Raw genomic sequence first — 57,671 nt, forward strand, 5'->3', positions numbered from 1 at the left:
AAAAATCAAACCGAATATCAGCCTCAAGTTACTTAAACTTCAACTTGAAGCTGGTTGTGAGAGATGGTATCTACAAGCAAGTGCTAACCTAGCACCTAGTTCCTAGAGCCTAGCTCCTATGACCTAACCACTAACACCTTTCCCCTTGCAACTCGCAACTAGCAACTCAAATCAACAATACTGCCCTGCTGCAAAGCCGCAGCTCCAGGCGTATTGGAAGTTGTAGCCGCCTAGCCAGCCGGTGACGTCAGTGACTTCGCCGATGAAATAAAGGCCCGGTGACTTTTTCGCTTCGAAGGTTTTTGAGCTTAACTCGTCGGTGTCTACACCGCCAAGCGTTACTTCGGCTGTTCTATAACCCTCTGTGCCGTTTGGTTTAATTTGCCAATTGTGAATGTAGTCATGTAATGCGTCGATTTGCGCATGGCTTAGCTGGTTTACATTGCAATCAGGGATCGCTTTCGTGTCGTGCAGCATTTCAACAAAGCGTTTTGGTAAAATTGTCGCAAGGGTATTTTTTAGTGACTTTTGCCCTTGGCTTTGACGCCAAAGCTCAAGCTGCAGCTTTAAATCGAGCTCGGGTAACAAGTTGATGTACACAGTTTGCCCTGCACGCCAAAAAGAGCTGATTTGTAAAATAGCTGGGCCCGAAAGGCCACGATGAGTAAACAAGATGTTTTCTTTAAACTGGGTGCCATCTTCACTGGTAACCAGACAAGGAATGCTGATCCCCGATAACCCATCAAAGCGATCTTTATCATGCTGGTGCAACGTAAATGGCACTAATGCCGCCATCGTTGGTAGCACTGCTAAACCAAATTGCTCGGCAATTTTATACCCAATTGGTGATGCACCGAGCTTAGGCATGGTTAGTCCACCCGATGCGACAACTAACGACTCGCATTGATAGCTATCTTGCTCGGTAATAACTTCATAGCCCGCATCGTTTTTTGTCACGCTGAGTACTTCGTTACGCAGCGCTATGTTAACACCTGCCCACTCACACTCAGTTAAAAGAATGTCAACGATATCTTGTGCGCTGTTATCACAAAATAGCTGACCCAGCGTTTTATGGTGATAAGCCAAGCCGTGACGGTCCACCAGCTCTATAAAGTCATGTTGGGTATAACGGCTTAAACACGATTTTACAAAGTGAGGATTGCCACATAAGTAGTTGTCTGGGCTTGCGTTTTCATTGGTGAAGTTACAACGCCCGCCGCCGCTGATTAATATTTTACGGCCCGGCTTCTTGCCCATATCAAGCACAGTAACATTGCGACCACGGTAGCCTGCTTGTGCAGCGCACATCAAACCTGCGGCGCCGGCACCAATCACAATTACATCTACTTGGGTCATTACTCATACTCACTAAAAAAATTTAGCTGATTATAACAAGTTATTGTCGTCGCTGTGTTAACTCAGAGATGTTTTTACAAAAAAGATAAAACCAAAAAACGAAATAAAGCAAAAACTCAAAACCATAAAATTATAACTTTATTATGAGAAAACAACCAAAAAACACCACAAAAAGACTGATTTAGACGTCTATACATTTAGTTATAACCAAAATAGAGACAACCATAATAAAACGATATTTTAACTAAATTAACATATATTTTACCTTTGTCCCCCTTCACGAAAAACATCGTGGAGATTTACATAACAATCTAGGGATCATTATGACAACTAACAACAACTTGAAGAAATGCGCAATTGCACTGAGCTTGACTGCGTTGTTTGGAACAACAGCAGCTATGGCTACTCCAGATCAACTTATGTCACCATCTATGCAGGAAACTGCAGCTAAATTACAAGGCCAAGAAGGCTTCGGTACTCAATTTATCATCAAGTATAAAAACAATAGTGATGAAATGATGACCATGTCGGCAGCAGAACAAACGCCGACTATGATGAACAAAAAAGCAAAAGGCTTTATTAAAAACTTCAGCAGCAAAAAAGGTAAAGTAAAAGCACAATACGTTCGTGCAATGGCGATGAGTAATCACCACGTAATGCGTGCTGATAAAAAACTATCAGCTGAAGAAACCCAAGAATTTATGCAAGAAATGGTCGCTTCTGGTAATGTTGAATACATCGAAATCGACCAAATGTTAAAGCCGTTTGCGACGCCTAACGACCCTCGTTATGACGACCAATGGCACTACTACGAGCAAGCGGGCGGTCTTAACCTTCCTACTGCTTGGGATACAGCAACGGGTAGCGGTGTCGTTGTAGCGGTACTTGATACTGGTTACCGCCCTCATATTGATTTAAATGCTAACATTCTTCAAGGCTATGACATGATCTCTAACGTGTCTGTAGCGAACGACGGCGGTGGTCGTGATAGCGATGCACGCGATCCGGGTGATGCAATCAGCGCTAACGAATGTGGTTACACACACAGTGCACAAAGTTCAAGCTGGCACGGTACACACGTTGCGGGTACTGTTGCAGCAGTCACTAATAACGGTGAAGGTGTTGCCGGTGTTGCTTACAACTCAAAAGTAGTGCCAGTGCGTGTACTCGGTAAATGTGGTGGTTTAACTTCTGATATCGCTGACGGCATCATCTGGGCATCGGGTGGTTCAGTTTCTGGCGTTCCTACAAATGCTAACCCTGCTGATGTTATCAACATGAGTTTAGGTGGTAGCGGTTCATGTAGCTCTACAACACAAAACGCTATCAACCAAGCGCGTAACAACGGTTCTGTAATTGTAATCGCTGCAGGTAACGATAACGATAACTCTGCAAACTACAACCCTGGTAACTGTAATGGTGTTGTAAACGTTGCATCTGTTGGTCGTAACGGTGGTCGTGCATACTACTCAAACTACGGTAGCAACATTGACGTTGCAGCACCGGGTGGCGCGCAAAGCTTTGCGAATGACTCTGAAGGTGTGTTATCTACTCACAACTCAGGCTCTTCAAGCCCTAGCAGTGATTCATACCACTACTCACAAGGTACATCGATGGCAGCTCCACATGTTGCGGGTGTCGCAGCATTAATCAAACAAGCTAAGCCATCAGCAACACCTGATGAAATCGAAAGTATCTTAAAATCGACAACTCGTTCTTTCCCAGCAACATGTACTAGCTGTGGTACAGGTATTGTTGATGCGGCAGCCGCGGTTGCAGCAGCCTCAGGTACAACACCACCACCAACGGGTAACGTATTAGAAGATGGTCAAGCACTAACTGGTTTAAGTGGCTCTGCTAGCAGCCAAACTTTCTACACAATGGAAGTGCCAACAGGTGCGACTAACGTAACCTTCACAATGAGTGGCGGTTCAGGCGATGCTGACCTTTACGTTCGTGCAGGTAGCGCACCAACAACATCAACCTATGATTGTCGCCCGTATAAAGGCGGTAACAACGAAGTATGTTCTATCGATAACCCAACAGCAGGTACTTACCATGTAATGCTGAATGGTTACTCTGCATACTCAGGTGTTAGCCTTGTGGGTGATTTAACAACTTCTGGCGGTGGTTCAGGCTCAGGTTCACCACAAGCAGGTGGTGGCACAGTAACAGATATCTCTGCAAGTGCAGGCCAATGGAAGCATTACACTATTGATGTTCCTGCCGGTATGGCAAGCTTTACAGTAACGACATCAGGCGGTACTGGCGATTCAGACTTATTCGTTAAGTTTGGTAGCCAACCAACATCATCAAGCTATGACTGTCGCCCTTACAAAAACGGTAACGCAGAAACTTGTACGTTCAGTAATCCACAAGCAGGTACTTGGCACTTAAGCTTAAATGCTTACCGTACTTTCTCGGGTGTTACACTGGATGCGCAATATCAACCTTAATAGTTGATCTCCTAAGTCACCCCCAGGGACTTTCAGCCGGACTTACGTCCGGCTTTTTTGTACTAACTTAAGCACGAATTGCTATTAAAGCTTTTCTAGCACAGCTTCAGCGCGGCTTACTACAAACTCTTTGTCTTGTTCAACAAACAGCCCTGTTACAGTTTGGTTTTCAACGATCATTGCATAACGCTTAGAACGTATACCACCAAAACCAGCTGTGTCTTTATCTAAACCAAGTGCTTTGGTAAAACTTGCATCACCATCTGCTAACATACGAATATGCTCAGCGTTATGAGCTTCTCCCCATGCTTTCATTACAAATGCATCGTTCACCGATACACAGTAGATTGCATCAACGCCTTTAGCAGTAATTTTATCGGCCAGGGTAATAAACTCAGGTAAGTGAGCATTAGAGCATGTTGGTGTAAATGCACCCGGCACCGCAAACAACACTACTTTTTTATCTGCAAATAATGCCTCTGTTGTTAAGGTTTGCATGCCTTCGCTAGTTAATTCACTAAGGGTTGCTGTAGGTATAGTGTGGCCTTGTTCGATCATCGTAATTCCTTGAAAGAAAATAAGAGTACAGAGTATATACCTAAAAAATTGAATACAGCATGATTTTAAGGACAAACAACGTAAACCATTGCTCGCCCTTTGAAGGGTTATAAACCTAAGCTGGCTTTAATGGTATGCATTTGCTCTTGTAGGCGATGCTGAATATCACTAACCAGAGAGTTTGATTCGCTTACCTGCCCTTTCATGCTTTGCATTGATTGACTGAAGTTTTCTAGTAAGGCGTTTTGCTGTTTAGCCAGCTCCATAGCATCAAATGCGACCTTATTTGCATCTTGCGCGTTGCCAGCTACGCCTTCGGAGTTACGTTTAAGTTCTTGGGCATTTTGTGTTTGTAGCTCGGCATCATTAGCCAGTGCACTAATTTGCTCCGATACCATGGTGGAGTTTTCACTTAAGCGGTTTAACTGATTGTTAATATCATCAAGTGAACCCTGCGTTTGTCTGGCAAGTTTTCGTACTTCGTCAGCGACCACCGCAAAGCCTCGGCCATGCTCACCTGCACGCGCCGATTCAATCGCTGCATTCAGTGCTAATAAGTTTGTTTGCTCAGCAATATTTTTGATCACCTCAATAACTTGGCCCACATCATCAACGCCTTTTAATAGCTCTTTTAAGCTATCTAGGCCTTGCTCAACGCGTTCTTCAGTACGAGAGCTTGCGGTTAACATGCTATCTGCAAAGCCTAGGCTCTGCTCCATCGCACCAAAGGTTTGTTTGGCGTTATCAGCAACTTGACCATTGATGTTATTAACCTGTTCACCAATGTCTTGAATATCAGTAAGTAAACTTTGGTTTTGTTCAACCTGAGAGTGGCTAGCATCAGTTTGCTGGGCAATCGTATGTAAGTGCTCGCTCATCTCTAGCATAAAGTCATTAATAACCTTAAGCATTTGTGCTCGTTCTTCTGCTTCACCACGCTGGCGCTCAATCAATTGATTAAAGTAATGGGCAATTTCACCGACTTCAGTTTTCGGATTTTTACTCTCAATGTTTTTAAGCTCATTACTCTCAATTAAGAAAGCAAAGCCATCACGCAATTGACGCAGCGGGTTAAGCACTTGGTTACGCTGTACGAAATACACACCCGCTGCTAAAACCACCAGCATGCCAATGGCTACACAAAACACGATAAACACTTGCTGCTTAAGGTCGCTCTGTTCATCTTTTAGCTTTTGCTCTGCACCGAGCACCGTTGTAGACAAGGCGCCTATTTGCTCGCGCAATGCTTGCATGCCGGTTTGACGCTGCTCTGCTTGCTCAAGAGTGGATGCTAAATCACGTGGGAAGCGTTTGGGCCAGCTACTTAACTCAGCTTTTATGTCACCGGCCAAATCTTCTGCTTCTTCGCCAAAAAATAAAGCGTCTTCATCCACTTCGCTCATTACACCTAGGTTTTCGAGTCTGTCGATTTTAGTAGCAAGGGCATTTAAGTTTTCAACACTTTGATTAAGGCTGTTTTTAGTGTCTTGATCAAAGTTGATCACTAACTTGTAAGTATATAAAGCAAGTGATGTCACTTCGCTGTAGTAGTCAGCAGCAAGTTGATAATATTCAAGCGCAAGCGCTGTTTGCGGCTGTGCTTTACGTGCATAGCCAATTAACGAAGAGGCAGAGCCTGCCATTTGTCTTAACGAGTTATCAAGCAGCGCCATTTCGTTACCCGACAGCTTACCTAAAGCGCGGTACTTACCATTGATGTCTTTATCGAGTGCTGTTAGCTGGCTATTAAGCTGCCTTGCAAGATCACTAGGCAACTTAGCTAAATGCTGCTTTTTAACATCACTTATCAGCGTAGAAGCTTTATTTAAGTGTTGGCTGTCACCTTGTTCTAAATAATCATCAAGGTAGCTTTTTAAATCAATAATAATGGTGTTTTTTAGCTTGTTATAAGCGTTATCTTGTTGCTCTAAACCGAATAAGGTTTGACTTGCCCAAAACAGAGTGGCTGCTAATAAAATACTAGCGAGAGTAAGTAAAACGGCCAATAGCCGAGTAAATGATGACACGCGCATAAACGATATTCCCAAGTAACGTTGCGCGCGTAGAATATTAACCTTTTATGACAATTTGATGAAATACCACCATAAACAACTACGCGAAAAAACCAAATACATCCAAAAACATTAGATTTAAACCATTGCCGCTTTTACATATACATCAAAGCGGTTCTTTTTGGTTTTGATTTGCATACTCGGGGTTTTGTCATTTAAAAATGGCGCGTAATCAGGGCGCTTCACAACCACTCGCTTACTAGCAAGCGGATAAGCAAACTCTAATAGATCATCGGCATCGCTATCTGAGCCCACAAGCTCTTGGAATACTCGCATTTCTTTTTTAACGAGGGCTGATTTTTCACGATGAGGAAACATAGGATCTAAGTACACAACATCAGGAGTATCACTACACTGCGCCAGTAACGAATGACTAGAGCCAAACACTAAGCTCATGTTTTCTTTCATCCAGGGGCCAATTTCTGCATCGTTATAGGCACGTTCTAGGCCATCAAATAATAGCGCGGCAACTACTGGATGACGCTCATGTAAAATAACTTTACAGCCTAGTGATGCCAGTACAAAGCCATCACGACCAAGGCCTGCGGTGGCATCAAGAACCACTGGTGTGGCACCTTTATTTAACCCTACAGCCTTTGCTATAGCCTGCCCTTTACCTCCACCAAACTTACGGCGGTGAGCAGCAGCACCCGTTACAAAATCAACATGGATTGCACCTAGCTTAGGTTCGTCCTTTTTTTTCAAGCTAAGACCTTGGTCGTCATAATGAAGCGAAAAGCCCGCATTCTGCTCAGCCCACTTAGCTAAACCAAAACGCAACTCTATTGCATCTAAATAAGGGCGCATTTCTTTAAAAGGACAATGAATTACCACACAAAACTCCGAGCTATATTAATCGGCGTCAGTATAGCATGCCTTAAAATAGCTCGATATCCGTTTGTGAAGTGACATCTTCAGTGTGACTAGGCTCTGCCATTTTTTGCAAACTGGCGAGAAGATCACTACGCGCTTCAATAATGTGTTTTAACTGATATTTTATAAACGCTAAATCATCATTGAGCGAAGAAAATAATAACTTAGTCTGCTCTAGTTGCTGTAGATGAAAAGTTACTTCATCACTACTCGACAAATTGCTTTGTGCGACTGACTTATTTAACTCATCCAATTGCGCAGCTAGCTTTTCAACCGCTCGTTCGCGTGAATCACTGTTTTGATACATTTGTTGAGATAGTTCATTAAAGGCATTCCCAATTTGCTGTGCCTGAGTCAGTGCCCGCTCATTAATTTCCATATCTTGAACTTTTGCGTTTGTGACTTCGAGGATGTGCGGGAATAAATCTTTATAACGACCATAAAGTTGGGCATCATCTAGTGGCATGTTTTTGACTAACATTGACACTTTAGGGTAATTAATAATGGTGCGGTGGCTAAAATCAACAAAGCGATTCGCATCACGATGTTTTTCAAGTAACTCCTGCTCTAAAGGGCATACTCCACCTTCGGCACAGCAAAACACACCGACATCGTGATACCAAAACGCCAGCACGACATCAAGCTCCATCGGGTTAAAAAACTCAAACATATGCTCAGATAACGCTTTGATATCATGCGCATGATAAGTCTGCCCAACGTAGCGCATGATGCGTCCCATATCACCTGAATCTGTCATCGCTATTTCGGCGGTTATTTGCGCTCGCTCAACGTCACTGGTTAATTTTTTTGAATGCTGGCGGTACTGATATAACACACGAATTCGTGCCATCAGCTCTTCAGCATTGAATGGTTTTACAATGTAATCAGCTGCACCTGCGTTATAGCCTTTTACACGGTCTGGTAAGTCCGCTTTACCCGATAAAAACATCACAGGAATATCTTTAGTTTGCGGGTTAGCTTTTAATTCGTTACACACCTCGTACCCTGATTTAGCAGGCATTTCAACATCAAGTAAGATAATGTCTGGGCTGTACTTTATCGCCTGTCTTAATCCTTCTTCACCATTTTTAGCATGGATCAACGTGCAAAAGCCCGATAGTGATTCTTCAATCACATGATGGACATACTTATCATCATCAATGGCTAATACAAGTTTTGACATACTTAATTCCTGCAACTGTTTTTAAAAAGAATAGTACGCAAGATTGAATTTGCTAAGAATTATTAATAAAAAAGCGCCTTACGGCGCTTTAGTTTAAGTAATGTGTATTATGCTGAAATACCACTATGTCTTAGTAGTGCATCAACTTGTGGTTCGCGTCCGCGGAACTTTTTAAATAGCTCCATTGGCTCTTCGCTACCCCCTTTTTCTAAAATGTTCTTTAAGAAAGCTTCGCCCGTTGCTGGGTTAAAAATGCCTTCTTCTTCAAATTTAGAAAACGCATCGGCCGAGAGTACTTCAGCCCATTTATAAGAGTAATAACCTGCGCTATAACCGCCTGCAAAAATATGGCTAAAGCCATGCTGGAAACGATTAAACGCTGGCGCTTTAACAACAGCCGTTTTACTGCGTACCTCATCAAGTGTTGCTTGAATATGACATGGCTCACCCGATTTGTAAGTATGGTGAATAGTAAAATCAAACAACGAGAACTCAAGCTGACGCAGCATTTGCATACCTGATTGGAAGTTCTTCGCCGCAAGGAGTTTATCTAGTAACTCTTTTGGTAATGGCTCATCTGTTTCGTAATGACCCGAAATAAAGCTCAGCGCTTCTTCTTCGTAACACCAGTTTTCAAGGAACTGACTTGGTAACTCAACCGCGTCCCATGCAACACCGTTAATACCAGCAACTGGCGCTGCATCAACTTGTGTCAACATATGGTGAATACCATGACCAAACTCATGGAATAATGTAGTCACTTCGTTATGCGTAAACAAAGCCGGCTTATCACCCACTGCTTTATTAAAGTTACACACTAAGTACGCAACTGGGGTTTGTAATTCGCCGTTTGCACGTACTTTTCGACCCATGCAGTCATCCATCCAAGCACCGCCACGCTTGCGATCGCGGGCGTATAAATCTAGATAAAAGCGACCACGTAACGTGTTGCTGTTATCGTAAATTTCGAAGAAACGTACATCAGGGTGGTAAGTATCAAACTCTGTCACTTCTTTAACGCTAATACCAAATAAACGATTAACGGTAGTGAATAAGCCACTTAGAACTTTATTGGCTGGAAAATATGGGCGCAGCACTTCATCAGAAATCGCGTACTTCTCTTGCTTGAGCTTTTCGCCGTAGTAAGCGTAGTCCCACGCAGCCAGTTCCGTCACACCGTGCTTATCTTTTGCGTAAGCTGTTAGCTCAGCAAGCTCTTGCTCAGCTTGTGGCTTAGACTTAGCAGCTAAATCTTCTAAGAATGAGAAAACTTGCTCTGGCGTTTCTGCCATTTTAGTCGCCAATGACATATCAGCGTAGCTGTTAAAACCAAGTAACTCGGCAAGTTCATGACGCAGGGCAAGCTCTTCGCTCATAATAGCTGAGTTATCAAATTCACCAGCGTTAGGGCCTTGATCAGAGGCACGCGTCACAAACGCAGTGTAAAACTCTTCACGTAACTCGCGGTTATCAGCATAAGTCATGATTGGTAAGTAAGATGGAAAATCTAGCGTGAATACCCAGCCTTCTAGCTCTTTGCTTTTAGCTGTATCTGCACCTAGTGCTAACGCAGACTCTGGTAAACCAGCCAGTTCGCTTTCATCTGTAATATGCTTTTGCCAAGCAAGCGTGGCATCCATTACATTGTTACCAAACTTAGAGGCCAGCTCAGATAAACGCGCACTGATTTCGCCATAACGCTTTTGTTGCTCAGGCTTTAAGGCAATACCAGATAGCTCAAAATCGCGCAGTGCATTAGTAATGGTTTTTTGCTGGGCAGTCGTTAGTGTTTTAAATTCATCACTGTTGTGAAGCGCGTTGTAAGCATCGTACAAACCTTGATGCTGACCAACAAAGGTTGAATACTCAGATAACAACGGCAAACATTGCTCATAGGCTTCACGTAGCTCGTCGTTATTAACGACAGAATTCATATGTGATACCGGTGAAAATAAGCGTGATAACTTGTCATCAGCTTCTTCAAGCGGAAGCACCAAATCATTCCATGTGTATGATTTGCTTGCCAGTACCTCATCTATTTTGGTACGACACTCAGCAATCGCTGCTTTTAATGCTGGCACTACGTGTGCTGGTTTAATTTTAGAAAACGGCGGAAGCCCTTCTAAACCAATGAGCGGGTTATTTTCTGCAATTGTCATTTTCGTTCTCAAATTTTATGCGAAGATGATTTTGAAGTTGGGGCGAATTGATGAAATACAAGGGGCTTAACCTTGGTCTTTATTATGCTATTATCAACTTATTACTAAATCGATTAATTAATAAAAAGTTATCTATTTTTGAGGACAAACTATGGCTCAGCATTTTGATTACATTGCAATTGGTGGTGGTAGTGGCGGTATTGCCTCTGCAAACCGTGCAGCAATGCGTGGCGCAAAAGTCGCTCTTATTGAAGCAAAACACATGGGTGGCACCTGTGTAAACGTGGGTTGTGTTCCAAAGAAAGTAATGTGGCACGGCGCACAAATTGCTGAAGCAATTAACGCATATGCACCTGACTACGGCTTTGATGTTGAATTAAAAGGTTTTAGCTGGGCTAAATTAGTTGAAAGCCGCGAAGCGTATATTGGCCGTATTCACCAAGGTTACAACAAGTACTTATCTAGCAATGGTGTAACTGTAATCAATGGCTTTGCTAAGTTTGTTGATAACAAAACAGTTGAAGTAAACGGTGAGCTATACACTGCTGACCATATCCTTGTTGCTGTTGGTGGTCGCCCTACTATTCCTAACATTCCAGGCGCTGAGCTTGGTATTGATTCAAATGGCTTCTTTGAGCTAGACGCACAGCCTAAGCGTGTTGCTGTGGTTGGTGCAGGCTACATTGCCGTTGAAATCGCAGGCGTACTTCATAGCCTTGGTACAGAAACACACCTGTTTGTTCGTAAAAACAAACCACTACGTACTTTTGACCCATACATTGTTGATACGCTTATCGATATTATGGCAAAAGAAGGCCCAACTCTTCACACTGAGTGCACACCTAAAGAAGTAGTTAAAGAAAGCGATGGCAGCTTAACCATTCACTTTGAAAATGGTCACAGCCAAAACGTTGATGAAGTTATTTGGGCAATTGGCCGTACACCTACAACTGACAAGATCAATCTTGCTGCGGCAGGTGTTGAAGTAACTGAAGCTGGTTACGTTAAAGTAGACGAATTCCAAAACACCACAGCTGAAAACGTATACGCAGTTGGCGATATCATCGAAAACGGTATCGAACTTACGCCAGTAGCCGTTAAAGCAGGTCGTATTTTATCAGAGCGCTTATTCAATAAAAAACTACCTGATGATTTAAAAATGGACTACGAGCTAGTACCTACTGTGGTATTCAGCCATCCACCAATCGGCACAATTGGTTTAACAGAGCAGCAAGCGATTGATCAATACGGCAGCGATAACGTTAAAGTATATAAATCAAGCTTTGCAGCAATGTACACAGCGGTTACTCAGCACCGTCAAGCATGTAACATGATGCTAGTGTGTGCAGGCGAAGACGAAAAAGTTGTTGGCTTACACGGCATTGGCTTTACCGTTGACGAAATGATCCAAGGCTTTGCCGTTGCAATGAAGATGGGCGCAACCAAAGCAGACTTTGATGCTGTTGTGGCTATTCACCCGACTGGCTCAGAAGAGTTTGTAACGATGAGATAAATCGCGTTGCGAGTCAATGTTAAAACCTTGTGGTGCTGCCACAAGGTTTTTTATTGAGTAAATTTGGTAGTGATTTCAGTACACTATCAAAGCTCAGAAATTGCTTGACTAAAAATACGTTTAAGTAAATCTAGGTTTAAATTCACACCTGCAATATTCGCATCAATCCACTCTCTCTGAGAGATTGGAGGCCACGAAACCTTATAGCCGATGCTATATAACATTTCTTCAAAAAAGAAACGTAACACTCTACCGTTACCTTCGCGGAATGGGTGAAGTAAATTTAGCTCACAAAACAAGTCTGCCACTTTTTCAATTAGTTCATCATTATTCTGACAATTCGATATTGCCGGAATGGTTCGAAATAATTTGTTAGCTTCAGGCTCAATACGCGTCCAAGTACAAAAGCGGGTATTACCCTTGGAGATATCAACATCCCTAATTTGACCTGCCCACACATATAAGTCTTGAAATAAGTGGTGATGAAGATGTTTTAAATGCTCAAGTGAAAACTTAGATAGAGGTTGTTCGGGGGAGTCATAAGTTCTATAGCGTTCAGCGGTAAACTCAGCTTCAGCTTGATCTAATATATCCGATTCTCGAATATCTAATAAATTAATTAATACATCAGAGGCAGGGTAGCAATATTTATCTTGAGCTACCCCGTATTTATCGCGCATATTTACGCTTCAATTCAGCAATACTTTTGCCTTCACTATTAGTTTTCAGCGTTAGACCTTCATAGCTTAAACTGACCTTAAAGTTATCCATATCGGGCATAAACTTAGTTTTTTGCTGATTGCTAGTCTTAGCAGTTTTGGTAGTCATAAACCCTCCTGTAATACTGATAATTCTAGCTTATTCAAGCATAAATTGCCATTAATCAACTTATTCGAAAGTACAGCCAAAAAGAAGAGAAAAAGGCAATTAAAATACTGACCAATTTAAACTTTTTAATGCCTATGATTACAAAGTGAGGGGGAGTTGTTAAACTCAGCTAAAAGAATAAAAACGTAAACTACTTTGCAATCAATCACTTTATTCCCTGTACACCTTGTACAGAGTATCTTTCTGTTTCAAATGTTATTTGGTGCATTATTAATTAATAGCCAAAAACAAAGTCGTTCCTTGGTGTTGCTGTTTGCATTTCAAGGCTGTGTGTGCGCCTTTAACCTGCTAGAAGGATTAGGGTTTTCTAGTTACTTAATTACCCCTGCATTTACATTACTGTATGGGCCTATGATTTACTTTTTTACCTTGTCGATTACAGGTAAACAGCCCTTTAAAACATCACACTACGCGGTACACTTAATTCCTGCGGCTATTTCCTTGACCTTTACCCACTACACGCAAGCGATCATTTTACTTGGTTCGCTCAGTCAACTTGGTTATTTCTACTTCGCTTATGGCATTTTAAAGCGCTATCACAAACAACTTATGCATGCGCGATCAGATGCTGAGAGCCTTAAATTAAAGTGGCTGATCAAAGCATTATTTATTTTTGCCATTATTGTCGTATTTGATTTGCTGCGCATGAATGTACAACCAATCACGCCGCTCGATTTAAAGATGCACTGGTATTTATTAAACGAAATACTGTTACTGCTAATGTTTAGCTTTTTGTTGTTTCACACCATCAAAAATAGCTTTCAATTCGAACCAGTCACATTGCCTGAAGAACCCGAAGCTGAACAAACTAATTCGGCTGACGAGCAACTTGCGCAGCAAATTTTCTCAACCATTGATAACTTGGTTATTAACGAATCGCTTTATCGACAACCTAGGCTCTCACTAAACGACTTAGCAAATCAAACCGGGCTCGGTAGTAAAGAAATATCTTGGGCTATTAACAGCTCAACGGGGAACAACTTTTGTGAGTACATCAACCAGCATAGAGTGAATGATGTTAAACGCGAAATAGAGCAAGACTCACCTCAAAAACTCAGCCTGATAGAGCTGGCATTTCAAGCAGGCTTTAATTCTAAATCTACTTTTAATGCCGTGTTTAAAAAAGAAACGGGATTAACACCGAGTCAATTTAAGAAGCAAACGCAAAAGAATTAGCTCATAAAACAGACAAAGAACGTCCTAAATCCTGTTTTAGGACGCTTTTTTACAACTCAAACGCTAATTTAAACAAAAACAACTTTGAGACTCCTGATGTACAAGTCCTATTTTTTACTACTAACTTTGTGCCTATTAATAAACTTTTCGGGTTTTGCTTTAGCAACGAATCACTCTTTAGAGGTGACGAATCAAGCTTTAAAAGTGCAGCCAAGTCGCGTTGGTGCAAGCGACCCAATCGCTTACTTTCAATCGAAAACAGCAGCAATAGAATTTGCTAAACAACAAAACTGGGCTCAGGTGAATAAACTCACAAAAATGCTCATTAATGAATATCAAAATGATGGCGATACTTGGTATTTACTTGGCCTTAGTTACTTTCAATTGGCCGATTATCAAAATGCCAGCAATGCTTTGCAACGCGCACTTGCAATTGGGACTAGCTTAAAAGGCATTCCTAATGGGGCCAGTAACCCGAACGATTTAATGGTGAAAATTGCAGAGGCATACGCAGAGCTTAAAAACCAACAGCAAGCTGAGTATTGGCTTAAAAAAGCACTGGCAGCAAGGTGGGATGACCGCCCAACACTTGCTGGCACCAGCTTATTTAAATCTGGTATTAACCCTCACTTTGAACGCTTTGCGCAATCGGCCAGTTATAAATCACTTGCGGGTAATAATTTGGATACTGAACTCAATCGAGATCAAAAATGGCGCGCCGATTTAGCGTTTTTAGTCTCAGAAATTAAACGTTTACACGTGGCAATGTATCAAAACATGAGCTCACAACAGTTTGCAGAAAAAGTAGCTAAGATTGATAAATTGATTCCTGATCTGACTGATCAGCAAATTGTTTTTCAGTTTATGGAGCTAATTGCATTACTTGGCAATGGTCATAATCTATTGATCCCAGCATGGGGTGAAACAGGCAACTTTCAGCAACTACCATTTCAGTTTTATCAATTTAGTGACGGTTTATACATCAGCAAAGCAAGTAGCGATTACCAGCAATATGTTGGCTATAAAGTTGAGGCATTTGCCGATACACCAGCCCAGCAAGCTCTTGAGTTAACTAAACGTGTTAATGCTCGCGATAATGAAATGCAAACCCTTTGGCTGGGTCCCTATTATTTAAGTTTGCTTAATGTGCTAAACGGGCTTGGCATTAGCAAAGGGAGCGAGGTAACACTTACGCTCAGCTCACCAAAAGGCGCTATCACCACTATTACACCAGCGCTCAAATCAATGCAATTTGCAGGCTTTCCTAAGTTACCAAAACTTGCTGAACACCCTACGCTTAGATACTTAGCAAAAAACAATACGCCGTTTTGGAGCGAACAAATAAAAGCGAATAAATTACTGTATGTGCAATTCAATGATGTGCGTAATAGCAAAGATCTCACTCTTGTTGAATTTGCCATGCAGCTACAAGAACAGATCAAACACGATGACATTGAACATATGGTGCTAGACCTTCGCCATAACAGTGGTGGTAATGGCTCGCTCACCCCGCCTTTGGTGGCAACGGCCGCATTTTTTAAAGTATTAAAGCCACAAGGAAAGTTATTTATATTAATTGGCCGCAATACGTTTTCGGCAGGTCATGATGTAGCTGTTAAGATTGCCAATATAGTGCCTGCTATTTTTGTAGGTGAGCCATCAGGCACCCGCCCAAATGTGGCAGGTGAAGCTGGCTGGTTTAACCTGCCATACAGTAAACAAACAGGCCTTATTTCGAGCCAATTCCACCAGCAAAGCCGAGCGGAAGATCATCGAATCTGGTTAGCGCCCGATATGCCAATTACACTTTCTGCAAAAGACTACTTTGCAGGTATCGATCCGGTAATGGATGCTGTTTTAACTATAACTAAGCAATAACCAGTGCTGGCACAAACCTTGTAACTGTTAATAAAGTAACCAGTTATAGCAAGAGTTTGCTCTTGTTTACTGTGTAATTAAATAGTTATTACGCAGTAAACAAGGCATTTTTACAAGGAGGCACTGTGTCTAAGTCTGCAATTTTATATCGCATGGTGACCGATGAGCATATTTGCCCATTCGGTTTAAAATCAAAAGATTTACTAGAGCGTCATGGTTACGATGTTGATGATCGTCACTTAACCAGCCGTGAGCAAACTGACGAATTCAAACAGCAGCATGATGTAAAAACCACACCACAAACCTTTATCAATGATAAACGCATTGGTGGTTACGATGATTTACGCGACTTTTTTAATCTGGCCGAGGCTGGCCAACAAGGTACCAGTTATATCCCTGTTTTAGCCATTTTCGCAGTAGCTATGCTACTAAGCTGCGGTTTCACTTATGCCAGTGGTGAAGCTTTATTTTCTATGCAAAATCTGATGCTGTTCGTGGCATTATCAATGGCGGTATTAGCGATACAAAAGCTGCAAGACTTATTCAGCTTTTCTAACTCATTTATTACCTATGACTTACTAGCCATGCGTGTCGTGCCCTACGCCTATGTTTATCCATTTATCGAGGCGTATGTAGCGATAGGTATGGTGGCTAAATTACCCGCCTTAGCTGTTGCACCATTTTCATTATTTATTGGTGGTATAGGTGCGGTATCAGTTATTAAGGCTGTGTATATCGATAAACGAGAGCTGAAATGCGCCTGTGTTGGTGGCGACAGTAATGTGCCGCTCGGCTTTATATCACTGAGTGAAAACTTATTTATGATTGCCGCAGGTATATGGATGCTATTGAGCTAATACAAAAACGCGAGGGATTACCCTCGCGTTCACTATAACTATCAGTAGGGACAATTAAGCCGTACCACCCACAGTTAGGTTATCAATTTTAAGGCTTGGTTGACCCACACCAACAGGTACGCTTTGGCCATCTTTGCCACATACGCCAACGCCTTTATCAAGCGCTAAGTCGTTGCCTACCATCGAGATTTGCTGCATCACTTCTGGGCCATTACCAATCAGTGTTGCGCCTTTGATAGGTTGTGTGATTTTACCGTTTTCAATTAAGTAGGCTTCAGAAGCACTAAATACAAACTTACCCGACGTAATATCCACTTGGCCACCACCGAAGTTAGGAGCAAAGATACCTTTTTTCACTGAGCTGATGATATCGGCTTGGCTGTGCTCGCCACCTAGCATATAGGTGTTGGTCATACGTGGCATAGGTAAATGAGCATACGATTCACGGCGTGCGTTACCAGTAGGGTTAACTCCCATCAAACGGGCATTTAGCTTATCTTGCATATAGCCTTTTAGAATACCGTTTTCAATAAGCACGTTATACGCAGCAGGTGTCCCTTCGTCATCCACGTTCAATGAACCACGGCGATCAGCAATGGTGCCATCATCCACGACTGTACACAGCTCAGATGCTACCTTTTGCCCTACTTTACCGCTAAACGCTGATGCGCCTTTACGGTTAAAGTCACCTTCTAGGCCATGGCCTACCGCTTCGTGTAGTAACACACCCGGCCAACCTGCGCCTAGCACAACTTCCATGCTACCGGCAGGTGCATCGATTGCTTCAAGGTTTACTTTTGCTTGGCGAACAGCTTCTTCGGCGTATTCCATCCAACGCGGTTTGCCATCGACTAATTCTTTAAAATAGCCATAATCTAAACGCGCACCGCCCCCTGCACCACCGCGCTCACGACGGCCGTTCTTCTCAAGTAACACTGAGCAGTTTAAGCGAATAAGCGGGCGAATATCGGTGGCAAAGGTGCCATCACTTGCAGCAATTAACACTTCTTCATAAACCGCCGACATTGAACTGATCACTTGCTCAGCATCCGGCGCTAATTGACGAATATAGTTTTCAAGTTCGCGTAGCAGGCTTACTTTGTCATCGTTGCTCATGCTTTGAATTGGTTGATGCGGCGCATACTGCTCTTTAGCAGCTACATCACTGAACACCTGAATCGTTTTGTTTTCGCCTGCATTAGCAATGCTGCGCGCTGCCGTTGCGGCTTTGTTTAACGCTTCAAGGTTAATCGCATCTGAGTATGAAAAACCGGTTTTTTCACCGCTAACAGCACGCACACCCACACCACGCTCAACGTTGTATGAGCCTTCTTTTACTAAACCGTCTTCAAGCACCCAAGATTCGTGGTGACTCGATTGAAAATACAGGTCGGCATAATCAACTTGGTGCTGATGAATAAAAGCGAGCGTTTTTTCTAATTCTTCTCTCGTTAGTTGGCTGTCATGTAATAAATGCTGTTCAACCGTGTTCATAATAAATGCTCTCTAAATCGTTGCTGAGACTGCACAGGCATGTCTTGGCGAATTGTATTCAAGCGGTTTAAATCAAGCTCATGGCTGATAAACCCGGTACCAGAGGCAAGCTCACTGAGCGTTTCTCCCCATGGTGAAATAATAATGCTGTGGCCATAAGTGTGGCGGCCATTTTCATGCTCGCCCCACTGCGCTGCGGCAACCACATAACATTGTGTTTCGATTGCCCGCGCAGCTAATAAAATATGCCAATGAGCTGCACCGGTAACTGTGGTAAAGGCACTGGGCACTAAAATAAGCTCAGCCCCTTGGCGCTGAATGGCAGTGAATAAGCCACTAAAACGTAGATCATAACATACTGCTAAGCCAATTTTACCAAATGGCGAATCAACCACCACAATATCCTTGCCGGCTTCTGTCGCATCTGACTCTCGGTAACTGCGGGTAGTGTCGGCAACATCCACATCAAATAAGTGAATTTTATTGTACTGCGCAACTACATCACCTTGGTTGTTAAATAAAAACGAGGCGGCTAAATACTTACCATTTTGCTGCGAAACAGGCAGGGTGCCAGCAGCTAACCAAATATCATGTTGCTTACATAAATCGGCAAGCTTCGCTTTATATGCCTCACTTTGCAGACCTAATTCATAGCTTGCTTGGCTTTGCTTACTAAAGATCAAAAAGCTTTCGGGTAAACACACTAGCAATGGCCGAGTTGCAGGTAACTGATTCAATGTCTCTGCTAAAAAAGCGAGATTTTGCTCAGCATTCATGCTTGAGCACATTTGCACAGCAACAACCTGTGGATGAGGATTAGCCTTCATTATTATCTAAACTCGCTGAAGATGCGGCATCTTTTAATTTTAGTTGCGTTGACGACTGCGGCTGGCTTTGCGCGGCTTGCGGTAACGTCACTTCACGGCTCTTACGATCCACTTCTTCGACGACAGGATCGTTCATACTGCCTGTTACTTTAAAGTTGATCTCTGAGATCACCCGCGCCGAGTGAATCACTTTATCGATTGCCAGCGCCGCAAGGCCACTTACCGGGTTAACCATCCATGCCACAATCACTGGAATACTCGACGTTACCTGTGGCGCAACCGCTAGGTCGTAATCAATTTCAAAGGTATTTAAGTTTGTATGGCCTTTAATCGTTAAATCAGCAGGCACACCATCAAGCTTGGTATCTTGAGTGTAAGCAATGCCCTTTTCTAGCTGCATGGTGCCTTGCATACTGTTATAAAAAAAGCCTTTGGAGAATACATCTCTAAAGTCCAGTTTCAGCTTACGCACTAACGAGTCTAAACTCAGTAATGAAAATACTCGCGCACCACCATCACTGATCTCAGCAAGGTGCCCTTCACCTAAACGCCAATCTAACTCACCGGCTAAACTTGGTACATCAAAGCTATAAGGTGCGCCTTGCCAAGCAAGATCAAACTTAATATTGGCGTCAGAGTCTTTTACTGTAGTAGTGATATCAAACTCATCAAATAGCGCACCAATATCGTCACTTTGTAAGTTACCACTAAAGCGTGTTTGCCCATCGGCAAATTGCCCTTTACCGCGCAATACGTGATCGCCTTTGTCGATGACCAGCTCAGTAAACAAAAGTTTATCGTTCTCCCCAACTAAGCTGCTTTTAATTTTATCGAGCTGATACTCAGCGACTTTACAATCTTCACAGTTAAACTCGATGGCTGGGACTCGGGTTAACCAGCTTAAATCTTCTGGTTCAGTGCTTTGCTCTGTTTGCTCTGCAGCTTCGTTAAAATTAATACGCAGGTAGTCAGTAAAAATTTGAATTGGTCTGCGTGTTTCACCGGTTGGGATCAGTGCATCGGCACGTAATTCTTTAGCATTTAGCTTTAACTCTAAATCTGATTGTTTTGGCGCTAAGCGAAATTCAAAATCGTTAAAGTCGATATTGTGTAGTGCCAGTTTATTAAATTTGCCCGTTACGTTGTTGAATGCAGGCATCACACTTGGCGCATCTGACTTAACTTTGGTAAGCGCAATAATTTGATCAATTAAGCCAAACCAAGGCACTATTTCGGTTTCTGGTAAATCAATAGATACCGCAAAACCTTCACGGTTCAAACCTAAATCTTGTGCACCTAAAATTAAATGGGCATTACTAAATTTCTTTTCGCCATTATCTAAAATCGCATTAAAAAATAACTGCTCATCAACATTTGCGGTGATCAAATTAGAAATACGGTCGCCCTGTACCACTGCAGTTAATGGCCATTTATGCTCTGCGCCTTTGCTATAAGGTGCAGGTAGTTGGCTAGTCACACCGATTAAATTACCACTCACATCGGCGCGGTAATTAAAGTCATTCGGTAAAAAGTTAAGCGACACATTAATATCTACATCACTTTGGCCGCTTAAGTAACCGGCCAGTAAACCATGGGCCTGTTCAATTAAAGGCTCAGCTTCAAGCGCTAACTTTATAGCAATTTCAGCGCGATAATTATCAGCCACACTTTCACTGTTATAACTTGCTGTGAGCGGCATACCCATCCAATCTGCTTTGGCATTTTTTAAGTCGATTTTATCGTTGTTAAACTTAACAATACCGGTCATGTGATTAAGTGTGATCCCAGGCTGTGCAAGGTAAATCGGAATATTAGCTAACTCAACTTCACCAATCGCATCAACATGACCAGATTCTAGATCTACTAGTAATTCAATTTCAGCCTGCGCTTCCCCTTTAGCTTGAACTACCTCAAATACATCAGCTAACGGTTTTGCTAACGGAGTCGCAGAAAAGAAGGGATTAAGCTTATCGCCATGGGCGCGTTTATTAATAGCAACTTTTAAGACATCTGCATTCATTAAATCGGCAATACTGACATGCACGCTATCGCCAAGGACTAGATTAACCAGCTTGCCCGACTTGCTATAGATATCCATGCGCTCATTTTCGAAATGTAAAATGACATTGGCATCTTCAACTTCTGGCCAGCTTGGTGAAAACTTATAGTTCGCGTTTTCAACATTCGCTAACACTTCAAATTGACCTTGCTGCTCTTTGAACGGAAACCCTTTAAATGGCCCTGAGAACAACACTTGCGCTTTATTTACTTCGCCACTTTTAATGGCTCCATTGAGGTAGCTAACAAGGCTTTTGCTCATGACAGGTAACGGAAAATAATGCCCAGCGACTTTGGCATCAGGGGCATAGGCTTCAGCATATAAATCTAACCGCGGTTCATCAGTGAGGCTGAGCATCATCTCAGCAGCCACAGTTACTTCGTCGTTATCAAGCCAAATGTTATCGCTACTAATGCGCCAGCCATCATCGTAATGATGAAGGTCTAGTTCTACATTTAATTGGTTATAGGCAATATCTTGGCTAAAGCTGCCGTTTGTTAATAGTTGATTATTCTCGCCATAAAGCTGAATTCGCCCAGCTGATTGATTAATTAAGCCATTAACGCGGATAGCTTGCCCACCCGGAACACCTTGCAGCGACAGCCAATTAATTTGTTCGCCCTGAAACCAAAGTTGCCAGTTATCCTGCTGACCTAACTCAAGGTAGGCATCACTTAACTGACCATTGGGTTGACGCGCTAAAAACGGGGCAAGTACTTCAAAGTTACTTAACTGCGATAACTTGGCCAGCAATGCAAAATCAAATTGCTTTAACCAAATTTGATTTTTATCGCCAAGCTGAGCTTCAAATTGTAAGGTTGGCCATTGTTTTAAATCGCTTTCAAAGGTAAGTCCGGTGCTTTTTAAGCGCCAGCCACCTTGCTTTGGAAATAAATGAAAACCTCCTTCGCTTAAACTGATTTGATGCGCTTCTTGGTTTTGTTGCCAGTTGATAAAACTCGGTAGCCACTGCACTTTTACATCGCTGATCAGGCCTTTATCAAGGCTAAACCAAGTTTGTAAGTTGATGTCTGAATTAAGCTGCTGCTTGTCGGTATTAATATATTGTGCCAGCCATTTAGATACATCAACGTTCGCCGCTTGCACATAGATATCACCTGCCATGGTTTCGAGGGTCGAACCATTCAGCGCCATACGGGCGTCAAAGCTACCAACAGAAATTCCTGGTAACGCTAATGTACCTGAGCCTTGATGTTGCTCAGGGGTATTTTGCCAGACAATGTTTTCAAGAATGAGCTTACGCTCTTTACCATCATTGAGGATAAAGTTAAGGCTACTATCTTGCACTGCAAAGTGCCCTGTTTCACCAAGAAACAAACCTTCAATAAGTTCTTTTTGCTCAAAGTTACCTGATTGTTGCTTATTGCCTAAATCAAGCATCGTTGGTAAATCGACATCAGCATGAAAACCATTGATCACAAAGTAGCTCGATTTAAGCTGACGGGTTTTTACCGATTCCCATAAGTTAACTTCAAGGCTCGCTTTATCAATGGTGAGTGCAATGGGTGAGGTTTGGTTATCTTCAAAGGAAATATCTTCGATGACTAAGGCGGGTCCTTTCCCCTGCCAACTGGCTGAGATTGAGCCAATCGCTAAATTTACATCAAAACGTTCATACAAAAACGCTTCAATGTCATCTTTATAGTCATTCGCGTATGGCAGTGAGTACTTTACCACAGAGACAATAACGGCCAGCAGTACGAGAGTAATAGCAAATACTTGCCATAACTTACGTAAACAATAAAAGCAGACCGTTTTTGCCTTCATTACATCATTACCACATCAAACTGTTCTTGGTTGTATAAACTCTCTGTTTGAATACTGACTTGCTTACCAATAAATAGTTCCAGCTCAGCAAGGTTGTGATACTCATCATTGATCAATGCTTCGCTTACCGAAGGCGCTGCGTAAACCATGAACTTATCAGCTGCATAGGCACGGTTTACCCTCACGATTTCACGCAAGATTTCGTAGCAAACCGTTTCGACCGTTTTTTGCGAGCCGCGCCCTGAACACGCTGGACACACATCACAAAGAATGTGCTCCAAGCTTTCGCGGGTGCGTTTGCGGGTCATCTCTACTAAGCCTAGTGCAGATAAGCCATTTATGTTGGCTTTTGCACGATCTTTTGCAAGCGCAGATTCAAGTGAATGCAATACTCGGCGTTTGTGCTCATCACTAATCATATCGATAAAGTCGATGATAATGATGCCGCCTAAATTACGTAAACGTAGCTGACGAGCAATCGCTGAGGTTGCTTCGATATTAGTATTAAAAATGGTCTCTTCGAGGTTACGATGGCCAACAAACGCACCGGTATTTACATCAACGGTTGTCATCGCTTCGGTTTGGTCGATAATTAAATAACCTCCCGATTTAAGCTCAACTTTACGATGTAGTGCTTTTTGGATCTCGGTTTCAACATCGAATAAATCGAAAATAGGTCGCTCACCCGGGTAGTATTCTAATGCTCCCGATAACAGCGGCACAAATTCTTCAGTAAATTCTTTAAGCTCTTGATAGGTTAGTTTTGAGTCAACACGAATACGCTCCATGTCTTCACCTACATAGTCACGTAGAGTACGAAACGCCAGTGTTAAGTCTTCATGCAAGATACTTTCTTTACTGGTTTTTTTGCGCTTAGTGACGATTTTTTGCCACAGCTTTTTTAAAAATTCCGCATCGTGACGTAGCTCTGCTTCAGATGCACCTTCTGCTGCGGTACGAACAATAAAGCTGCCGTCATCATCACCATATTCAGCAACAATTTTCTTTAAACGCGAACGTTCTTCTTCGGTTTCAATACGCTGGCTTACACCTACATGTGTTGCATCTGGCATAAACACTAAATAACGAGAAGGAATCGTGATATCGGTTGTTAAGCGCGCGCCCTTGGTACCTAGCGGGTCTTTAACCACTTGCACCATGATATGTTGACCTTGGCGCACAAGCTCTCGAATATCTTGTACTTTTTTGATTGGCTGTTCGTCAACGCCTTCTACAATTGAGGCACTGTTTACAATGTCTGATGCATGTAAAAAGGCCGCTTTCTCTAAGCCAATATCGACAAACGCAGCCTGCATACCCGGTAGTACGCGGCTGATTTTACCTAGGTAAATATTGCCTACAATCCCAAGGTTGCCAATTCGCTCTAATTGGATTTCTTGCAGTACGCCATTTTCGATAAGCGCAACGCGACTTTCGCTCGGTGTAACGTTGATCAGTAATTCGGTGCTCATGTTACCCTCTTAAAAATTCGTTTAATAACTGCTCTGTCTCATATAAAGGTAAGCCGACAACCGCAAAATAGCTACCCGAAAGATGACTCACAAAGCGGCCACCTAAGCCTTGAATGCCATAACCACCGGCTTTATCTTGCGGCTCACCACTGTGCCAGTAGGCATCAATTTCCGCATCGCTGAGTGGTTTAAATGTAACATCGGTGACAACAAGGCAGCTTTTTACTTGCTCACTATCAGCAATTGCCACAGCCGTCATCACTTGATGGGTACGGCCAGATAAGCGCTTCATGGTAGCGGTAAAATCAGCTTGGTCTAGCGGCTTACCAAGTGCGGTATCATCAATGACAACCACGGTATCGCTGCCAAGTACTGGGCGGTCGGTGTAACCCATAGCAACGCCCGATTGTGCTTTGAGTTTGGCTAGGCGCTCTACATAATCACGCGGGGCTTCGTTTGGAAATTGGCTTTCATCAGCATCAACGCTAAATTGAGAAAACTCAACGCCAAGTTGGCTGAGCAACTCTTTTCGGCGCGGTGATGCAGACGCCAAATAAATTGCGGTTTGCATTATCTAATCCTGAAATGACGGCGATATTTACGCAAAATTAAGAATATCCACCACCAACAAAGCATGCCGGTTAGCACTGGCCACATATAATGCGGGCTAAAATAAACGCCCATTAAAAAGTGGTTAAGCCAAAATTGCATGAGGTGGTAAAGCGTTAAAAACAAAGCAATTAAAATGCTTTGCTGCCATAAAGAAAAGTTTCTAATTTTTTGGAAGTTACTAGCAGTGATAAATATACACACCGAATAAGTCAGTGAGTTCACACCGAGTGGCGAACCTGATGCAAGGTCCATTAATAAACCAACAACCCAGGCTGTACCAATATTTAGACGGTGCGGCACCGCTAACGACCAATACATTAATACCATTAACACCCAGTCTGGGCGGTATGGCTCAAACGAAATTGGTAACGGCATTAGTGCCATTACCAATGCAAAAAAGATACTGATAGCAATCAGCAAAGAGTGACGACTATTCATTGCTGATGCTCTCCTGCTGATTACGCCACAGCACAACCAATAAGCGAATACGGTCAAGTTGCGCAATTGGCTCAGCATAAACTTGCGCAAAAGGACGCCCTTCATCGCGGTTAATTTCGGTCACCACGGCAACCGGATAACCCTCTGGGAAAGTACCACCAAGACCAGACGTAACCAAGATATCGCCAATGCGAACATCAAGGCTATGCGGTACATGCGAAAGCTTTACCACGTTAATTTTACCAATACCCTCAACCACGGTACGCACATCGTTACGTAAAATACGCACAGGTGTGGCATGAGTTGTATCTGTCATCAGTAGTACGCGCGAGGTAGTTGACCCCACTTGAGTGATTTGCCCCACTACACCCATTTCGTCAATCACAGCTTGGCCTTCGCTTAGGCCATCGGTTGTTCCTCGGTTAATAACCACTTGGTGGCTATACGGGTTTGAGTGAACAGAGAGGACTTGTGCAATAATTTTACGATTTGATTGTTTAGCCGATGAACCGAGTAAAGCACGTAATTTATCGTTTTCACGAGATAGAAATTGCAGTTGTTGTAATTGTTCGCTTTGTAGTAACTGCTTCTTTTTTAATGCTTCGTTTTCGGTTAAAAGCTGTTCGCGGGTATGCAGATTCTTCGCGCCAATACTAAATAGCTCATAGGGCAAGTTGGCAAGGTAAATAAGTGGGCTAACTAGAGTGTTTAGGCTGGTGCGGATTGTTGTACCACCTTGCGTGTAGCGATCGCCCACGATCAGCACGACACTCAAAAGCACTGCGACAAAAAGCCGCAGTTGCAAAGAGATGGTACGACCAAAAAGTAACTTCATTAGTCGTAGCTAAATACGTCACCACCGTGCATATCAATCATTTCTAGTGCCTTACCGCCGCCACGTGCAACACAGGTTAATGGATCATCAGCAACCACAACTGGGATACCAGTTTCTTCCATTAATAAACGGTCTAGATCCTTTAATAATGCACCACCACCGGTTAATACCATACCGTGAGCAGAGATATCAGATGCAAGCTCTGGTGGAGATTGCTCAAGAGCAACCATTACCGCGCTTACAATACCCATTAATGGCTCTTGCAGTGCTTCTAAAATTTCGTGTGAGTTAAGGGTGAATGAACGCGGCACACCTTCCGCTAGGTTGCGACCACGTACTTCAATTTCAATTGGCTCATCTGTTTTGAAAGCCGAACCGATTTGGTGTTTGATGTTTTCTGCAGTTGCTTCACCAATTAAGCTACCAAAGTTACGACGTACATAGTTAATGATAGCTTCATCAAATTTGTCACCACCGATGCGTACAGATGAAGAGTAAACCACACCATTTAATGAAATAATGGCAACTTCAGTTGTACCACCACCGATATCAACAACCATTGAACCGGTTGCTTCAGACACTGGTAGGCCAGCACCGATAGCCGCAGCCATTGGCTCTTCGATTAGATAAACTTCACGAGCACCGGCACCCATAGCCGACTCACGAATCGCACGTTTTTCTACTTGTGTTGCACCACAAGGCACACAGATAAGAACACGCGGGCTTGGGCGCATAAAGTTGTTGTTATGCACTTGCTTGATAAAGTGTTGTAGCATTTTTTCGGTCACGTAGAAGTCAGCAATGACACCGTCTTTCATTGGACGAATCGCTTTGATGTTACCCGGTGTACGACCTAGCATTTGCTTAGCTTCGGTACCTACAGATGCTACGCTCTTAGGGCCACCAGCACGCTCTTGACGAATAGCAACAACTGAAGGCTCGTTTAATACAATACCTTCTTCTTTTACGTAAATTAGGGTATTGGCTGTACCCAAGTCGATCGATAGATCGTTTGAAAAAATACCACGGAGTTTTTTAAACATGAGGCTGGATGACCTTTGAAAATTCGTTCTTATACTAGCTGCTCTCACTCTATCATGCTAATCATGAAAAAGCGCAACTGCTTTAATTAAATTGCTAAAAAAGGAAGCATCCATTGCTTCCTTTTTAAATTCTTATCGTTCGCGTACTAAACGGAAACCGATATAGTTTGCACGAAAATCTGGCGCTAAGATTAAGCGCGTTGAAACGCGTGCTAGGCTTGGAGCAAAATTCCATGCACCGCCTCGAACAGCCACATCAGACTGCCCTGACTTTTTGTTTGTCCATTCCCACACATTACCTACTGTATCGTATAGGCCGAATGCGTTAGGAGAAAACGACCCTGTTGGTGCTGCGCTCCTGTTTGACCATTCGCTTCCACACCAGCCACAGTTCGCTAAATTTTTACCAATTTCGTTACCCCAAGGGTATTCAGTTTCTTTACCTGCACGTGCAGCGTATTCCCACTCAACCTCGTTTGGTAAACGAAATAACTGGCCTGTTTGACCCGATAACCAATCTGCATACGCTTTGGCATCGTTGTAAGTTAAACAAACCGCCGGGAAATCGCTTTCTTGATCAAAACCCGGATTGCGCCAGTTTAGAGTAGCTTCCCAAACTGGTTCACCATTTAAGTAATATGCACAGCCGCGATCTTTTTCTGCTTCTGTTTTATAGCCGGTATTCGCAACGAATTGCTCATACTCAACAACGCTTACTTCTTTGCTTTGCATTGCAAATGAGTTAGCAATGGTTTTTTCTACCACTGGGCGCTCATTCGCTAACCCATTGCCGTTAATATCACCCATCTTAAATTTACCAGCGGGAATAACGACAATGCTGGCAGAACTGGTTTTATTAACAATACTTGCAACAGGTGCTGTTACAGGTTGCTCTGGTGCCGCTGTCACTTCAGCAACAACTGGCTCAGGCACTTTAACTAGGTTTGCATTAATGGTTTGTGCTTTACGCAGATCAATTCGCGCTTTGTAGCTTTTGTAGCCACGTTTGCGAATTTCAATATTGTGAAAGCCCTTTGGTAATGACGTTGTTAACCTAGTTGCACCATAGCTCACGCCATCAATAAACACTTCATCATCATAAACATTTGAACGCAGTGTTAATTCAACCATTTTAGATTTATTTTGATCAGGTAATGGTTCAACCTTAATTGGCTTTTTTACAGAATAATCGCTTACAGGTTGCTCATTAAAACGTGATACAGAGACCACTTGATTATTATCCTGAGAGTTACTGAATGTTAACTGACTATCTGAATACGTTGCGTCGTAATTTGCTTGATAATTACCGGCCAAAGGCGTGCCATAATCTGCACAAAAACGATTGTCTAAATTAAGTAGGCTACATAAACGACTGCTGTTTACATCACCGCGCATGGTCACGCTTAAATTAACGTTGTAGTTACCTTGACCACTAAAAGCACTGTTCACGACATGGCTACTTAAAATCTTAACCTGTGCACCGGCAAGGTTACGTTTCGGTTCAACTAAACGCTCTTCTGTTAAGTTAGCAAAAATCTGGTCTACAAAGCGTTTAGTGGCTTTTTGTAAACCCATTTGTTGGCCGCGCTGCTCACAGGCAGCAAGTGTTTCGGTACGCTTACAGTTAATCGTATGATTAACTTCTAGCGTGCCTTCACGTGTAAACTCGTTACGTAAACGCTCAACACGTGCTGTTGCTAACTGCTCTTTTAAGCTTTCTAAGGTATTCAGCTGAGTGTGCTTTGATACACGAATTTGCTCGATATCTTTTCTATGTGAAGCAATTGCCGCCAATTGCATCGAAATATCATCTTTGTTTTGTTTATGATCAACCACAGCTTTTTGGTAACGCGACTGCGCATTGCTGATATCAAGAGTTGGGTCATCAATCAGTCGGCGGTACATCTCGTTCATTGCATCTAGCGCTTGGTTTTTTTCTTTATCTAGCTCAGTTGAGCGGGCGCGCAATAATTCGAGTTGTTTTTGTAACTGACTTTCTTCTTTTAGGTGTTTTTCGAGGATTAGGGTCGAGTTATCGTATTCGGCTTGTTTTTTACTGATCTCTGATTCAATGCCAGTTACCGTAGCTGTATCTTGTGCAAATGCACTTGTCGCTAGCAAACTAACTGAAATTAACAGAGATAAAGGAGCAATTCGCATATATTCCATTCCCAAAAAGCGGCAATTATTTGGTCATTATTATTTTTTATAATTAAACTCTTATGCTATGTACTTGCAAGGCAAAACACAAGCTTTGTTCAATTATTATCTCAGTTTACCTCTATTACCTTAGTTGATGCCAGTAAATAACAAAATCATTTTGGTTTAATTGACTAATTTCTATCTCTAAGACGACTTTGCTACAATTGGGCGTGTTTATTTACTAAAAAATGATACCGTGAATAGTTCTTTTGAATCACCAGTACAAACAATTCATCACCCCTTATTAGCGGCACGTAAAGTTCAGCTCAGCATCAAGCGTGATGATCTTATTCACCCGCAAATTAGTGGCAACAAATGGCGTAAGCTAAAATTTAACTTGCAAGCCATGCAGCAACAGAAGAAATCTGAACTACTCACTTTTGGTGGTGCATTTTCAAACCATATTCATGCCACAGCAACTGCGGGTAAACTATTTGGTTTTAAAACCCACGGTATTATTCGCGGCCCTGAACTAGACGAAGCAAATCCAACACTTAACTACGCAAAGCAATGCGGTATGAGCTTACACCCAGTAAATCGAATTACTTACCGGTTAAGGCACGACCAAACTTACCTAGCACAATTGCAAGCACAATTTCCTAATGCCTACATACTGCCAGAAGGCGGCACCAACGCAGCTGCGCTTTTAGGTTGCAAAGAGTTAGCACAGAGCCTACCAAGTTCTGATGTGATTGTTTGCCCTACTGGCAGTGGCGGTACATTGGCGGGGTTAATTGAAGGCGCACCGCAGCACACAAAGCTGTTAGGTGTCGCAGTACTGAAACAAGCGCACTACTTAATTGATGAGATAAAGAAGCTAAGTAATAAAGCAAATCAGCAACAAAACTGGCAGCTGCTTTGCGACTTTCATGATGGTGGCTACGGAAAGTTTAGCGATAACTTGTGGCAATTTTGCCAAACTTTTAGCAAGCAACACACTATTGCGCTTGAGCCAATTTACAGCGGTAAAATGCTCTTTGCTGTATGGCAACTTATAGAGCAAGGCTACTTTGCTAAAGGTTCGCACATCATTGCAGTCCATACAGGTGGGCTACAAGGGTTAAATGGCCTCAAGTACCGAGGCCTCATTGACTAACTATAGGGCGTAATATCCGCCAGCTTTTGTAATGGCTCGGCAAAGTAAAAACCTTGAGCAGCAATGACACCTAGGTTTTTTAAGGTCGCAAGTTCGTTCTGTGTTTCAACTCCAACTGCATAGACAGGAAAGTTTAGCTCTGCCCCTTTAGTAATTATTTGCTTAACAATTTTTTGTTGCTGAGCACTTGTGTCTATATTATGAATTAGCTCTAAAGCTAGCTTAATACTACAAATGTTATTAATGCCTTTGTAGGTCGCTAGGTGCTCACTGCTGCGTACATTATCAATAACTATACCTACCGAGAGTTTTTCTAAACACTCGAACTGTGTACTAAGCTTTTTATGCTGTTTTAAATAATCATCTTCGCTGAGTTCAAATTGCAACCTGTCGATACACTTAAAGTCATCTGTCTGCTGATTTAACCAATCCCAAAACTCATCATTGAACCAGTTCATCGCATGCAAGTTAATACTTACCTTTAAGCTACCAGACTCATTCAACAACATCTTTTTTACTTGTAAAATTACGGTTTTATCTAACAGTAAAACATCTTTTTTACTACTCATGTGTGGAATAAAGTGCCTAGCAGCAAGCAAACCTAAGCTTTTGTGTCGAATACGGATCAATGCCTCATGCTGCAAAATATCGCCCGTTTGCAAGTCAAATAACGGCTGAAAAAACAACATAAAGTGTTTTTTCTTTATATACTCAAAAAGATGTTCTTTGCTATCAGCCAGCATGTTTGACTGCGTGTGACCAAAAGGTAAGCGATGAATATGCTGCCAAGCGCTTTGTTTCGCCAGTGCTAATGCCGATTTAGTAAGCTGATAAACCACTGCCTGATCAGCCCCTGTGCGGTAATTACACACACCAATTTTTATATCAGCGCGAGACAAATCACTACGGTAATTTAGACAAGCTTGATAGATAACTTGATGTAGTCGCTTTGTGTATTTATCAATTTCAGTGGCAGGTACATTATTTAAGGTGACAGCGATACCGCCAGAAGGCAGTAATTTAACAGAGCGATTTACAAGCTCACCAAAGCCTTTGGCAATCACTAATTTAAAGTAGTTATCGATATCAAGGTTAGCAGGAAACGGGCTTTTCCAAAAAAATAGTGCAAACAAATGATTATAATTAGTTGGCACACCATATAAGATATTCAAATCTTGGTGCGCTAATGGTTTTGGAGATGTTAACTGCTTTGGCGGTGCCTCAACCACTTGCTGCTCTTGGCTTTGTATTTGTGGCTGCTCTAAGGTTTCTAATTGCTTGAACATTTTTTTCCACCAACGAAAACCCCAATACCCAGTGCCAAGCAATATTAAATTTAAAAATATAAATAAGTGACTTTCAACTAACCATGAAGGCCAATGAAATAAGCGTAAATTAACGGTCTTATAGCTAAAAACCTCCTGCTCAAGATCGATGAAATTCGCAAAGTTTTGCGGAACGTCGCTAGCATTCATTGCAAAGCCTTGGCTTTTAACTAATGTGGCAATGATATCTTGCGACACAACCGGATCAAGGTTCAGCTCATACACCTGCTTGGCTAGTTCAGTGCCTGTTCGGTGCACTTTATCGTGTAACACATCACTTAAAAAAATATTAAAAACAACTAACAGCAAAAATGCGGCCGCCACGTAGATGGCCTCCGGTTGCTTTATTCGTGAAGTTAAGTCTCGTTTCATTTCACAGGTTAGTTGCTTAAACATACACAAAGTGTTGTTCAAGAACCCTATAAATACAAGGCTGTGGGGCGATTTAAAGCAATATCAGAAATATCCTATAACCAGCGCTGTCAAAAGTTTTGTAATTTTAAACACCTAGCAAAAAGAGTTAATGAGAATTATTTTGTAATCAACACAACCCAAACAAAAGTAGTGATTACGAAGTATTGCGTAAATAAAAAACCCAGCAACTAAGCTGGGTTTTAAAAATTAACTCTACAATCTAATTATATTGTGAATTAGAACGGGATATCGTCATCAAAGTCGATTGGTGGTTCCATTGGATTTGATGCGCCGCCTTGTGGAGCATTTTGAGGCTTAGGAGCAAAACCACCTTGTTGAGGTGCATTGTTTTGCTGCTGACCATAACCGCCACCATATTGGTTATTGCTCTGCTGCGGTGCAGACTGCTGTTGTGGGCGCTGTTGCTGCTGTGCTGGCGCAGACTGTTGCTGTGGAACATAGCTGTTATTGCTTTGTGATTGCTGTGCACCACCGCCGTAACCGCCACCTTGTTGCTGACCACCTTGGTAACCGCCTTGTGATTGGCCACCTTGATAGCCACCGCCACCACCTTGCTGCTCACCACGGCCGCCTAACATTTGCATTTGACCGCCCATGTCTACCACGATTTCTGTAGTGTATTTTTCTTGGCCTGATTGATCAGTCCATTTACGCGTTTGTAAACGACCTTCGATGTACACTTGTGAACCTTTACGAAGGTATTCACCAGCAACTTCTGCTAGTTTGCCAAATAACACGACACGGTGCCATTCAGTACGCTCTTGCATTTGCCCTGTGTTTTTATCTTTCCAGCTATCTGTCGTAGCAATGCTGATATTCGCTACGCCATTGCCATTAGGCATATAACGTACTTCTGGATCTTGGCCTAAATTACCAACCAAGATAACTTTGTTCACACCGCGTGCCATGGAACTTCTCCTATAAAACGTTAGATTAAACCAGCCACTTTGCGTGCTTGGTCTAGGTCAAATTCTTTATCATTAATCTTTAAATAGCTGCGATTTTCATCACAGACAACCGTTGCTTCAATTACGCCCGGTAAAGCAACAAGACGAGAAGCAAGCGCTTGTGCCTGCTGCTCTGAACTTAATTCAGTCATTAAGCTAATTATTTTACTTCTTGGTGGGACTTGCATATTCCAAGCAAGGATAAGCCATATTACCCCAACAAGTGCCGCCGCCGCAAACACTGCTTGCGCACTTAATGCTTGAGCAACGTAACCCCCTAATAAACCACCTAAAAAGGCACCAAAAAACTGCGTAGATGAAAATACCCCCATCGCAGAACCTTTCTGGTTTGCTGGGGCAATACGCGAAACAAGTGCAGGCATGGTTGCTTCTAAAAAATTAAAAGCAATAAAGTAAACCAACATACAAATACCGATGCCAATCACCGAATCAACCCATAACGACATCGCGAGCATACTTAAAACAAGCAGTGCGATTGAGCCAATAAAGGCTTGTTTTTCTTTTTCTTTGCGAATAGCCACAATCATCATTGGTGCCATCAAGAAAAACGCTAAAAACAGCACAGGGATATATAAATACCAATGATGGTCTGCGACTAAGCCGTCTTTTATCAGTTGGCCTGGTAAGGCTACAAATACGGTAGTTAATGTAAGATGAAGCAGCATTACGCCAAAATCGAGGCGTGCTAATTGTGGGTGTTTAATCAGTTGCTTAATATCATCAAGCGTAGCAAGTGTGTCACCTTTTGGCGCCTTATTGACAGCATTAGGCACCAAAAACAACACAATTAAAATACCTAAAATGGCCAGTCCTGCGGTAAGCCAAAATACCCCAGCAACTCCCCACGATGCAGCAACAATAGGCCCTAGTAGCATAGCAACGGCAAAGCTCATACCAATACACATACCAATCACGGCCATAACTTTCGGACGTTGTTCATCACGGCTTAAATCAGAAGCAAGCGCCAATAAGGCACTGGCAATCGCCCCCATGCCTTGAAGTGCACGCCCAAGCGTAACCATTTGCACAGACTCAGCGGTTGCCGCAATTACAGAGCCAAGTGCAAACACACAAAGGCCACCAATAATCACTTTTTTACGACCAATTTTATCAGACAACCAACCCATAGGGATTTGCAGCACGGCTTGCGTTAAACCATAAGCACCAATAGCAAAGCCAATCCAAAGCGGCGAAAACCCTTCTAATTGCTGCCCATAGATAGCCAATACTGGCATCAGCATAAATAGGCCAAGCATACGGAATGCAAAGACGCTCGCCAACGAAACGGCAGCGCGTTTTTCTCGAGAGTTGAGTGAAGATGCTTTCATGAATTACTGATCTTGCTGTCTATTAAAATTTGAGCGTGGATTCTATCACAAGCGAAAACTAAATAATCACCTGTAAGTGATGATTTTTTCTTTGATCAAGGATTAATCTTATCGCGTATTATGAGATACTGAAAAAATAATTAGGTAATAAAACGAGATAGCATGGAAAACATTGAAGTCCGAGGCGCCCGTACGCACAATTTAAAAGACATCAGCCTAACCATTCCCCGTGATAAGCTGATAGTTATCACTGGCCTATCTGGTTCAGGGAAATCGTCTTTAGCGTTTGATACCTTGTATGCAGAAGGGCAACGTCGTTATGTTGAGTCACTGTCAGCGTATGCACGACAGTTCTTATCACTAATGGAAAAACCCGATGTCGATCACATCGAAGGCTTATCGCCAGCTATCTCTATCGAGCAGAAATCAACGTCGCATAACCCGCGTTCAACGGTCGGTACGATTACCGAGATTTACGATTACCTACGTTTATTATTTGCCCGTGTAGGTGAGCCTCGCTGCCCTACTCACGACTTGCCACTTGCAGCACAAACGATCAGCCAAATGGTCGATACGGTTTTAGCGCTTCCTGAAGGAAGTAAGCTAATGCTATTAGCGCCAGTAGTAAAAGATCGTAAAGGTGAGCACGTTAAGCTGCTTGAGCAACTCGCAAGTCAAGGCTTCATTCGCGCCCGTATCGATGGCGAAGTCTGTGACTTATCAGATCCACCGACCCTTGAGCTTCATAAAAAGCATACTATCGAGGTCGTGGTTGACCGTTTTAAAGTTAAAGATGGCCAACAACAGCGTTTAGCTGAATCATTCGAAACAGCCCTTGAGCTATCAGGTGGTATTGCCCATGTAGCGGCAATGGACGATTCACTCAGCGAAGACATGCTGTTTTCTGCTAATTTTGCCTGCCCAACGTGTGGCTACGCTATGAGTGAACTTGAGCCGCGTTTATTCTCGTTTAATAACCCGGCAGGTGCGTGTCAAAGCTGTGATGGTTTAGGTGTGCGTCAGTATTTTGATCCAAACCGTGTTGTACAAAATCCAGAGCTAAGTTTATCGGGCGGTGCAATTAAAGGCTGGGACAAACGCAGCTTTTATTACTTCCAAATGCTGCAAGCTGTCGCAGAGCACTATAAGTTTGACCTAGAAGTACCTTTCCAAGAGCTTAGTAAAGAGGCCAAAAAGGTAATTCTTGAAGGTTCTGGCAAAACTAAAATTGCCTTTAACTATCGTAACGACCGTGGCGACTTAATTACGCGTAACCATGAGTTTGAAGGCGTTTTAAATAATATGAATCGCCGCTACCGTGAAACCGAGTCAAACTCAGTGCGCGAAGAGCTTGCTAAATACCAAACAAGCCAAGCGTGTCCGAGCTGTCATGGCTCGCGACTTCGTGAAGAAGCTCGCCATGTATTTATAGGTCAAACAAACTTGCCGGCTATCACCACAATGAGTATTGGTGAAAGCATGGCATTTTTTGATGGCTTGAATTTAACTGGTCAGCGCGCACAAATTGCCGAAAAAATTCTCAAAGAAATTCGCGACCGTTTATCTTTTTTAATCAATGTCGGCCTTAATTATTTATCACTTGAGCGAAGTGCCGATACCCTTTCTGGTGGTGAGGCTCAGCGTATTCGTTTAGCAAGCCAAATTGGTGCAGGCCTTGTTGGTGTTATGTACGTACTGGATGAACCATCAATTGGTTTGCACCAACGCGATAACGACCGCCTACTAAAAACCCTTATTCACTTACGCGATTTAGGCAACACCGTTATTGTGGTTGAACATGACGAAGATGCCATTCGCGCTGCGGATCATATTATCGATATCGGCCCGGGTGCCGGTGTTCATGGCGGCCATGTTATTGCACAAGGTACCCATGACGATATTCTAGCTAGCAAAGATTCAATCACGGGTCAGTACCTCTCTGGCGAAAAGAAAATCGAAGTACCGGCGGCTCGCCATCAAACTACCGACAGATGGCTTGAGTTATTTGGTGCCACAGGTAACAACTTAAAGAACGTTGATTTACGTATTCCATTTGGCTTAATGACCTGTATCACAGGTGTATCAGGCTCAGGTAAATCGACGCTTATCAACGACACTTTATTTAAACTGGCTCATACCGAGTTAAATGGCGCAACGACCGCAGAGGCGGCACCGTATAAGTCAATCAAGGGTCTAGAGCATTTTGATAAAGTGATTGATATTGACCAAAGCCCAATTGGCCGTACTCCGCGCTCAAACCCAGCAACTTACACCGGTATTTTCACCGGTATTCGAGAGCTATTTGCGGGTACTCAAGAAGCCCGTTCACGTGGCTATAAAGTGGGCCGTTTTAGCTTTAACGTTAAAGGTGGCCGTTGTGAGGCTTGCCAAGGCGATGGTGTGATCAAGGTAGAAATGCACTTTTTACCTGATGTGTATGTACCTTGTGATGTATGTAAAGGTCAGCGCTACAACCGTGAAACCCTCGAAGTACAGTACAAAGGTAAAAACATTCACCAAGTACTCGAAATGACCGTAGAAGATGCCCGTGACTATTTTGATAAAATTCCGGCTATTGCACGTAAACTGCAAACCCTAATGGATGTAGGCTTGTCGTATATTCGCTTAGGTCAAGCTGCTACTACCCTCTCTGGTGGTGAAGCACAGCGTGTAAAACTAGCTCGCGAACTTTCAAAACGCGATACAGGTAAAACCTTATATATCCTTGATGAACCAACTACGGGTTTACACTTTGCTGATATTCAGCAATTATTAGTCGTGCTTCACCGCTTACGCGATCACGGTAATACCATTGTTGTTATCGAGCATAACCTTGATGTGATCAAAACCGCAGACTGGATTGTCGATTTAGGCCCTGAAGGCGGCTCAGGCGGTGGTGAAATTTTAATTTCTGGTACACCTGAAGACGTTGCCGATTGTGAGCGTTCACACACAGGAAGGTACTTAAAACCATTACTATAAAAAGGATATTGCGTGCGTAGGTATTTAAAAATTGCAAAATGGCGCGCTAATAAACAGTTTCAACAACAGCAACGTAGCTGGCAGCCTCATAAAACGAGACTGGTTGAACAGTTAAAAGCCATTTGGTTTAACTTAAGTACCGCGCAAAAGCTCTATCTTTTAGCATTAAGCAGCCTAATTGTTCTGCAATCGGGCTGGTTAAGTGCCACCATCACCATTATTGCGCTTGTTATTGAGTTTTGGCCCAAGTTTAACCAACTTTGGCACTCGCTTGCCGGCAAAGCACTGATTTTAATCTTCTATGCCAGTATCGCTAATTTTGTGTTGGCTGGTGCAAGCGGCATAGTTAATGATGTAACTCATGTCTCAGCTAGTCACTTTAACTACACACATAACTTTGCCACCCTGTTATATTTACCACCTTGGGCAATGGGAATAACCCTAGGTACTTTATTGTTATTTCAACTTTTTTTACCTTTTTATATTTTTGTTTTATTGCTGATAAAGCCATTTGGCTCTGAGCGAGTTAAGTTTATTAGTCAAAGCTACTCACCATTATTAACCGCCATTGTACGCTTTGTTTTAGCGTCGGTAGTCTTTATTAACTTAATTTCATTTCTTGATGATAAGCCACCTGAAGAAGTGCTCGACAATATGGTCAGCACCTTTGTGGATAGTAAAGTCATTGCCAAGGAATCAGGTGAAGAACAGCAAAAAGCAGTCGAAGAACTTGGTAAAAAGCTCGAGCAACAACTTCCTGAAAATACACAAAGCTCAGCCTCAAGCCAAGACGTAGATGTAGAAGTTGACGGCGAAACCGCCGAAAACCTTCGCCAATTTTTAGATACCAAAGGTTACTTTGAACGTAGCAAACGTTTAATTGCCATGTTTGCTTACAGCTTTGAAGCCGATAGTTATTCACGCTGTTTAAAAGCAGAAAACAGTAAAGCCGTTGAGCTGAATGATTATGAGATTGTGCAAGTAACCCCTGATCACCATGCTGAGTATGGCTATCGATTTGAAGTCATTGCGTGCGACTCGCCAGGCGTTACCCCAGTAGAAAAATAGCGCAGCAATCTATACTACTCACTTGGCTTACTGCGTTTTTCTCTTATGAAATGAAATATCGAAAGCCCAATAAAGCCAAAGCAAACTAAGGCGATTACTAAATTAGGTATAAAAATAAGTAACATAGCGGCATCATAGCCGATCTTTGCGAATGCAGCACAAAGGCTACCAATGATAAGCTCAGTTAAGATTATACCAATTCGCTTAATTAAGTGATTTATTTTGAGGCAAGAAAACCTCGTTGATAGCAAGGCAAAAATTTCGTTATTTAGTTGTTCTAAATCAGAAATTTTTAACGCAGATAGCGACAGGTTTAATCCCTCAAAATGATTAAGTATTATTGCGGATTGGTATTAGCTCCCATTCTAATGAGCTATTCGCAGGTACAGTTTTAGCCGCATAATGTTTTACTTTAAAACCCATATCAAAACCTTCAAGTTCCTATTTGCTGCATCCAAACTATCATCAAAAGACAAAACCGCAAAAATTAAATGATTTAAAACCTTATTTCCCATCATAAGAATTAAACTTAAACCATTGAAAATATTCAAATTAATATTTTCAAACCTTATATATAAATTGCTTAGAACTAGATAAGCGACTCTAGCAGCTTTCCTCGCTATTGTAGTTTCCATCAACGGGCTACCAACCAATTTTGCTTCGCTGATAAAACTAATCAACCAATTAAAGGAATTAAATTATGGCTAACTCAGTCTTAAAAATGATGTCACTTTTAGCGGTCACTGCAATCATTATTACATCAACGAATACCTTACTTAATGCTCAAGGTACTCAAAAGCTAAACAAGCAATTAGAGACCTCTATCGAAGCATCTATTGAGCAAATGAACAATAAAATTGATCAGCAAATTGAGCAACAACTGAATAAGTAATACTTGGCTTGCTCAGCATGCTGAGCAAGCTTCTTTAAATTAACAGGCTTAAATGATGAAAACACTAACTCGACACTTGCTAATCTCATCAATTGCTGCGACAGGCCTATTAATAAGTGGCTTTGGTGCAGCAAAAAGTGCCGTATGGAAAGTTAGTAAAGGTGATGAATTTATATATGTTGCTGGTTCAATCCACGTTTTGCCGCCCAAGGAACTCCCCCTTCCTGATGAATTTAATCAAGCGTATAAACAGGCTGATATCTTAGTACTTGAAACTGATGTACCCGCACCAAGCGATAGCTCAGCACAACTCACTATGCTTAAAACTCTTAGTTATCAAGCTGGTGAAACACTGAGTAGCAAGTTATCAGCAAAGGTGAAACAACAACTAGAAGAACAACTTACCCAGTATGATATGAAACTCAGCGAACTCGATAGCTTTCGCCCCTTTATGTTAAGCGTGCTAATCATGTCGCTAGAACTTCAAAAGCAACAACTTATGGGTGAAGGTGTTGATAGTTACTTCGCGAAATTAGCTAAGCGAGATAAAAAAGAAGTCGCTTATCTAGAGACCGTGGCTTTTCAATTAGATCTGTTTAAACAAATAGGTAGCCAAGACGAAAATGCCTTTATTGAGTCACTATTAACGCAAATTTCTAGTTACCAAGCACTGTACATCGCAATGCTTAATGCATGGAAAAATGGCGATATGCAAGCAATAGATGAACTTACTCTTATGCCTTTACAAGAACATGACCCTAATACTTACCAAATGTTGATCAAGCAACGAAATCTAACTTGGCTTGGTCACATTGAAAATTATTTTACTAATTCGCAAAAAGAGTTACTGCTCGTTGGCACAGCCCACTTAGCTGGTGAAGATAGCTTGTTAGGCTTATTAAAAAATAAAGGTTATGTAATTAAACAATTGAACACAGGTGAGAAATAAAAAATGGAAAAAACAGACAAAACCGCTGCTGCACTTATCTGTTTATTTACAGTATTAATGGCGCTTAGCTTTTAATAGCTAAAAAAATACCGCTATCAAGCGGTATTTTTATTTCAATAATTTATCACAAGCTTACGGGCGAGGGATAAAACCTACCGCATCATAGACTGCTTTTAATGTTTTTTCAGCGCGGATACTCGCTTTTTCAGCACCTGATTTCAAAATGCTATCAAGTAATGACTGATCTTCGCGAATTTCTTTAAAGCGTGCTTGAATTGGCTCAATCATATTAACGACCGCTGCTGCAGTGTCTTTTTTCAGATGGCCATACATCTTGTCCTCGTATTCTGGAACTAAATCTTCAATAGAGCGCTTAGTGGCCACTGATAATAAAGTAAGTAGGTTAGATACACCTGGCTTTTCTTCACGATCAAAATAAATACGAGCTTGTTCGTCTGAATCGGTTACTGCTTTTTTCAGTTTCTTTTCAATCTTCTTCGGCTCATCTAATAACATGATGTAACCGTTTGGATTTTCATCTGATTTAGACATTTTCTTGAGCGGATCTTGTAAACTCATTACACGTGCGCCGAACTCAGGAATGTACGGCTCTGGTAGTTTGAACACGTCACCGTATAGGTTGTTAAAACGTGTTGCGATATCACGTGTCAATTCAAGGTGTTGCTTTTGATCTTCACCCACTGGCACTTGATCCGCTTGGTATAGCAAGATGTCTGCAGCTTGCAGCACTGGGTAAGAGAATAAACCCACATTCACGTTATTCGCATGCTTAGAAGACTTATCTTTAAACTGCGTCATACGGTTAAGCTCACCCATTTGCGCGTAACAGTTTAACACCCAACTAAGCTGTGCATGTTCTGGCACTTGAGATTGTACGAATAACGCCGCTTTTTCTGGATCGATACCACATGCAGCATACAGCGCAATACCGTCAAGAACGCGCGAGCGTAGTTGCTCAGGATCTTGGCGTACTGTAATAGCGTGTAAATCTACTAACATAAAGAAACTTTCGTGGTCTTCCTGTAGCTTAAGCCACTGGTTAATAGCGCCAACATAGTTGCCTATTGTCATACCACCGGTTGGCTGAATGCCACTTAACACTACTGGTTTACTCATGATGTTCCTTTATATTTTTACTAAACTAAAAAGACGAATTTAAAATGCACTTACCTTTGGGTAAGAACGGGTATTATATCTAAGAAATTCTCGCAGAGGTACTCTGGATTGAAATCAGCGAGGTTTTCACCTTGGTTATAGCCATAACTAAGCGCAACAACATCCACCTTAGCCGCTTTTGCTGCCAAAATATCACTTTTTGAGTCGCCGATCATAACCGCTTTGACTGGGCTGACATCTAATTGCTGACAAGCAAATAGTAAAGGCTCAGGTGATGGTTTCTTTGCCATATCATCACCACATACAATCAACTGAAAATGACTAGTCAGTGACAGTTTATCAAGTAGCTTTTCGGTAAAACGACGAGCCTTATTGGTGATCACCACTTTAGGAATACCAGCAAGGGCAGCAAGCCCGGTTTCTACATGTTGATAAAGCGCACTGTAATCGCCTACAACTTGGTCATAGTGCTGATAAAACAAATTAATTGCACGCTCAGCAAGGGCTTCATCTAAATGCTCACTGATTTGCATATCGCCACTCAAACCACGCTTTACAAGCGTTTCTATGCCATTACCTACCCAGCTTTCAACTAGCTTTTGTGTCACAATCGGAAATGCTAGATCAGTTAGAGTCAGGTTCATCGCAATGTATAAATCATAAACACTGTCGACTAAGGTGCCATCTAAATCGAAAAATGCCGCATCGTATTTCATGGCTCAACCTTTGCGAGCTCGCTGCGCATCGCATCGATAACCGCTTTATAATCTGGTTGATTGAAAATCGCCGAGCCTGAAACAAACATATCAGCGCCCGCTTCGGCAATTTCAGCAATATTATCAACACCAACGCCACCATCAACTTCTAAACGAATTTTGCGACCTGAATCATCAATAATTTTACGCGCTTGGCGAAGCTTTTCGAGGGTATGAGGAATAAAGCTTTGGCCGCCAAAACCAGGGTTAACCGACATTAATAGCACCACATCAACCTTATCGAGCACATGCTCAAGGTAGCTAAGGCTGGTTGCAGGATTAAATACAAGCCCTGCTTGGCAACCACTGTCTTTTATGAGTTGCAAGGTACGGTCAATATGCTCACTGGCTTCTGGGTGAAAGCTGATGATAGAAGCGCCCGCTTCAGCGAAGTCGGGAATTAGACGATCGACAGGCTTTACCATAAGGTGCACATCAATCGGGGCTGTAATGCCGTAATCGCGCAGTGCTTTACAAATCATTGGGCCAAAGGTTAGATTTGGCACATAATGGTTATCCATTACATCAAAATGTACAACATCTGCTCCACATGCTAGTACACGATCAACATCTTCACCTAAACGGGCAAAGTCGGCTGATAAAATAGAAGGGGCTATTAAATACTTTCGTAATGTTTCCAACATGAGAGATTCCATTAAAATTTGCGACTGCAAGAAGAGCGCATAATGTAACCCAATCGACTGCTGATTTAAACACCGCAGCTGATTGTTAAAGGGCGATTGCTTTAAGCTAATCCTTTTAGCCTATTGAATTAGTGTTATTTTAGTCAAAATTTGAGCAATAACTCTATTAAAAAGCCATCTACAACACAATAAAAAGAAACAAATAATAAACATTAAATTTACTTTAAAGAGCTAATTTTATTAAATTTTTATTTAATTCAGCGATAATTAAGTTTGTTATTTGAGCAATTGTTATGTATGCTTGTTTAAGTAACACAAACAAGGGTTATTCTCATGCGTGCTTTTAAAATAGGGATCTTAATCGCGTCCGCACTTACGGTTGCTGCGTTTGTATCTTTTTCATCTGCTGATGAAGACGACTTTTTAGCAGCGGCGTCTGGTTGCTCATGCAACACGCTTAACGCATCATCATCTTCTGCTCAATGTATGAAAGCAGAACAAGAAACAGGATGGTTTTCTTGGTTAACGGGTGATAGCCGCAGTGCTCAGTTCCATTATCTTGATTTACTTGAGTTATTAACAAGTAGTGAAGAGTCAAAGAAAGTTAGCGGTTTAGGTTCTAAGTTCTAAATCGTATGAACAAATTCATGAGTGCATTACAAAGTGTCTTTGCGGCATTTTTTGGTGTGCAATCAGAAAATAAGCGTCAAGCTGACTTCAAAGAGCACTCGCTCAGTACTATCATCGTCATTGCCCTGATTTTTTTCAGTCTATTTGTAGCAGCGATTTATTTCACGGTTTCTTTGGTGCTAAATACATAGCCATTAGCTCGTTCACTTTATTGCGTGAGCCGCCCTTGGGGCTAATCGTGCGTTTTACCTGAATCTCATCTAATGATGCTTGGCTGTAGATTTTACGCGTCCACACTGTATCGTGGTTAGAAATAAGTACCGGCGTGTTATTTTCGAATGCGGCTTGCTCAGCTAAATTCGCCAAGTTTGCTTGGTCATCTAAATTGAAACCGCCTTTAGCGTAAGAAGTAAATGAAGCTGTTTTACTCAAAGGCACATAAGGTGGATCACAATATACAACCGCATTATTAGGAATAAGCTTAAATACCTTGTCATAACCTAAGCAAGTAAAGGTTGCTTGCTGAGCTTTTTCAGCAAAGAAATGCATTTCTTTTTCAGGAAAATACGGGCGCTTATATTTACCAAAAGGAACATTAAAAATACCTTTTAGATTATAGCGACACAACCCGTTATAGCCATGGCGATTCATGTATAAAAATAAAATCGCACGCTCATACACATCACTGCTTTGATTAAACTGAACACGATATTCGTAATAGGCTTCGGGGTGGTTATTAAGCTCTACAAACAACTTTTTAGCGTCGCTAATAAACTCATCGGGCGTGCGCTTAAGCTCAGTGTAAAGATTGATCAGATCCGCATTAATATCATTTAAAATATAATGCTTAAAATCAGTATTAAGGAATACAGAGCCAGCACCAACGAAAGGTTCAACTAAGGTGTCAGCATCCATACTCGCTTGCTTCAAGCGGGTACGAATATCTTCAACTAGGCTGTATTTTCCACCTGCCCATTTAAGGAAGGCTCTGGTCTTTTGCTGCATCTGCTCTTAACTTCAATTCGGTGTTGCGCGATTTTACACTAATCAGTTTTAATTTACTGATTTAGTGAAGCGATTTCTTGTTTAATTTTACTTATTTTTTTATAAAACGGCTGATTTTTACGCACATTATCAGAAAGTGTTGTTACGCCCTTCTTAGCATCATTCAGTGTGGTGTAACTACCATAAGTTACAATCCACCACGGCTTACCACTCCGTAAGCTTTGGTAAGAATTTACTTGCCCTTGCATGCCATTTTCAGTAATAAACTTATCGCTAATCTCTTTTTTAGTCACCGCAAGTAATTGGATTACAAAATTGTCATCTGGCTGAGATAAATACCACGCATTTCCTACTAATGGCAGCTCTGGCTCAATGGCAGACTCGGTTTGCTCAGCATCGTTGATGACGGCAGCTATAACTTCATCTGTCGTTGGTTGCTCAGTCTCTTGTGTTATTCGCTCTGCTGGCAAAAGGCTATCAACAATCGCAGCCACGTTATTGTTATGACTTTCATTCTCACGGTTTTCTATCGCAGAGTTATCAACTGGCACCTTAGCTGCCTGAGTTGTGTTGTCCTCATCATTAGTAGCAACTTGCTGCTCGGCTTGAAGATCGTCTTGAGTTTGTTCTAGAACTAGCTCTTTGCTTTCTACTCGACCATTGATTACTGCTTCTGCAGGCAGTGCTGTTGCCACAGAGTTCGTTGTATCCTGCTGGTAATGCGCTTTCCACCACTCAGTCATATCAGCTTTATATAAAAAGCCAATGATCAGCACCATGGTCGTGATTAAGAGCAAAATTAAATAAAGCAGTTTATAGCTTTTTTCTGGTGCGCGAATGTCTGCAGTTTGTTGTTCAGGCTGCCAAGCAAGTAATAAAGCTGGGTTACCATGCGCTTCTTGTAAAAAGGTGCGAAAAACGGGGTCTTCTTCAACAGGGAGGTTATCGAAAAACCAACGCATCAGTTGCTTACTTTCACTTAAATTTAGCGACTCTAAGTGGATTTCAACTGCTTGACTAAACTGCCCTGCCGATTGTGATGCAATCAGTATGTATAACGTGCTCGGGCTTTGCTTGGCAAGGACTTCTAATTGCTGAATTAACTCTTCAGATAAATGACGCCCTCCATCAATGACCCATAAACAATCACCACAAGGCTGTTGTTTATAAAGTTGATAGAAGTTTTCAGACAAACTTAAAGCGTGATCAATTAGTGGGTTGCTAAAGCTTTGTTCTAACAGTTCAGTCATAAACTGTTGGTCGGTCATTTTTCCCGACAACTGAACAAACGCTTTATTAAAGTCGAGGTATTTATCCGTGATGAAGGTTTCTAATAAATAGCTTTTACCAAGGCCAGAAGGACCGAGTAAGCAAATTAGGTTTTGCCCATATTCAAACTGCAGAGCGATTCGATCAACTAGCGCAGCACGGCTAGGCAATATTTGCGATTGCATTAGCGCGCTATTAAATCACAAACCTGCTGATCAGTAACATCACTTACCAGCGCACATTGACCAAATTGGGTAGGTAGAATAAAGCGAATCGTGCCTTTTTTATTTTTCTTATCTTTACGCATGTGCGTTAAAAACTGCTCGCTGGTCATTTCTGCCGGAATATCGACAGGTAAATCATACTCAGCAATCAATTTAATAATGCGTTCAACTTCTGCTGCGTTTAAGTCATCACGGGTATGTGCAAGGCGTGCTGCCAGTACCATACCTGCCGCAACGGCTTCGCCATGTAGCCAATTACCATAGCCCATTTGCGCTTCAATTGCGTGGCCAAAGGTGTGCCCTAAGTTTAGTAATGCACGTAAACCGGCTTCTTTTTCATCTTGTGCAACAATCAAGGCTTTGATTTCACAACAGCGATAAATCACATGCTGTAAAGTTTGTTCATCAAGAGATTTAAGTTTAGTGATATTTTGCTCAAGGTAAGCAAATAACTCAGTGTCGTAAATAAGGCCATATTTAATCACTTCAGCCATGCCCGCTGCGAATTCACGCTCAGGCAAAGTATGTAGCGATTGCGTATCGATAAATACTGCTTGTGGTTGGTAAAACGCACCAATCATGTTTTTACCAAGTGGGTGGTTTACTGCCGTTTTACCGCCAACAGATGAATCGACTTGCGAAAGCAAAGTCGTTGGCACTTGAATAAAAGGCACGCCACGCTGATAACATGCAGCAACAAAACCAGTGAGATCACCCACCACACCGCCACCTAAGGCAATAAGGCAAGTATCGCGGCCACAGTTATGTTCAAGTAAGAACGCCGAAATCTTTTCAAACCACTCAAGTGATTTATATTGTTCGCCATCAGGGATAGTAAAAGATAACGGGTTAAGATCAGCCAACGACGTCATTACATCATCTAGATATAAAGGTGCAATGGTGTCGTTGGTGATAATGATAGGTCGACAGTCGCCGATGTGCTCGCGCAGCCGACCAGTCTCTTGAAGAGCAGATTGACCAATATAAATAGGATAACTTCGCTCGTCCAAATTAACTGTTAATTCAAGCATAGCTAGTTTCCTTTTTATTATTGGTTTTTAAAAATCTAATTTCTCGATGATTTGATTAGCAACAACTTTCGCGCTTTGCTCATCAGTGCGGACAACAAAATCAGCAACTTCTTTGTATAACGGTTCGCGTTCTTCAGCTAAGCGCTCTAGTACATCACGCGGTGCTTCTTCTGTTTGCAATAATGGGCGACGCTTGTCGCGCTGTGTGCGTGCAACTTGCTTTTCGATTGGTGTCTCAAGGTATACAACAATACCACGAGCAGAAAGCTTGTTACGTACTTCTTTACTGATCACAGAACCACCACCTGTTGCAAGAACGATACCTTGCATCTCAGTTAGGTCTGAAATTACAGTTTCTTCACGAAGTCGAAAGCCCTCTTCACCCTCAAGATCGAATACCCAAGCAATGTCTGCTCCAGTACGACGCTCGATCTCTTGATCTGAATCGAAAAATTCAAGGTGTAATTGGTCAGCAATGTGACGACCAATTGTGCTTTTGCCAGCCCCCATAGGGCCCACTAGAAATATATTACGTTTCTCAGCCATATCTTTTTAGTACAAACGAACTCTAAAATTTGAAATAAAACCCCGCCTAACGACCTGGCCCCAAAATTAAGGAGGGGATTATCTCAGTAATTGCTTGGGTATTTCAAGTCAATTAGCATAAAAAGCCAGATTACGAGCAATTAAAAATGCTAATTGCTCGTTGCTTAAGAAAAAATCACTTAATCAATTTGAATTTTAGGGGTTACGAAGATTAACAACTCTTTCTTCTCGTTAAATTCACTCGTGCTTTTAAACAGCACACCCAAATAAGGAATATCACCTAACAATGGTACTTTCTTAGTTGAATTAACAATTTGTTGTTGAAAAATACCACCAAGTACCACTGTTTGACCATTTTCTACTAATACTTGGGTTTGGATTTCTTGGGTATTGATCGCCACAGCAGAGCCTGTTGGCGTTTGTACCGTATCACCACGAGTATCTTGTGTAATTACTAAGTCTAAAATCACCTTGTTGTCAGGTGTGATATGAGGCGTTACTTCTAAGCTCAATACCGCTTTTTTGAATGTTACTGTCGTTGCGCCACTAGATGCAGCTTCAACGTATGGAATTTCTGTACCTTGCTCAATACGTGCTTTTTGTTGATTAGCCGTCGTGATGCGTGGGCTTGCGATAATTTCGCCGCGGTTTTCTTCTTCAAGCGCACTTAACTCTAAATCTAAAATAGTGCCATTAGCTAGCTTAGCGACTTGCACACCTATACTACCCGCAGGGCTTGAAACCGGTAAATTGACATTTAAGCGATCAGAAATACTTGGAATATTATCGTAAGAGCCCGCACCAAACATGCCACCTGCACCTTCTAAAGAGCCAGAAATAGCACCATCGCTTCCTACGTCACTAATACCCCAACGAACACCCAAGTCTTCTTGCACATTATCATTCACTGTCACCATACGTGATTCAATCACGACTTGCTTAACAGGAATGTCTAGGGTCTCAACCATACGACGCACACTTTCAATGCTTTTTGCAGTGTCTTTGATCAGCAAAGTGTTCGTTCGTTTATCAACAGAAACACTTCCTCGCGCTGAGATAATGCTATTTGTGTCTGTTTTCAATAGGTCTGCAAACTCTTCAGCTTTTGCATAGTTAAGGCGAATATATTCGCTATAAAGCGGTTCTAAGTCTTCAACTTGCTGCTTAGCTTTAAGTTCTTTAGCTTCTCGGGCAGCCAACTCTTCAGAAGGGGCGACCATTAAAATAGAGCCATCCATGCGCTTATCTAAGCCTTTCACTTTCAATACTACGTCAAGCGCTTGATCCCAAGGGACTCCTTCTAGTCGTAAAGTAATATTGCCTGTAACAGAATCACTCGTTACTAAGTTAAATTCATTGTAACCTGCGATTATTTGCAGTACTGAACGCACGGGAATATCTTGGAAGTTTAACGTCATTGGACGTCCTTGATACTCAATTCCCCCTTCAAGGTAAGCGCGTTGCGTATCATCTTTTTCGACAGTTAAAGTAAAAATATTCTCAATTTGCTGATGAGTGAATTTAAATGCAGCGTTTGGCTCAACCACGATACGTGTCATATTGCCTTCTTTAAACGTCTCAATATTGCTAACGACTGTGCCAAAGTCCATCACATCAAGCTGATAAAGTAGATCATCGAGAATATCAGTATGGTGGAACTCAGCAATAATTTTGCCACCACTTTCGTGAACATCTATAGCTGCTTGCGTATCTTGTAAAAATACTAACAGCCTTGCTTCGCCTTTTTCACCACGGCGAAAATCTATCGACTGAACTGTATTTATATAATTATTGGCTGCTGAGAGTGGATCCGCTATTTCGTCTCCACTAATTGGGTTATCAGAAACATGCAGCGTTAGGATGTTATCTTTAGCGAACGTTTTATAGATTTTTAATTTATCTAACGATACAACGACCTTCAAACCATCAGCGGTCATGGTGCTTGTTACATGCTGAATTCCTGCTTGGTTCACAGGTACATCACGCATTTCATTATCAACACCTACATTACTGAATAACATTTCGATGCGTGCTGGTGAGTTATACACCTGGACTTTTGGTTCGAATGTCAGTGCCTCATCAAACACTAGCTGTAGTTGTGTTTCGCCTTTCATTAATGGGTTATAACGCACATCATATAGTAAAGGTGCCGCAACTGCTGACTGCGCTATTAAAAAAGCAAGTGCAGCTAACATGAACTTATGCATGTTTTTAAACCAAGCCATTCCTTTATGCATATTTTTTTTACCTTTCATAAGATTAACTTGCACCATTTGTATCCGCCTCTAACATTTCTAGCTTTGTCAGACGCTCTTTCCAACAACCAGCCCCATCAGGGATTAATTCTAATAATTCTATGTAATTGTCGTGCACTTCTTTTATTTCACCATGATACAAACCAATGTAATTACCTACGGTTACGCGATAAAGCGTTTCATCTGCCGCTTTGATGAGTGCCCAAGTATTGCCAGCTCGGCCTATGGTACCTTTCATAAGCAAATTATCTAATGGGTATTTCTCAAGAGGTTGGCGAACTCGATTTGGGTCAGGATGAAGACAGTTCTTCACCTGCACAAGGTTATTTTGAATAATCTCAGGCTTCGGAGCAACAAATGGGCTGCGAAGTCTACCTGCACTGTATTCAAAATATTCAAATTGCGCTATCTGTGGGATCGGTTCAACTTTCGGCGTTGTGCTAGCTTTTACCTGATCGATAAACTCTTTTTGCTCAGCAGTATCATCATTACAAGCGGCTAACGCAAAGCTCATTAATATAACTAAGGAAAGCTTCTTCATTTTTTAGTGCCCCCCTCGTAACGATATGTTTTGGCAACAACACTAAAAGTAAGCTCGCCATTACCTAAAGTTTGAATTGTAAAATCATGCAAACTAACAATACGCGGTAATTGTGCTACTTTGCCGACGAATTCACCGAATTCATGGTAAGTACCCACCACCTCAATTTTTATCGGTAGCTCTGTATAAAATTCTTTTTCAATTTCAGGTAACCAACCAATTTTTAAGAAGGTTAAACCACTTGTCGTTCCAACATAAGATAAATCATCAAGCAACCCAGGTGTTTCATTCGAGGTAGGTAAGCGCTTCAATAGTTGAGAAAATTTCTCTTCCATTTCTACCATTTGTTGGCGATACAGTTCTAAGTTGCTCGCTAAAGCATATTTTTGCTTGTAAGTGTTACGCAACTCAGTTTCTTTTGCTACGGCACTGTGATAGCTGGCAATCTCATCAGACACCAATAAGCTATAACTAAAATACAACACGATTGCAGCTACAAAAGCACAACATAACGCTTTTACAGCAATGGGCCAATCACCCATGTTTTCGAGCTCTATTTCATTCCAATCTATTTCAGTTAACGATTTGATATCAAGGTTCATTACGCGCCTCACCTATCTGATCAAACGGTTTAACATAAAAATCCATATTAAAGTCACTTAATAGTCTTGATGTCTGCTCACCTGCAACAATGCCTTGCATTACTGGGCGCTCTAGTAAATAAGAACTTTGAACTTGACGTAGCATGGTCGATAAGCGGTTATTCGATTCGCTACGACCTGTTACATGAATTTGGTCACCACGGCGCTCCAACTTAGTCAAATAGACACCTGCAGGGACTATTTTCGCAACTTCATCCATGATTTGTGTACCTAAGTTACGACTACTTTGCAGCTCTTCAATTAAACGCATTCGTTGCTGTAAGTTTTCTTTCTTTTTATCAAGCTCATTAATTTCCCTAATACGTTGATTCAAAAGAGCGATCTCAGTATTTAAAAAGTTATTCTTTGCATCTTGGCCTTGACGAAGGCCGCTGTAAAAAGAGCTCAATAGATACATACTGATAAAGCTGACAACAACAACAGAAAAAAGCACAGTTATAAATTTATTCTGTGAGTCTTTTCTTTGCTGTTCTCGCCAGGGCAGTAAATTTATATGTGGCATGATGAAAAGCTCCTTAATGCCAGTCCTGTGGCTATTGCAAACTGAGTTCGGTGACGCTGCAGCATATTCCGATCCACTTTTGCGGAGATTTCAATGTTTGCAAATGGCTCAGCAACCACCGTATGGATTCCCAGTTCTTCAATTAAAAGCCTGTCAAGGCCATCAATCATAGCTGTGCCACCCGTTAGAACAATATAGTCAACTTGCTCTTTACCACTGGTTGTTAAGAACATTTGTACTGCGCGTCTTACTTGCTGCAATAGTGATGTTTGGAATGGCGCTAACACCTCAAAAGTATAATTTGGTGGTAAATCCCCAGTTGTTTTACCTATTTCAGCTTCATCAAAGCTTTTATTATAATAAGCAACGATACTATTAGTGTATTGATCGCCGCCAAATACTTGGTCACGGGTATAAATTGTTTCACCCTCTTGCACCACACTAACCAACATCAGAACAGCACCAATATCAACCACAGCGACACACTTATTGTAAGCATCGCTTGGCAACTGTTGATAGTAAACATCCATTGCTCGGCTGAGGGCATAACTTTCTACATCGACCACTGCCGCTTTTAAGTTAGCTGTTTCAAGAGCACCTACACGAGCTTGCACACTTTCAGTTCGCGCTGCCGAAAGAAGTACATTAACTTTACTTGGATCCGCTTCGTTAATAGCCAGTTTTTCGAAATCGATATTAACTTCGTCGAGGGGGTAAGGAATTAAGCTGTCTGCTTCAATAGCAATTTGTGACTCAAGTTCAGCATCAGTTAATGATACATCCATAAAAATTACTTTTGTGATCACGGTTTGCCCAGACACTGCAACAGCAGCGCGTTGTACGGATTTAGGTATTTTTCTTTTTAATTTCGCGATAACATTACCTATTGCTTCTATGTCTTGAATAGAACGTTCAGACATAGCGCCTTTAGGCATAGGTTCAATAGCTAGTGCTTCAAGCCGCAAACCAGCGTCTGTCTCCTGCAATAACACTGCCTTTATACAGTGTGATCCGATGTCGATCCCTACCATCATAGATGAAGGCTTTTTAAATAGCTGACTTAGCATGTTTGCAACTTGGCCTTTGTTTTAATAATAAACAAGTTATAATTTTTATCTGAAAAAATATTATTCATTTTTTAATCAATATATACTAGCAGTCTCCGATTCTAATTGGGAGTCCATTTAGGGAAAATATAAGTGATTTTATTAAAGCGAACTTTACAATTTATTATCATCTGCTCATTCTTAGGACTAATCACTTTAGTTGGTCTATACTATTACGTTAAACCCGACATTCCTAGCGTTCAGGTTTTAAAAGACGTTCAGTTACAGACACCTATGCAAGTTTTCTCACGAGATGGCTTATTGATCAATCAATTTGGTGAAAAACGCCGCATTCCAGTAACAATAGATCAAATACCCCAACCATTAATCGATGCAATATTAGCAACAGAAGATAATCGCTTTTATGAACATATTGGCATTGATCCAATTGGTATAGTTCGCTCAGCCATTGTACTCATATCTACCGGTGAAAAGAAACAAGGCGCAAGTACGATAACCATGCAGCTTGCCCGTAACTTCTTCTTAACCCGAGAAAAAGCATATATCCGTAAAGTTAAAGAGATCTTCATAGCTCTTCACATTGAAAGTATTTTAACTAAGGACGAAATTCTCGAATTATACTTAAACAAAATCGAATTGGGTAATCGCGCCTTTGGTATTGGTGCAGCTGCGCAAGTTTACTATGGCAAAGATTTAAACGAGTTAACTTTAGCGCAAATGGCGATGATTGCAGGCCTACCTAAAGCACCTTCTGCACTTAACCCTATTCGTAACCCAGTTCGCGCAAAGGCTCGTCGAAATGTCGTATTAGGTCGTATGTACACCGAAAAGTACATCACTCGAAGCGAATATGAAGAGGCTATTAACGCACCTATTACTGCAAAATTTCACGGCGCAGAAATTGAAGTCTATGCCCCGTATATTTCAGAGATGGTTCGTGCTGAAATGGTAGCTCGTTATGGTCACGAGCGCGCCTATAATACTGGTTTTAAAGTTTACACCAGCGTTGACTCTAACATTCAACAGGCTGCTCAAGATGCGATTGTTGATAACCTACACGCTTACGATATGCGTCATGGCTTCCGTGGTGCTGCGGCTCAGTTATGGGACAGCGAAAATGAAAGCCCTCTTAGCCAAGAAGAGATCTTATCTAAATTAAAAGATGTCAAAGAATTTGGTCCGCTATTAGCAGGTGTTGTCACCAACGTCGCTGAACAATCAATTGATGTGCTATTAAAAAGCGGTGAACAAGTCACTGTTGAGTGGGATGGTCTAAAATGGGCGCGTAAATATATTACGCGTTACCGTCAAAGCTTTGCACCAAAAACAGCTACCGAAATTTTATCAGCGGGAGCGCAAATTTGGCTGCGTAAAAATGCAGATGAAAGCTATATCCTTAGCCAAGTACCAGAAGCATCGAGCGCACTTGTTTCACTTGATCCGCAAGATGGTCGTATTAAAGCGATTGTCGGTGGTTATAGCTTTGAACAAAGCCAATACAATCGCGCAGTTCAAGCAAAACGCCAAGTAGGCTCAAACATTAAGCCATTTATTTATTCAGCGGCACTTGAGAATGGCTATACGCTTGCTTCTATTTTGAATGATGCGCCAATTAATCAATGGGATAAAAGCCAAGGTGTGGCATGGCGCCCTAAGAACAGCCCAGCGGTTTATAATGGTCCTATACGTATTCGCAGAGCACTCGCACAATCGAAGAACGTAATCTCGGTGCGCCTATTACGTGGTGTTGGCCTTGAGCGTACAGCCGATCATTTGCTTAAGTTTGGCTTTTTGAATAACGATATTAACCGCAGTGAATCACTCGCACTCGGTAGCGCTTCAATCACTCCACTTGAACTAGCCCGCGGTATGAGTACATTCGCCAATGGCGGTCATTTGATAACCCCTTACTTTATCTCTGAGATTCAGGATTCGGCGGGTACTGTTTTATTTAAAACAGAACCTGAACTTGCTTGTGATGCGCCTAAGCAAACTGTAACCCCTGAGTTTGCATCTCTTAACCAGAATCAACAGAGTTTTACTGAAGCTGAGATAACGAAAACACCTCGCTGTGCGCCTCGTATCATTTCTAAGCAAAATGCATTTTTAATTTCGCAAGCTATGCACAGTGCAATTTGGGGGGGCGGTAGTTGGACCCATAAAACAGGCTGGAGTGGCACAGGCTGGCGTGCACAAGCACTTGATCGTCGTGATTTAGCTGGTAAAACAGGTACCACTAATGATTCGGTAGATACTTGGTTTAGCGGCTTTAATCGCAATGTAATGACTTCGGTCTGGGTTGGTTTTGATAACCCTGGAAAAGCCCTAGGCCGCTCGACTTACAATAGTAACCTCGATAAATCGCAAATATCAGGTGCAGAATCCGGCGCTAAAACCGCGCAACCTGCATGGGTCGACTTTATGCGTGCAGCTCTTGATGGCATGCCAGAAGCACCTATTGAGCTTCCTGAAGGTTTAGTATCGGTTCGAATCGACTTAGCAACAGGTCTATTGAGTCACAAAAATGATTACACCAGTCGTTTTGAATACTTCATTAAAGGCACTGCACCAACTAAGTACGTACTCGATCAACCAACAGACGTATTTGAAGAAAAGCTCAGCACAGAGGAAGAGTTGTTCTAAATAGCTAAGTTGCTATAAGACATAAAAAAGCGCCCTTCTGGGCGCTTTTTGCTTAGCTATTTAAACTAAGATCAGCAAAATTATTTTAGGTTATTTACCAGCCAATACAGGTCTGAATGAACACCAGCGGCAGTGACTTCTTTACCCGCTCCAGGGCCTTGGATCACCAACGCATTATCTGTATACCACTGTGAATTTATCACAAAGATGTTATCGCCCGGTTTAAGGCTTGCTAATACATCATCTTTGCCAACATTGACTAAACCAACTTGAGCCTGAACCTTACCATCAATGAGTGTGATAGCACCGGTGTAGCGCACCACTTTGTCTTCTGCCGCAGCTTGGGCAGCTTTTTCTGTCATGAATTCATCGAGTAGCTGTTTGTTTGCAAGAAAATCTTGCCAGCTACCTGCTGCAAGCTGTTCAGGCATAAGTGGTGTTAAAGCAATATCATCAAGCTCTAAATCAAGGCCTAAGTCACGCGCTAAAATTAGTAGTTTACGCTGCATATCACGGCCAGATAAATCTTCACGAGGATCTGGCTCTGTATAACCCATTTGCTGAGCTTGAAGCACTAAATCTGAAAACGGCACGCTGCCATCGTAACTGCTACATAACCACGATAAAGTACCCGAGAATACCCCTTCAATACGGTTAATGCTGTCTCCGCTATTTTGCAAATCAGCTAAAGCAAAGTTAATCGGTAAACCTGCGCCCACACTGGTATTATAACGCCACAACAAGTTTCGCTCAGCCAAATTAGTGCGCAGGTTTTGATACCAGCTATTTTCTGCGGTACCCGCATATTTGTTTGCACTGATCAAATGACAGTTAAGTTCAACAAAGTCAGGGTATAACTGACTGAACGCCTCACTGGCAGTGATATCAATCACCACTTTGTGCTCATAATCTAGTTCATTGATACGTGCTAATAATTCAGCTTTGTCGTAGCTTTGCGCTTCGTTATGCCACTGCTCTTGCCATGTTTCGGTATTTAAACCACTGGCACTAAAAAGCATTTGTTTAGAGCGTAAAAGAGCAACTACTTTTACTTTGTACTGAGCAGATAAACGCGCAAACTGAGCTTGTAGTTGCGATAAGAACACTTCGCCCACATTACCAAGGCCAGCAACGATAATGGCCAACTCTTGACCTTTGTTTACCAGCTTGTCATGTAGAAGAGTTAAAACATCACTATCAATTGCCTGATCGTTTAAGATCAACACATAGTTTTCGTCTTGTTGTACAAAACGAGGATGAATACTTTGCTCTTTTAAAAGCGCTGTGGCTTGCTCTGTTAGCGCAGATACATCAGCTGTTGGGGCAACCACTGCACAACCACTTAAATTAGACTCGACAATATTAGCACGGCCCGCTAAGTGGCTGACAACTTGGTGAGTGCTTTGACCTGGCACTAATAAGTAAGTATCGCCCTCTTTAGTAAAGTGATGCAGGCTGTGTTGAATTAACTGACTAAGCTCACCGACTTCACCACTGCTTAGTTTATCAACCCGTAATAAATCGATGTTATCTAAGGTCGTAATAAAACGTTTTGCTTTACTATAACCTTCTTTTACTACCTCGGTTGGCGTTGCATCACAATCAAAGCTACTTCTTACCACCAGTTTGATTTCTGAGTCTTTTAACGGCGACAAGGTTTTTGCATGCAATACTGGGTTACCTAAACGCGCTAATAAGTTAGCTTGTTCGCGGCATACTTTGGCGTACTTAACCGCATTTTTAACTTTACGAGGGTCAGTACTAAATACCCCTTGTGTATCTGTCCAGATAGACACTTGCTTGGCAAAAGTATAACTCGCTAACAAAGTGGCACTGTAATCACTGCCATTGCGGCCTAATGTCACCGTATTACCTTGGCAATCTGCAGCTATAAAACCCGTTACTACGTTGATATGTGTTCTGCTAATCGCATCGCTGCATTGCTGTTGGTTTTTTTGATGTAAAAGCTGACCATCAT

Annotated in this window: 46 protein-coding genes (1 of these 46 running past the window's edge); 13 read left to right on the forward strand and 33 right to left on the reverse strand. The window is 42.0% G+C overall.

All coding sequences use genetic code 11. The features are described from left to right. Positions 1 to 171: 171 nt before the first annotated feature. Positions 172 to 1,356: an NAD(P)/FAD-dependent oxidoreductase gene (locus tag ISP07_RS16460; protein WP_209328266.1), complete on the reverse strand. Its 1,185-nt coding sequence runs from the start codon at positions 1,354 to 1,356 to the stop codon at positions 172 to 174. A 323-nt stretch (positions 1,357 to 1,679) separates the two neighbouring features. Here ISP07_RS16460 and ISP07_RS16465 point away from each other — a divergent pair, with 323 nt between their 5' ends. Then, complete coding sequence (locus tag ISP07_RS16465; RefSeq protein WP_209328267.1) at positions 1,680 to 3,812, forward strand: S8 family peptidase; 2,133 nt, start codon at positions 1,680 to 1,682, stop codon at positions 3,810 to 3,812. An 84-nt stretch (positions 3,813 to 3,896) separates the two neighbouring features. On the opposite strand, the gene ISP07_RS16470 is transcribed toward ISP07_RS16465, so the two are convergent. The 5 genes from ISP07_RS16470 to prlC all read right to left on the reverse strand — a co-directional run bounded on the left by ISP07_RS16470 (position 3,897) and on the right by prlC (position 10,657). Next, on the reverse strand, positions 3,897 to 4,370 hold the full coding sequence (locus ISP07_RS16470; protein ID WP_194442028.1) for a peroxiredoxin: 474 nt from the start codon (positions 4,368 to 4,370) through the stop codon (positions 3,897 to 3,899). 107 nt (positions 4,371 to 4,477) lie between these two features. Beyond that, on the reverse strand, positions 4,478 to 6,403 hold the full coding sequence (locus ISP07_RS16475) for a methyl-accepting chemotaxis protein (protein WP_209328268.1): 1,926 nt from the start codon (positions 6,401 to 6,403) through the stop codon (positions 4,478 to 4,480). Between the two features lie 117 nt (positions 6,404 to 6,520). Continuing rightward, positions 6,521 to 7,276: a class I SAM-dependent methyltransferase gene (locus ISP07_RS16480; RefSeq protein WP_209328269.1), complete on the reverse strand. Its 756-nt coding sequence runs from the start codon at positions 7,274 to 7,276 to the stop codon at positions 6,521 to 6,523. Between the two features lie 43 nt (positions 7,277 to 7,319). Then, complete coding sequence (locus ISP07_RS16485; protein WP_054552774.1) at positions 7,320 to 8,498, reverse strand: response regulator; 1,179 nt, start codon at positions 8,496 to 8,498, stop codon at positions 7,320 to 7,322. Positions 8,499 to 8,605: 107 nt separating this feature from the next. After that, positions 8,606 to 10,657, reverse strand: a complete 2,052-nt coding sequence (gene prlC / locus ISP07_RS16490; RefSeq protein WP_209328270.1) for an oligopeptidase A — start codon at positions 10,655 to 10,657, stop codon at positions 8,606 to 8,608. 151 nt (positions 10,658 to 10,808) lie between these two features. Between prlC and gorA the strand changes: the two genes are divergently transcribed. Beyond that, on the forward strand, positions 10,809 to 12,170 hold the full coding sequence (gene gorA, locus ISP07_RS16495) for a glutathione-disulfide reductase (RefSeq protein ID WP_209328271.1): 1,362 nt from the start codon (positions 10,809 to 10,811) through the stop codon (positions 12,168 to 12,170). 86 nt (positions 12,171 to 12,256) lie between these two features. Here gorA and ISP07_RS16500 read toward each other — a convergent pair whose 3' ends face one another. Further along, positions 12,257 to 12,850 carry a Fic/DOC family protein gene (locus ISP07_RS16500; protein WP_166338735.1) on the reverse strand — a complete coding sequence of 198 codons (594 nt, stop codon included), beginning with the start codon at positions 12,848 to 12,850 and terminating at the stop codon, positions 12,257 to 12,259. Next, positions 12,840 to 12,998 (reverse strand): hypothetical protein, encoded by a 159-nt coding sequence (locus ISP07_RS16505; protein ID WP_166338734.1) that lies wholly within the window; start codon positions 12,996 to 12,998, stop codon positions 12,840 to 12,842. The genes ISP07_RS16500 and ISP07_RS16505 overlap by 11 nt, the downstream gene beginning before the upstream one ends. 195 nt (positions 12,999 to 13,193) lie before the next feature. Between ISP07_RS16505 and ISP07_RS16510 the strand changes: the two genes are divergently transcribed. The 3 genes from ISP07_RS16510 to ISP07_RS16520 all read left to right on the forward strand — a co-directional run bounded on the left by ISP07_RS16510 (position 13,194) and on the right by ISP07_RS16520 (position 16,969). Beyond that, complete coding sequence (locus ISP07_RS16510; RefSeq protein ID WP_209328272.1) at positions 13,194 to 14,234, forward strand: helix-turn-helix domain-containing protein; 1,041 nt, start codon at positions 13,194 to 13,196, stop codon at positions 14,232 to 14,234. 204 nt (positions 14,235 to 14,438) lie between these two features. Next, positions 14,439 to 16,112: a hypothetical protein gene (locus ISP07_RS16515; protein ID WP_209328273.1), complete on the forward strand. Its 1,674-nt coding sequence runs from the start codon at positions 14,439 to 14,441 to the stop codon at positions 16,110 to 16,112. A 125-nt stretch (positions 16,113 to 16,237) separates the two neighbouring features. Next, positions 16,238 to 16,969: a MauE/DoxX family redox-associated membrane protein gene (locus ISP07_RS16520; protein ID WP_209328274.1), complete on the forward strand. Its 732-nt coding sequence runs from the start codon at positions 16,238 to 16,240 to the stop codon at positions 16,967 to 16,969. Positions 16,970 to 17,023: 54 nt separating this feature from the next. Here the strand turns inward: ISP07_RS16520 and tldD are convergent, their stop codons facing one another. From tldD to ISP07_RS16565, 9 genes are all read right to left on the reverse strand, one after another. Then, positions 17,024 to 18,463: a metalloprotease TldD gene (tldD, locus tag ISP07_RS16525; RefSeq protein WP_055021391.1), complete on the reverse strand. Its 1,440-nt coding sequence runs from the start codon at positions 18,461 to 18,463 to the stop codon at positions 17,024 to 17,026. Next, positions 18,460 to 19,290, reverse strand: a complete 831-nt coding sequence (locus tag ISP07_RS16530; RefSeq protein ID WP_209328275.1) for a carbon-nitrogen hydrolase family protein — start codon at positions 19,288 to 19,290, stop codon at positions 18,460 to 18,462. The genes tldD and ISP07_RS16530 overlap by 4 nt, the downstream gene beginning before the upstream one ends. Continuing rightward, positions 19,280 to 23,137, reverse strand: coding sequence for a YhdP family protein (locus ISP07_RS16535; RefSeq protein WP_209328276.1), 3,858 nt, complete (start codon positions 23,135 to 23,137; stop codon positions 19,280 to 19,282). The genes ISP07_RS16530 and ISP07_RS16535 overlap by 11 nt, the downstream gene beginning before the upstream one ends. Next, the gene (gene rng / locus ISP07_RS16540) at positions 23,137 to 24,609 is read right to left on the reverse strand and encodes a ribonuclease G (protein WP_054552783.1); all 1,473 of its coding nucleotides are present in this window, start codon (positions 24,607 to 24,609) and stop codon (positions 23,137 to 23,139) included. Before rng ends, ISP07_RS16535 begins: the two co-directional genes overlap by 1 nt. Before the next feature lies 1 nt (position 24,610). Then, positions 24,611 to 25,180: a Maf family protein gene (locus ISP07_RS16545; protein WP_138616160.1), complete on the reverse strand. Its 570-nt coding sequence runs from the start codon at positions 25,178 to 25,180 to the stop codon at positions 24,611 to 24,613. After that, complete coding sequence (gene mreD, locus ISP07_RS16550) at positions 25,180 to 25,659, reverse strand: rod shape-determining protein MreD (protein WP_054552785.1); 480 nt, start codon at positions 25,657 to 25,659, stop codon at positions 25,180 to 25,182. Before mreD ends, ISP07_RS16545 begins: the two co-directional genes overlap by 1 nt. After that, a complete protein-coding gene (gene mreC, locus ISP07_RS16555; protein WP_054552786.1) occupies positions 25,652 to 26,494 on the reverse strand; it encodes a rod shape-determining protein MreC in 843 nt (280 codons plus the stop codon). The genes mreD and mreC overlap by 8 nt, the downstream gene beginning before the upstream one ends. After that, positions 26,494 to 27,537 carry a rod shape-determining protein gene (locus ISP07_RS16560; RefSeq protein WP_054552787.1) on the reverse strand — a complete coding sequence of 348 codons (1,044 nt, stop codon included), beginning with the start codon at positions 27,535 to 27,537 and terminating at the stop codon, positions 26,494 to 26,496. Before ISP07_RS16560 ends, mreC begins: the two co-directional genes overlap by 1 nt. Before the next feature lie 132 nt (positions 27,538 to 27,669). Next, positions 27,670 to 29,697 carry an SUMF1/EgtB/PvdO family nonheme iron enzyme gene (locus tag ISP07_RS16565; protein WP_209328277.1) on the reverse strand — a complete coding sequence of 676 codons (2,028 nt, stop codon included), beginning with the start codon at positions 29,695 to 29,697 and terminating at the stop codon, positions 27,670 to 27,672. A gap of 271 nt (positions 29,698 to 29,968) precedes the next feature. Here ISP07_RS16565 and ISP07_RS16570 point away from each other — a divergent pair, with 271 nt between their 5' ends. Continuing rightward, complete coding sequence (locus ISP07_RS16570) at positions 29,969 to 30,835, forward strand: 1-aminocyclopropane-1-carboxylate deaminase/D-cysteine desulfhydrase (RefSeq protein WP_420706866.1); 867 nt, start codon at positions 29,969 to 29,971, stop codon at positions 30,833 to 30,835. Here the strand turns inward: ISP07_RS16570 and ISP07_RS20760 are convergent. The 3 genes from ISP07_RS20760 to ISP07_RS16585 all read right to left on the reverse strand — a co-directional run bounded on the left by ISP07_RS20760 (position 30,832) and on the right by ISP07_RS16585 (position 34,891). Further along, positions 30,832 to 32,484, reverse strand: coding sequence for an EAL domain-containing protein (locus tag ISP07_RS20760; RefSeq protein ID WP_209328279.1), 1,653 nt, complete (start codon positions 32,482 to 32,484; stop codon positions 30,832 to 30,834). The genes ISP07_RS16570 and ISP07_RS20760 overlap by 4 nt on opposite strands. Positions 32,485 to 32,810: 326 nt before the next feature. Further along, positions 32,811 to 33,503 carry a single-stranded DNA-binding protein gene (gene ssb / locus ISP07_RS16580; RefSeq protein WP_209328280.1) on the reverse strand — a complete coding sequence of 231 codons (693 nt, stop codon included), beginning with the start codon at positions 33,501 to 33,503 and terminating at the stop codon, positions 32,811 to 32,813. 20 nt (positions 33,504 to 33,523) lie between these two features. After that, a complete protein-coding gene (locus tag ISP07_RS16585) occupies positions 33,524 to 34,891 on the reverse strand; it encodes an MFS transporter (RefSeq protein ID WP_209328281.1) in 1,368 nt (455 codons plus the stop codon). A gap of 162 nt (positions 34,892 to 35,053) precedes the next feature. On the opposite strand from ISP07_RS16585, the gene uvrA reads away from it, so the two are divergent. The 4 genes from uvrA (at position 35,054) to ISP07_RS16605 (ending at position 40,782) form a co-directional block, all read left to right on the forward strand. Further along, positions 35,054 to 37,873 (forward strand): excinuclease ABC subunit UvrA, encoded by a 2,820-nt coding sequence (uvrA, locus tag ISP07_RS16590; RefSeq protein WP_209328282.1) that lies wholly within the window; start codon positions 35,054 to 35,056, stop codon positions 37,871 to 37,873. Between the two features lie 12 nt (positions 37,874 to 37,885). Then, a complete protein-coding gene (locus tag ISP07_RS16595) occupies positions 37,886 to 38,941 on the forward strand; it encodes a hypothetical protein (protein WP_209328283.1) in 1,056 nt (351 codons plus the stop codon). A 700-nt stretch (positions 38,942 to 39,641) separates the two neighbouring features. Further along, positions 39,642 to 39,833 carry a hypothetical protein gene (locus tag ISP07_RS16600; protein ID WP_138599271.1) on the forward strand — a complete coding sequence of 64 codons (192 nt, stop codon included), beginning with the start codon at positions 39,642 to 39,644 and terminating at the stop codon, positions 39,831 to 39,833. A gap of 52 nt (positions 39,834 to 39,885) precedes the next feature. Then, a complete protein-coding gene (locus ISP07_RS16605) occupies positions 39,886 to 40,782 on the forward strand; it encodes a TraB/GumN family protein (protein WP_228290659.1) in 897 nt (298 codons plus the stop codon). Between the two features lie 132 nt (positions 40,783 to 40,914). Here ISP07_RS16605 and trpS read toward each other — a convergent pair whose 3' ends face one another. The 3 genes from trpS to rpe are packed head-to-tail and all read right to left on the reverse strand — an operon-like array spanning position 40,915 to position 43,318. Further along, a complete protein-coding gene (gene trpS, locus ISP07_RS16610) occupies positions 40,915 to 41,919 on the reverse strand; it encodes a tryptophan--tRNA ligase (protein ID WP_209328284.1) in 1,005 nt (334 codons plus the stop codon). Between the two features lie 50 nt (positions 41,920 to 41,969). Further along, entirely contained in the window at positions 41,970 to 42,635 is a 666-nt protein-coding gene (locus tag ISP07_RS16615) for a phosphoglycolate phosphatase (RefSeq protein WP_209328285.1), read from the reverse strand. Continuing rightward, positions 42,632 to 43,318, reverse strand: a complete 687-nt coding sequence (gene rpe / locus ISP07_RS16620; RefSeq protein WP_209328286.1) for a ribulose-phosphate 3-epimerase — start codon at positions 43,316 to 43,318, stop codon at positions 42,632 to 42,634. Before rpe ends, ISP07_RS16615 begins: the two co-directional genes overlap by 4 nt. A gap of 333 nt (positions 43,319 to 43,651) precedes the next feature. On the opposite strand from rpe, the gene ISP07_RS16625 reads away from it, so the two are divergent. Then, positions 43,652 to 43,948, forward strand: coding sequence for a hypothetical protein (locus ISP07_RS16625; protein WP_054552801.1), 297 nt, complete (start codon positions 43,652 to 43,654; stop codon positions 43,946 to 43,948). Between the two features lie 5 nt (positions 43,949 to 43,953). Next, complete coding sequence (locus ISP07_RS16630) at positions 43,954 to 44,139, forward strand: DUF2970 domain-containing protein (protein ID WP_054552802.1); 186 nt, start codon at positions 43,954 to 43,956, stop codon at positions 44,137 to 44,139. On the opposite strand, the gene ISP07_RS16635 is transcribed toward ISP07_RS16630, so the two are convergent. The 9 genes from ISP07_RS16635 to ISP07_RS16675 all read right to left on the reverse strand — a co-directional run bounded on the left by ISP07_RS16635 (position 44,111) and on the right by ISP07_RS16675 (position 53,050). Next, entirely contained in the window at positions 44,111 to 44,953 is an 843-nt protein-coding gene (locus ISP07_RS16635) for a Dam family site-specific DNA-(adenine-N6)-methyltransferase (protein ID WP_138616147.1), read from the reverse strand. The two genes, ISP07_RS16630 and ISP07_RS16635, sit on opposite strands and share 29 nt — an antisense overlap. Positions 44,954 to 45,006: 53 nt before the next feature. Continuing rightward, entirely contained in the window at positions 45,007 to 46,407 is a 1,401-nt protein-coding gene (locus tag ISP07_RS16640) for an AAA family ATPase (RefSeq protein ID WP_209328287.1), read from the reverse strand. Next, positions 46,407 to 47,477, reverse strand: a complete 1,071-nt coding sequence (aroB, locus tag ISP07_RS16645) for a 3-dehydroquinate synthase (protein ID WP_054552805.1) — start codon at positions 47,475 to 47,477, stop codon at positions 46,407 to 46,409. Before aroB ends, ISP07_RS16640 begins: the two co-directional genes overlap by 1 nt. 27 nt (positions 47,478 to 47,504) lie before the next feature. Next, positions 47,505 to 48,023 carry a shikimate kinase AroK gene (gene aroK / locus ISP07_RS16650; RefSeq protein WP_036973192.1) on the reverse strand — a complete coding sequence of 173 codons (519 nt, stop codon included), beginning with the start codon at positions 48,021 to 48,023 and terminating at the stop codon, positions 47,505 to 47,507. A 179-nt stretch (positions 48,024 to 48,202) separates the two neighbouring features. Beyond that, on the reverse strand, positions 48,203 to 50,260 hold the full coding sequence (locus ISP07_RS16655) for a type IV pilus secretin PilQ (protein WP_371351972.1): 2,058 nt from the start codon (positions 50,258 to 50,260) through the stop codon (positions 48,203 to 48,205). Between the two features lie 22 nt (positions 50,261 to 50,282). Continuing rightward, entirely contained in the window at positions 50,283 to 50,819 is a 537-nt protein-coding gene (locus tag ISP07_RS16660; protein ID WP_054552806.1) for a pilus assembly protein PilP, read from the reverse strand. Beyond that, positions 50,816 to 51,421 (reverse strand): type 4a pilus biogenesis protein PilO, encoded by a 606-nt coding sequence (locus ISP07_RS16665; RefSeq protein ID WP_054552807.1) that lies wholly within the window; start codon positions 51,419 to 51,421, stop codon positions 50,816 to 50,818. Before ISP07_RS16665 ends, ISP07_RS16660 begins: the two co-directional genes overlap by 4 nt. Beyond that, positions 51,411 to 51,983, reverse strand: coding sequence for a PilN domain-containing protein (locus tag ISP07_RS16670; RefSeq protein ID WP_054552808.1), 573 nt, complete (start codon positions 51,981 to 51,983; stop codon positions 51,411 to 51,413). The genes ISP07_RS16665 and ISP07_RS16670 overlap by 11 nt, the downstream gene beginning before the upstream one ends. Beyond that, positions 51,971 to 53,050 (reverse strand): pilus assembly protein PilM, encoded by a 1,080-nt coding sequence (locus ISP07_RS16675; protein ID WP_054552809.1) that lies wholly within the window; start codon positions 53,048 to 53,050, stop codon positions 51,971 to 51,973. The genes ISP07_RS16670 and ISP07_RS16675 overlap by 13 nt, the downstream gene beginning before the upstream one ends. A 132-nt stretch (positions 53,051 to 53,182) precedes the next feature. Between ISP07_RS16675 and ISP07_RS16680 the strand changes: the two genes are divergently transcribed. After that, a complete protein-coding gene (locus tag ISP07_RS16680; RefSeq protein ID WP_054552810.1) occupies positions 53,183 to 55,693 on the forward strand; it encodes a penicillin-binding protein 1A in 2,511 nt (836 codons plus the stop codon). Between the two features lie 80 nt (positions 55,694 to 55,773). Here the strand turns inward: ISP07_RS16680 and metL are convergent, their stop codons facing one another. Next, positions 55,774 to 57,671: the 3' portion of a bifunctional aspartate kinase/homoserine dehydrogenase II gene (gene metL / locus ISP07_RS16685; protein WP_209328288.1), read on the reverse strand. It continues 448 nt past the right edge of the window; 1,898 of the gene's 2,346 nt are visible here — the last part of the coding sequence; the start codon falls outside the window, past its right edge; its stop codon occupies positions 55,774 to 55,776.

Source organism: Pseudoalteromonas sp. PA2MD11, from assembly GCF_017808125.1.
Taxonomy (GTDB): Bacteria; Pseudomonadota; Gammaproteobacteria; order Enterobacterales; family Alteromonadaceae; genus Pseudoalteromonas; species Pseudoalteromonas simplex.

Bases quoted from the DNA above. Each gene is read 5' to 3' on its own strand.
- ISP07_RS16635 (WP_138616147.1), bottom strand. From the start codon at position 44,953: ATGCAGCAAAAGACCAGAGCCTTCCTTAAATGGGCAGGTGGAAAATAC.
- ISP07_RS16600 (WP_138599271.1), top strand. From the start codon at position 39,642: ATGGCTAACTCAGTCTTAAAAATGATGTCACTTTTAGCGGTCACTGCA.
- ISP07_RS16530 (WP_209328275.1), bottom strand. From the start codon at position 19,290: ATGAAGGCTAATCCTCATCCACAGGTTGTTGCTGTGCAAATGTGCTCA.
- prlC (WP_209328270.1), bottom strand. From the start codon at position 10,657: ATGACAATTGCAGAAAATAACCCGCTCATTGGTTTAGAAGGGCTTCCG.
- rpe (WP_209328286.1), bottom strand. From the start codon at position 43,318: ATGTTGGAAACATTACGAAAGTATTTAATAGCCCCTTCTATTTTATCA.
- gorA (WP_209328271.1), top strand. From the start codon at position 10,809: ATGGCTCAGCATTTTGATTACATTGCAATTGGTGGTGGTAGTGGCGGT.
- aroK (WP_036973192.1), bottom strand. From the start codon at position 48,023: ATGGCTGAGAAACGTAATATATTTCTAGTGGGCCCTATGGGGGCTGGC.
- ISP07_RS16535 (WP_209328276.1), bottom strand. From the start codon at position 23,137: ATGAAGGCAAAAACGGTCTGCTTTTATTGTTTACGTAAGTTATGGCAA.
- aroB (WP_054552805.1), bottom strand. From the start codon at position 47,477: ATGCTTGAATTAACAGTTAATTTGGACGAGCGAAGTTATCCTATTTAT.
- ISP07_RS16585 (WP_209328281.1), bottom strand. From the start codon at position 34,891: ATGAAAGCATCTTCACTCAACTCTCGAGAAAAACGCGCTGCCGTTTCG.
- ISP07_RS16615 (WP_209328285.1), bottom strand. From the start codon at position 42,635: ATGAAATACGATGCGGCATTTTTCGATTTAGATGGCACCTTAGTCGAC.
- tldD (WP_055021391.1), bottom strand. From the start codon at position 18,463: ATGAACACGGTTGAACAGCATTTATTACATGACAGCCAACTAACGAGA.
- ISP07_RS16560 (WP_054552787.1), bottom strand. From the start codon at position 27,537: ATGTTTAAAAAACTCCGTGGTATTTTTTCAAACGATCTATCGATCGAC.
- ISP07_RS16565 (WP_209328277.1), bottom strand. From the start codon at position 29,697: ATGCGAATTGCTCCTTTATCTCTGTTAATTTCAGTTAGTTTGCTAGCG.
- mreD (WP_054552785.1), bottom strand. From the start codon at position 25,659: ATGAATAGTCGTCACTCTTTGCTGATTGCTATCAGTATCTTTTTTGCA.
- trpS (WP_209328284.1), bottom strand. From the start codon at position 41,919: ATGAGTAAACCAGTAGTGTTAAGTGGCATTCAGCCAACCGGTGGTATG.
- ISP07_RS16470 (WP_194442028.1), bottom strand. From the start codon at position 4,370: ATGATCGAACAAGGCCACACTATACCTACAGCAACCCTTAGTGAATTA.
- ISP07_RS16500 (WP_166338735.1), bottom strand. From the start codon at position 12,850: ATGCGCGATAAATACGGGGTAGCTCAAGATAAATATTGCTACCCTGCC.
- ISP07_RS16605 (WP_228290659.1), top strand. From the start codon at position 39,886: ATGATGAAAACACTAACTCGACACTTGCTAATCTCATCAATTGCTGCG.
- ISP07_RS16630 (WP_054552802.1), top strand. From the start codon at position 43,954: ATGAACAAATTCATGAGTGCATTACAAAGTGTCTTTGCGGCATTTTTT.
- ISP07_RS16640 (WP_209328287.1), bottom strand. From the start codon at position 46,407: ATGCAATCGCAAATATTGCCTAGCCGTGCTGCGCTAGTTGATCGAATC.
- ISP07_RS16665 (WP_054552807.1), bottom strand. From the start codon at position 51,421: ATGAACCTTGATATCAAATCGTTAACTGAAATAGATTGGAATGAAATA.
- ISP07_RS16475 (WP_209328268.1), bottom strand. From the start codon at position 6,403: ATGCGCGTGTCATCATTTACTCGGCTATTGGCCGTTTTACTTACTCTC.
- ISP07_RS16655 (WP_371351972.1), bottom strand. From the start codon at position 50,260: ATGCATAAAGGAATGGCTTGGTTTAAAAACATGCATAAGTTCATGTTA.
- uvrA (WP_209328282.1), top strand. From the start codon at position 35,054: ATGGAAAACATTGAAGTCCGAGGCGCCCGTACGCACAATTTAAAAGAC.
- ISP07_RS16505 (WP_166338734.1), bottom strand. From the start codon at position 12,998: ATGACTACCAAAACTGCTAAGACTAGCAATCAGCAAAAAACTAAGTTT.
- rng (WP_054552783.1), bottom strand. From the start codon at position 24,609: ATGAGCACCGAATTACTGATCAACGTTACACCGAGCGAAAGTCGCGTT.
- ISP07_RS16670 (WP_054552808.1), bottom strand. From the start codon at position 51,983: ATGCCACATATAAATTTACTGCCCTGGCGAGAACAGCAAAGAAAAGAC.
- ssb (WP_209328280.1), bottom strand. From the start codon at position 33,503: ATGGCACGCGGTGTGAACAAAGTTATCTTGGTTGGTAATTTAGGCCAA.
- mreC (WP_054552786.1), bottom strand. From the start codon at position 26,494: ATGAAGTTACTTTTTGGTCGTACCATCTCTTTGCAACTGCGGCTTTTT.
- ISP07_RS16660 (WP_054552806.1), bottom strand. From the start codon at position 50,819: ATGAAGAAGCTTTCCTTAGTTATATTAATGAGCTTTGCGTTAGCCGCT.
- ISP07_RS16675 (WP_054552809.1), bottom strand. From the start codon at position 53,050: ATGCTAAGTCAGCTATTTAAAAAGCCTTCATCTATGATGGTAGGGATC.
- ISP07_RS16485 (WP_054552774.1), bottom strand. From the start codon at position 8,498: ATGTCAAAACTTGTATTAGCCATTGATGATGATAAGTATGTCCATCAT.
- ISP07_RS16545 (WP_138616160.1), bottom strand. From the start codon at position 25,180: ATGCAAACCGCAATTTATTTGGCGTCTGCATCACCGCGCCGAAAAGAG.
- ISP07_RS16460 (WP_209328266.1), bottom strand. From the start codon at position 1,356: ATGACCCAAGTAGATGTAATTGTGATTGGTGCCGGCGCCGCAGGTTTG.
- ISP07_RS16625 (WP_054552801.1), top strand. From the start codon at position 43,652: ATGCGTGCTTTTAAAATAGGGATCTTAATCGCGTCCGCACTTACGGTT.
- ISP07_RS16465 (WP_209328267.1), top strand. From the start codon at position 1,680: ATGACAACTAACAACAACTTGAAGAAATGCGCAATTGCACTGAGCTTG.